Annotated in this window: 33 protein-coding genes, 1 pseudogene, 2 CRISPR repeat arrays and 1 riboswitch; of the genes and pseudogenes, 14 read left to right on the top strand and 20 right to left on the bottom strand. The window is 37.0% G+C overall.

Features of this window, described 5'->3' with window-relative positions; all coding sequences use genetic code 11:
• Positions 1–128 precede the first annotated feature (128 nt).
• Positions 129–677: pseudogene (locus IQ237_RS20720) on the top strand (ISAs1 family transposase); the annotation flags it as partial.
• Positions 678–969: 292 nt separating this feature from the next.
• On the top strand, positions 970–2,349 hold the full coding sequence (locus IQ237_RS20715) for a 1-acyl-sn-glycerol-3-phosphate acyltransferase (RefSeq protein WP_194058611.1): 1,380 nt from the start codon (positions 970–972) through the stop codon (positions 2,347–2,349).
• A gap of 338 nt (positions 2,350–2,687) precedes the next feature.
• On the opposite strand, the gene IQ237_RS20710 is transcribed toward IQ237_RS20715, so the two are convergent.
• The gene (locus IQ237_RS20710; RefSeq protein ID WP_309225795.1) at positions 2,688–4,265 is read right to left on the bottom strand and encodes a gamma-glutamyltransferase; all 1,578 of its coding nucleotides are present in this window, start codon (positions 4,263–4,265) and stop codon (positions 2,688–2,690) included.
• Positions 4,266–4,553: 288 nt separating this feature from the next.
• On the opposite strand from IQ237_RS20710, the gene IQ237_RS20705 reads away from it, so the two are divergent.
• Complete coding sequence (locus IQ237_RS20705; RefSeq protein ID WP_194058609.1) at positions 4,554–5,351, top strand: Uma2 family endonuclease; 798 nt, start codon at positions 4,554–4,556, stop codon at positions 5,349–5,351.
• Between the two features lie 328 nt (positions 5,352–5,679).
• Here IQ237_RS20705 and IQ237_RS20700 read toward each other — a convergent pair whose 3' ends face one another.
• The gene (locus IQ237_RS20700; RefSeq protein ID WP_194058608.1) at positions 5,680–6,624 is read right to left on the bottom strand and encodes an RsmB/NOP family class I SAM-dependent RNA methyltransferase; all 945 of its coding nucleotides are present in this window, start codon (positions 6,622–6,624) and stop codon (positions 5,680–5,682) included.
• 213 nt (positions 6,625–6,837) lie between these two features.
• On the opposite strand from IQ237_RS20700, the gene IQ237_RS20695 reads away from it, so the two are divergent.
• The 3 genes from IQ237_RS20695 to IQ237_RS20685 all read left to right on the top strand — a co-directional run bounded on the left by IQ237_RS20695 (position 6,838) and on the right by IQ237_RS20685 (position 9,421).
• Complete coding sequence (locus IQ237_RS20695) at positions 6,838–8,265, top strand: DUF2157 domain-containing protein (protein WP_194058606.1); 1,428 nt, start codon at positions 6,838–6,840, stop codon at positions 8,263–8,265.
• Between the two features lie 204 nt (positions 8,266–8,469).
• Positions 8,470–8,667 (top strand): hypothetical protein, encoded by a 198-nt coding sequence (locus IQ237_RS20690; RefSeq protein WP_194058619.1) that lies wholly within the window; start codon positions 8,470–8,472, stop codon positions 8,665–8,667.
• Complete coding sequence (locus IQ237_RS20685; protein WP_194058604.1) at positions 8,639–9,421, top strand: GDYXXLXY domain-containing protein; 783 nt, start codon at positions 8,639–8,641, stop codon at positions 9,419–9,421. Before IQ237_RS20690 ends, IQ237_RS20685 begins: the two co-directional genes overlap by 29 nt.
• Positions 9,422–9,511: 90 nt before the next feature.
• On the opposite strand, the gene IQ237_RS20680 is transcribed toward IQ237_RS20685, so the two are convergent.
• From IQ237_RS20680 to fni, 3 genes are all read right to left on the bottom strand, one after another.
• Positions 9,512–9,751, bottom strand: a complete 240-nt coding sequence (locus tag IQ237_RS20680) for a hypothetical protein (RefSeq protein ID WP_194058602.1) — start codon at positions 9,749–9,751, stop codon at positions 9,512–9,514.
• Between the two features lie 172 nt (positions 9,752–9,923).
• Positions 9,924–11,756 (bottom strand): signal peptide peptidase SppA, encoded by a 1,833-nt coding sequence (gene sppA / locus IQ237_RS20675; protein ID WP_194058600.1) that lies wholly within the window; start codon positions 11,754–11,756, stop codon positions 9,924–9,926.
• A gap of 84 nt (positions 11,757–11,840) precedes the next feature.
• The gene (gene fni, locus IQ237_RS20670) at positions 11,841–12,890 is read right to left on the bottom strand and encodes a type 2 isopentenyl-diphosphate Delta-isomerase (protein ID WP_194058598.1); all 1,050 of its coding nucleotides are present in this window, start codon (positions 12,888–12,890) and stop codon (positions 11,841–11,843) included.
• A gap of 441 nt (positions 12,891–13,331) precedes the next feature.
• On the opposite strand from fni, the gene IQ237_RS20665 reads away from it, so the two are divergent.
• The 4 genes from IQ237_RS20665 (at position 13,332) to IQ237_RS20650 (ending at position 18,275) form a co-directional block, all read left to right on the top strand.
• Positions 13,332–13,598 (top strand): hypothetical protein, encoded by a 267-nt coding sequence (locus IQ237_RS20665; protein ID WP_199291226.1) that lies wholly within the window; start codon positions 13,332–13,334, stop codon positions 13,596–13,598.
• Positions 13,591–14,016, top strand: a complete 426-nt coding sequence (locus IQ237_RS20660) for a type II toxin-antitoxin system VapC family toxin (protein ID WP_096568684.1) — start codon at positions 13,591–13,593, stop codon at positions 14,014–14,016. Before IQ237_RS20665 ends, IQ237_RS20660 begins: the two co-directional genes overlap by 8 nt.
• Positions 14,017–14,350: 334 nt before the next feature.
• Positions 14,351–15,871, top strand: coding sequence for a YcjF family protein (locus tag IQ237_RS20655; RefSeq protein ID WP_194058596.1), 1,521 nt, complete (start codon positions 14,351–14,353; stop codon positions 15,869–15,871).
• Positions 15,872–16,496: 625 nt separating this feature from the next.
• Positions 16,497–18,275 (top strand): serine/threonine-protein kinase, encoded by a 1,779-nt coding sequence (locus tag IQ237_RS20650; protein ID WP_194058594.1) that lies wholly within the window; start codon positions 16,497–16,499, stop codon positions 18,273–18,275.
• 177 nt (positions 18,276–18,452) lie between these two features.
• On the opposite strand, the gene IQ237_RS20645 is transcribed toward IQ237_RS20650, so the two are convergent.
• Positions 18,453–20,555 carry a serine/threonine-protein kinase gene (locus IQ237_RS20645; RefSeq protein ID WP_194058591.1) on the bottom strand — a complete coding sequence of 701 codons (2,103 nt, stop codon included), beginning with the start codon at positions 20,553–20,555 and terminating at the stop codon, positions 18,453–18,455.
• A gap of 299 nt (positions 20,556–20,854) precedes the next feature.
• Here IQ237_RS20645 and IQ237_RS20640 point away from each other — a divergent pair, with 299 nt between their 5' ends.
• Complete coding sequence (locus tag IQ237_RS20640) at positions 20,855–21,547, top strand: rhomboid family intramembrane serine protease (protein WP_194058589.1); 693 nt, start codon at positions 20,855–20,857, stop codon at positions 21,545–21,547.
• A gap of 247 nt (positions 21,548–21,794) precedes the next feature.
• On the opposite strand, the gene IQ237_RS20635 is transcribed toward IQ237_RS20640, so the two are convergent.
• From IQ237_RS20635 to IQ237_RS20590, 10 genes are all read right to left on the bottom strand, one after another.
• Complete coding sequence (locus IQ237_RS20635; protein ID WP_194058588.1) at positions 21,795–22,661, bottom strand: alpha/beta fold hydrolase; 867 nt, start codon at positions 22,659–22,661, stop codon at positions 21,795–21,797.
• A gap of 62 nt (positions 22,662–22,723) precedes the next feature.
• A CRISPR array of direct repeats spans positions 22,724–23,436; the repeat unit is 37 nt; unit sequence GTTTCAGTCCCCTTGCGGGGATTAGGTAATTGGAAAC.
• Between the two features lie 211 nt (positions 23,437–23,647).
• Positions 23,648–23,941: a CRISPR-associated endonuclease Cas2 gene (gene cas2, locus IQ237_RS20630; protein WP_096568703.1), complete on the bottom strand. Its 294-nt coding sequence runs from the start codon at positions 23,939–23,941 to the stop codon at positions 23,648–23,650.
• Positions 23,938–24,915 carry a type I-D CRISPR-associated endonuclease Cas1d gene (gene cas1d, locus IQ237_RS20625; RefSeq protein ID WP_194058586.1) on the bottom strand — a complete coding sequence of 326 codons (978 nt, stop codon included), beginning with the start codon at positions 24,913–24,915 and terminating at the stop codon, positions 23,938–23,940. The genes cas2 and cas1d overlap by 4 nt, the downstream gene beginning before the upstream one ends.
• Positions 24,916–24,919: 4 nt before the next feature.
• Positions 24,920–25,504, bottom strand: a complete 585-nt coding sequence (gene cas4 / locus IQ237_RS20620; protein WP_194058584.1) for a CRISPR-associated protein Cas4 — start codon at positions 25,502–25,504, stop codon at positions 24,920–24,922.
• Positions 25,505–25,508: 4 nt separating this feature from the next.
• Positions 25,509–26,306, bottom strand: a complete 798-nt coding sequence (cas6, locus tag IQ237_RS20615; RefSeq protein WP_194058582.1) for a CRISPR-associated endoribonuclease Cas6 — start codon at positions 26,304–26,306, stop codon at positions 25,509–25,511.
• Entirely contained in the window at positions 26,303–27,016 is a 714-nt protein-coding gene (gene cas5d / locus IQ237_RS20610) for a type I-D CRISPR-associated protein Cas5/Csc1 (RefSeq protein WP_194058580.1), read from the bottom strand. Before cas5d ends, cas6 begins: the two co-directional genes overlap by 4 nt.
• Before the next feature lie 174 nt (positions 27,017–27,190).
• Positions 27,191–28,174: a type I-D CRISPR-associated protein Cas7/Csc2 gene (gene cas7d, locus IQ237_RS20605; RefSeq protein ID WP_194058578.1), complete on the bottom strand. Its 984-nt coding sequence runs from the start codon at positions 28,172–28,174 to the stop codon at positions 27,191–27,193.
• A 12-nt stretch (positions 28,175–28,186) separates the two neighbouring features.
• Positions 28,187–31,150 (bottom strand): type I-D CRISPR-associated protein Cas10d/Csc3, encoded by a 2,964-nt coding sequence (gene cas10d / locus IQ237_RS20600; protein WP_194058576.1) that lies wholly within the window; start codon positions 31,148–31,150, stop codon positions 28,187–28,189.
• Between the two features lie 28 nt (positions 31,151–31,178).
• Positions 31,179–33,299, bottom strand: coding sequence for a type I-D CRISPR-associated helicase Cas3' (gene cas3 / locus IQ237_RS20595; protein WP_194058574.1), 2,121 nt, complete (start codon positions 33,297–33,299; stop codon positions 31,179–31,181).
• 337 nt (positions 33,300–33,636) lie between these two features.
• Positions 33,637–34,251 carry a Uma2 family endonuclease gene (locus tag IQ237_RS20590; protein ID WP_194058572.1) on the bottom strand — a complete coding sequence of 205 codons (615 nt, stop codon included), beginning with the start codon at positions 34,249–34,251 and terminating at the stop codon, positions 33,637–33,639.
• A 393-nt stretch (positions 34,252–34,644) separates the two neighbouring features.
• On the opposite strand from IQ237_RS20590, the gene IQ237_RS20585 reads away from it, so the two are divergent.
• Positions 34,645–35,589, top strand: coding sequence for a YafY family protein (locus IQ237_RS20585; protein WP_194058570.1), 945 nt, complete (start codon positions 34,645–34,647; stop codon positions 35,587–35,589).
• A gap of 401 nt (positions 35,590–35,990) precedes the next feature.
• A CRISPR array of direct repeats spans positions 35,991–37,360; the repeat unit is 37 nt; unit sequence GTTTCCAATTACCTAATCCCCGCAAGGGGACTGAAAC.
• 192 nt (positions 37,361–37,552) lie between these two features.
• Here the strand turns inward: IQ237_RS20585 and IQ237_RS20580 are convergent.
• Positions 37,553–40,612, bottom strand: a complete 3,060-nt coding sequence (locus IQ237_RS20580; protein WP_194058616.1) for an MFS transporter — start codon at positions 40,610–40,612, stop codon at positions 37,553–37,555.
• 535 nt (positions 40,613–41,147) lie between these two features.
• Between IQ237_RS20580 and IQ237_RS20575 the strand changes: the two genes are divergently transcribed.
• Positions 41,148–41,351: a chlorophyll a/b-binding protein gene (locus tag IQ237_RS20575; protein WP_096568732.1), complete on the top strand. Its 204-nt coding sequence runs from the start codon at positions 41,148–41,150 to the stop codon at positions 41,349–41,351.
• A 191-nt stretch (positions 41,352–41,542) separates the two neighbouring features.
• On the opposite strand, the gene IQ237_RS20570 is transcribed toward IQ237_RS20575, so the two are convergent.
• The 3 genes from IQ237_RS20570 to rnc all read right to left on the bottom strand — a co-directional run bounded on the left by IQ237_RS20570 (position 41,543) and on the right by rnc (position 45,245).
• A complete protein-coding gene (locus IQ237_RS20570; RefSeq protein WP_194058568.1) occupies positions 41,543–42,880 on the bottom strand; it encodes an SLC13 family permease in 1,338 nt (445 codons plus the stop codon).
• Positions 42,881–42,989: 109 nt separating this feature from the next.
• Entirely contained in the window at positions 42,990–43,625 is a 636-nt protein-coding gene (locus IQ237_RS20565) for a universal stress protein (protein ID WP_194058614.1), read from the bottom strand.
• Between the two features lie 310 nt (positions 43,626–43,935).
• A riboswitch (cyclic di-AMP (ydaO/yuaA leader) is annotated at positions 43,936–44,071 on the bottom strand.
• Positions 44,072–44,558: 487 nt separating this feature from the next.
• The gene (gene rnc, locus IQ237_RS20555) at positions 44,559–45,245 is read right to left on the bottom strand and encodes a ribonuclease III (RefSeq protein WP_194058566.1); all 687 of its coding nucleotides are present in this window, start codon (positions 45,243–45,245) and stop codon (positions 44,559–44,561) included.
• Positions 45,246–46,032: 787 nt separating this feature from the next.
• Between rnc and IQ237_RS20550 the strand changes: the two genes are divergently transcribed.
• A partial coding sequence (locus tag IQ237_RS20550; RefSeq protein WP_194058564.1) for a LamG-like jellyroll fold domain-containing protein occupies positions 46,033–47,591 on the top strand: 1,559 nt, incomplete at its 3' end.

Genomic DNA, 47,591 nt, shown 5'->3' with positions numbered 1-47,591 from the left:
TGGCTAATTCCCAATAGCAGGCATCTTCAGCACTGATTCTAGCGTATAATCTGAGTATCTTTGCACTTTACCTTCATTTCCTCAAAAGCAGTTGTGGTGAAGGTTAGATAGTTTTCGGAGATGTCTAATGGTTTGAAACAGCATCTTCACTCTCTTTTCAAGGTATTGATGTCAGTTATGACCACCGCATTGAAAAAGGACATCACCGTACGGAAATCCGTCAAGTTTGGTCTGTTCCTATTTCGTCTCTTGGTGAACTTTACCAACCCAAAATCTGGGCTGGACTCCAAAGTGTAGTGATGGTTGTTCGGGAGCGTCGTCTTTGGAATCAAACTACTCGTGAGGTTCAATTTTATCTCTCTTCTTTACCCAGTGATGCTCAACTTTTGGGTCGAGCCATCCGTAAACATTGGGGAATTGAGAACCAAGCTCACTGGATTCTTGATTGTACTTTTGCTGAGGATTCTTGTCGTATTCGCTCTTTCCACAGCCCCCGCAACTTTGCTCTTTTACGGCGCATTGCTCTCAATGCTCTTAATCGTGAACACACTTATAAACGTAGTCTGCGACAAAAAATGAAACGCACTGGTATGGATAACAATTACATGATTCAGGTTCTCAGTTCTTGTTTCATTGACTCTACATTAGATTCCTCACATCCCTTATGTCAAGCCTGATTGAGATGCTCTTACCCTGGATATTATCTTATTCTGGCAAATGATTTACAATATGGTGATACATCAGAATTAAGGTTGCAATTAAAGGAAGTGAGTAGGTTATTAGATAGTTATGCTAAAGCTATTTTAAACAAGTAATCCTTCTGACTCATTCTGACTCCTGACTCCTGACTCCTGACTCCTTGATCTCCTGACTCCTTGTTCGCGAAGCGTGGCGAAGCCATTCTCCTGACTCCTGGATCTCCTGACTCCTTGATCTCCTGACTCCTGACTCCTTGATCTCCTATTTTTTATGTATCAGGCACAACCACCCCTAGAATTTATTCCCCCAAATTTTAACCCGTTGTTATTAAAATTCGTGCATCTGTTTTTACCCAACTGGATACACTGGAAAACTCCCATTAGCCAAATTGAAGCAGAAAATGTAGAAGTTTTAGCCGATCTTTATCATCAATTTCAAGCTGGTAAAATTCGGTTTATGTTGGCGTTCCGTCATCCAAAAACAGACGATCCTTTTTGTTTAACTTATTTATTTTCTCAGCTTTTACCCAAAGTAGCAAAACAGCAAAATATAAATTTACAATATCCCATTCATGCCCATTTTATTTATGATCGGGGTATTCCTTTATGGGCAGGTAAACATATAGGTTGGTTAGCTGCTAATTTAGGTGCTACTCCTATTCAAAGAGGGAAAGCTGACTGGATGGGTTTGCGTTCTGCACGGGATTTATATATTAATGGTAAGTTTCCAATGGCCGCTGCTCCCGAAGGTGCTACTAATGGTTTATCAGAAATTATTAGCCCTTTAGAACCAGGTATTTCTCAAATGGGTTTTTGGTGTGTGGAAGATTTGCAAAAAGCAGGGAGAAATGAAGAAGTTTTAATTGTCCCAATTGGGTTAAAATATAGTTATATTGATGAACCTTGGGGAGCGATCGCTAATTTATTAACTGAGTTAGAAACCGCTAGTGGTTTAAATATCAACTCTGCCAATAATGCCACTTCTTTTGAGGTACTTTATATCCGACTGTTGACTTTAGCAGAACATTTATTATCTATAATGGAGAAATTTTACACCAAATTTTATCATCAAACTTTGCCAGATGAAAAAATTACTAATGGTGAAATTACCGATAGAAATAAAGCTTTAGCTTATCGGTTACAATCTGTGATGAATGTGGCGTTATTCATTGCTGAACAATATTTTGACTTACCATCTAGAGGTAATTGGAATGATAGATGTAGAAGAGTAGAACAGGCAGGATGGAATTATATATTTAGAGAAGATTTTAAAGATGTTAAATCATTATCAACCATTGAGAAAAGTTTAGGGGATAGAATCGCCGAAGAAGCCTATTTTCGGATGTGGCACATGAGATTAGTAGAAAGTTTTGTAGCAGTTTCTGGTACTTATATTCGGGAAAAACCCACAGTAGAAAGATTCGCCGAAACGACTTTACTATTATGGGATATGGTGAATAAAATTAAAGGTAATAATCCTTTAAATCGTCCAGAATTAGGTAAACAAAAAGCCGAAATTATTGTAGGTAAACCGATATCTGTTTCTGAACGTTATCCCACTTATAAAGCTAGTCGAGTGGATGCTAGACAAGCGGTGTCTGAGTTAACAAGTGATTTACAGCAGAGTTTGGAAGAGTTGGTTATCAATTGATAATTGATAATTGATAATTGATAATTGATAATTGAGGGAGCATCCCAATTTTGAAAAAATAAATGCAGCAACACCAAAAACTCTCTCCAACTCTCTTACCTTTGTGTACTTTGCGTCCTTTGCGGTTCAATCAAATAAAGCCTGGGATAATTTGCTGTTGTTAGATAAAAATAAACTTACACATTTGGGATGCTCCCATAATTGACAATTAAAAATTGACAATTACCTCTCCCGGAAATTCAGAGGATTTCAAAAGCAGAATTTTTGGCTTTTTTCCCCTTTCAAGGGTAGGTTTGAAATCTTTAATGAAACAATTGTCAATTGTCAATTGTCAATTGTCAATTACCACCCCTAGCAACCCCACCAGTACGACGGGGATCAGCCGCAGCAGATAAACCATGTTGGGGATGCCATAAAGTGGCCTGCACTCCCCCAAAATACATAGAGCGTTTAGGGAAATGATGGGTAATAAAACCTGCTATTTCTTCCGTGGGAATACCTGCTTCCATGACTATGGTAGGTTTACCATCCCTGGTTTCGACGTGCAGACGAGGATAGGCGATCGCCTCTTCTAAAGACATTCCCAAATGGACAAAATTCAGCAATACTTGAGCTATGGCTGTGGTAATACGAGAAGCACCAGGAGAACCAATAGCTAAAACGCTGCCATCAGCACATCTAGCAATAGTTGGAGACATATTAGAAGTTAAACGCACTCCTGGGGTTAAATGGTGACATCCTTGGGGATGCAGTTCTATTTCTCCCAAAGAATTATTCAACCAAAACCCAGTACCACCAACCATCACTCCCGAACCATAACCAGCGGAAGCGGTTATAGAACAAGCTAAACCGTTACTATCAACAGCGGAAATGTGAATAGTTGAAGGTGAAGATAACAGAGTTTGCGGTTTTCCCACACGGGCTAATTCTAAAAGTTTTGTAGTTTCCGCAATGCGATCGCTGCTAAAATCAAGATGATGGTTGCGGTAGTTTAAAACTGCGTTTTGCACCTCTACCATTTGTTTAACTGTGGCTAAATTCCATCCTTGCACAGAACTATCATCTAAAAGTAACAACATCGCCGCCAAACAAGCACCACCCACAGCGGGAGGAGGGTTAGTTGCAATTTGCCAGTTATCAAAATTAATGCAAATAGGCGATCGCTCTACCGCTTCATAAGCAGCAAGATCCGCCGCAGTTAACAAACCTTGATTTTCCTGAATTTCCTCAACAATACGCCTCCCTAACTCCCCAGTATAAAACGCCTGTACCCCCTCATCAGCAATCAATTTCAGGCTCTCAGCTAGTCCAGGAACATGAACAATTTCCCCTGCCTGTAGGGGAGTACCATCCTCATGATGTAGCGTCTTATAGCTGTCAGGATGCCACCCAAAAATAGCTGCATGGGTGTGAAGTAAATATTCTGCCGCACCCCCAGAAAGAGGAAAACCTTGTTGCGCCCAATTTTGTGCAGGTGCTACCACATCAGCCCAAGGTATATTTCCGTACTCTTCCCAAGCCTTGCCCAAAGCCGCAAACATTCCCGGAGTGGCAATAGTACCATAACCAAGCACCGTACTGAGTTCACCACCATAATCAAAGAAAACTTCCCGGATACCCTGGCCAAAACGCTCATTTTCCAAACCTCGTCCTGGCATCTCTGCATAACCATCAATCACCATAGGATCGGCATTTGCTGACCAGATAGTGATAAAACCACTACCACCAGCAGCCATCACCCCCAAATCAGTACACATAGAAACAACAGTAGCAGCGATCGCCGCATCAACCGCATTACCTCCTTGGTTAGCAACAGCAGCACCAGCATCCGCAGATATTTGAGAACCAGAGGCAATAATTACTTGTGACATAGTGGAAAAATCATCAACATTTACAAGGGTTTGTTGGGTTTCCACACGGTAAACCCAACCTACAAAAATCCTTAACCGAACTGATAGCTGACGGCTGAATGCTTACCTTTGTATTTTAGCCTTGAAAGTTGACGGCTAACGGCTGAATACTTACCAATTGACAGCTAAGATCATAGATAAGTAGGTGAACAGAAAAAACCGAAATATGTAACAAAAAGTAAAATATCCAAAAACCTCTTCTCTGTTTCCTGTTCCCTGTTCCCTGTTCCCTTGTCATAACGACAATTTTTAACGCCCACTTACTTAAATATCTCAATAGTCTCAGGTGATGTCATGTTAACGAATATTACAGAAAATCAGACTCCACCAGTTGAGGTTATCCCAGACTACGAACCCCCCCTACCACCAACCGATTTAATATTTGATGATGGAGTTCCCTTGGAAAGTAACCGCCACCGCATCGCCATGAATGTTTTAATTTATTCTTTACAACAAGCATGGTCAGACCGTCAAGATTATTTTGTTGGCGGGAATATGTTTATATACTACAGTAGTGAACAACTGCGAAATAAAGATTTTCGTGGTCCAGATTTTTTTGTTGTTTTGAATGTCCCCAATAAAGAAACCCGTCAAGGTTGGGTAGTTTGGGAAGAACAAGGACGCTACCCAGATGTAATTATTGAATTAATGTCTCCTTCAACTAAGAATGTAGATTTGGTTCTCAAAAAAGAACTTTATCAAAACATCTTTAGAACTAGAGATTATTTTGTTTATGATCCTTTTGATTCTAACTCCTTAAAAGGTTGGCATTTAGATAATCATTTTATTTATCAACCTTTAACAGTTAATGAAAAAGGCTGGTTATGGTGTGAAACATTAGGATTTTGGTTAGGAAATTGGCAAGGAATACTAACAAGAGAAACCGCCACTTGGTTAAGATTTTATGATCAACAAGGAAACTTAGTTCTGTTACCAGAAGAAGCTGAACGTCAACGGGCAGAACAAGCAGAACAAGCGAGAAAAGAAGCTATACCCAAATTATTGCAAATGGGTTTAACTGTTGAACAAATTGCCCAAGCTTTAGCATTATCAATTGAGGAAGTACAAAAAGTGACTAAAAAATTAACATAAACAACCAATCAAAAATCAATTACTGCTCGTTCCCAGTCTCTGACTGGGGGAGCATACCCATTTTGAAAAAAATAAAAACAGCCAGACAAAAAACTCTCTAAAACTCTCTTACCTTTGTGTCCTTTGCGTCCTTTGCGGTTCAATCATATCAAGACTTTGATGTAATTATTTCCATAGATTCTCGTTACCAGTCTCTGACTGGGAATGCTTTCAACAATTGACAATAAACAATTGAAAATTGAAAATTAATGAAACAATTATCACTTATCAATTATCAATTATCAATTATCAATTGATAGAGTATGGGAACGAGAATTATTTTGATTATTCACATTTGATGTATGATTGCTAGATTATTTAAATTGATTTGTTTAGCGTCTCCTTCATTCATATTTTTAAACAACACCGTAAACGCACCCGCACCCAAACCATCCTGCGGAAACATCCGATAACAAGGAATACTTGTTAAATGTGATTGATATTTTGATAAATGACTAACTTCCACAGCTTGAAATTGGGGAAATCTTGCTAAAAACCATTCACAAACCTGCTCATTTTCTTCTGGTGAATAAGTACAAGTCATATAAACTAAATACCCTTGAGGTGCAACAACTTGGGCTGAGTTAGCAATAATCCGTTTTTGGCGATTGGCACTTTTATTAATTGCAGTATGATGAAAACATCCCGGTGCTTTTTCACATTTAGCCAGTAAAGATTGCCCCGTACAAGGTGCATCAACTAAGACTAAATTACTAGATTCTGCAAACATTTCTGCAAAAATTCTAGAATCTCGATTTACCACACAACTAGGTTGAATTTGGCAACGTTTCAAGTTAGAAATTAACATACCTAACCGTTTACCAATGACTTCATTACTAATTAGTAAATCAGGTTGTAATGCTTTCCAAGCAAAGACACTTTTACCCCCTGGTGCAGCGCACATATCAAATACTAAAGGTACTGGTTGATTAATTGTTAACAACACAGAAGCCGCAAATACAGAAGAAAAATCTAAACAATAAAAATATCCTTGTTGATGTAAAGGATGTTGACCAGGCTTTTCACCAATTTGTAAACGGTCTACAAATTCTGGTTGCCAAGGTGTTGGTGTTTCTACTGCAAAAGGTGAAATCTCCGGCTTATCTTGACACCAAAGAATACAAGGTGCAAAAGGTTTAGGATTAACTAAAGCTTCAATAAACTTTGCTTGTTCATCTGCATCATCAAATAAACGACGGGCAACTTTAAGTAATAAATTTGAAGGTTTTTCCATATTCAAGAATTGGGTAATTTTAGCTATTTAGCACAATATTGAAACTGTTACATCAGAACAATGTAATTAAGGCATTTAGCTGCATACTGAAAACATAATGACCAACATTGAGATTGCGTTTTTAAAGCGCGTCCGGCGCTGCTTTTGGCCTTTGGCTAGAAGCTAACCGTTTTTTGACAGTTGTTAAACTAACCCATTTGCACCGGAGAGGTCATGATCTTAGATAATTTTCCGCAAAAACTGCGCCAAGAAGCACAACGTTGGCGAGATGAAGGACTTATCAGTTCTTCCCAATACCAGCAAATTGCCGACCGTTATCAATTTAATAAAATAGAAGCGGCTGCAAAAGAAAGTTCTGGTTTAATAGCCATTGCTATCGGTGGTTTACTTTTAATTTTAGGTATCATTATCTTTGTAGCAGCAAATTGGCAAACATGGTCAAGAGAAGTTAAATTTATTTTGTTGATGAGTTTGTTTTTGTCTACTGCTATCACGGGTTTTTTGACTTGGAGAGAACCAACTCTTGCTAAGGGGGAAAGTAAAAAACCACAACGCAACAAACGTCTTTTAGGAGAAGCTTTACTCATTCTCAGCGCCTTAATTTTGGGTGCAACTTTAATGCTGATGGCGCAAATATTCAATATTAGCGGTTCAGCTACCCAATTATTTTTAGCTTGGGGGTTTGGTGTTTTAGTCATGGCTTATAGTCTATCACTCAATTCTTTGGGTGTTTTGGCTATTATCCTGTTACAAATTGGTTATTGGTTGGGACTGAGAGAATTTTGGTCTGCTGGTAGTGATTTTAATTGGGCGCGTTTAGCTGTGCGACATACGCCGTTAATTTCTTGGTTGTTGTTTGTACCTTTGGCGTATATTTGTCGTTCACGGGTGATTTTTATCTTAGCAGCGATCGCTTTTACTCTTTCTCTGCAATATAATCTCAATCCTTTACCATTATTAACTTTTTCTGATGTCATTCCTTGGGTGGCTTCTTTTGCTTTAGCATTACCACCTGCTTTATTTTGGAGTTATGATGATTTGTTGTTCCCAACTGTTAATTATCGGTTATTTCAAAATATAGCCCGTAATTTGGCTTTGGGATGTTTTGCTGTGGTGTTTTATTTATTGTCTTTCCGTTGGCAATGGCAATCTTTCAGTTTTGGTAATTCACCAACTAATTTCTCTAATGTTTTTCAATCTTTGCCTATCATTGATTTAGGAATCCTTAGCGGTTTAGCCGTCTTGCAATGGTTATTTCTGTTTCGTCATCGGAATAACCCAAACCGCAGAGAAGCATTTTTTACTGTCACTGTCATTAGCATTTTTCTGGGTTTTATTGTCATTGTACCTTTTTGGCATCAAGCTATAGGTCGCATTACAGAACTAGGCATTTTTGTTTTCAATGTTCTGTTGATCACTTTAGCTTGGGGACTAATGCAAGCAGGAATTAAGTTAAGTAATAGAACTTCTTTTTGGTGTGGTATGCTATTATTTATCCTGCAAATTATTAGCCGGGTGCTAGAGTACGACACTGATTTATTATTTAGATCATTGGTGTTTGTATTGTGCGGTTCTGGTTTGATTTCTGCCGGTCTTTGGTTTGAACGTCGTTTACAGGAACGTGCTACTGTTAAGAAATAATAGCAGGTGACAGGTGACAGTGCTAAACGCCTTTGAGTGTCAAGGTTTTAGTTTTGGTTAATGTCCTAACACCCTTGTCTACGGCTATATTTGCTAAAATTAGAATTAACAAATATATTAAATCTCTGCGTTATAAATCCTATTAGTCATTGGCAACAGGGAATAGGGAATAGGGAATAGGAATATACAGCAGTTTCCGAAGATATGAGGTACACATTTCGCGGGCAAGATGCCCGCACCACAAGAGTTTTATCATTAATATCTGTACCTCATAATAACGAAAACTGCTGTAACTTACCAATTACCAATTACCAATCACCAATCAGCAATTACCAATTACCAATCAGCAATTACCAATCACCAATTACCAATTATGACAAACAATTCACCAGAACAAAATAAAACTCTAACTCCAGAAAAGGAGTTTTCTGAAAAATTAACTTTTCGTGATTACTTAATTGCTACTGAACAAAAAGCCAATCAACCGTTACCAATTTGGCGATTAGTAGCACCTTTAATGCTGCAAGTAGGGTTAATTTTAGCAGTTCCCACCCAAGCAATGTATACAGAAATGACAGGTAAAAGTGTGATTTTACAAACTTTACCTGCATATTCTAATAATGTTCTACAGGGTTCTGCTTTGTCCTTTGATTATAATATCTCCCGGACTGAAAATTTGCGAAGATTACCGGGTTGGAGAGATTGGGTAAGAGAAAATTCTCTGAGAAATGGCAGAATAAATCAAGGAAGTACATTGTATTTGATTTTGCAGGAACAACAGTCTTTTAATCGTGATTTTAACCGTGGTTTGAATCGTGATTTTAACCGTGATTTTAACCGTGATTTTAATCGTGATTTTAATCGTAATGTTCCCGCTGCTTGGCGGCCTGTGCGTGTGAGTAGTAATCTACCTATGTACTTACCTAATAACCAAGTAGCTTTAAAGGGTAATTATCAAGATGGGTTGATTAACTATGGGTTGGAAAATTATTTTGTTTCCGAAGAACAAAGACAGCAAATTAATGATGATCTCTCGCAGGTGCAACAAAACCAAGATAGACGTAGAACTCCAATAGTTGTCAGGGTAAAAGTAGATCCTCAAGGTAATGCTGTACCTACGAGTATGTGGATAGGCGATCGCAATTATCGGTTTTGACAGGTGACAGGTGACAGGTGACAGTTAATTATTTATTCTCCCCACCTCCCCATCACCCCAATCCTTAGTCCCCAGTCCCTAGTCACTGTTTTAGTCTTGATGACGTAAATTCCAAGCTGCACCAAAAGCAGCACCCGCACCAGCTAATAATCCTGTACTCATACCTTGAATTGTTTTTTCTACTGGGTTTTGGGTAGCACATTCACTGGTAATTGTATCAGCACCTAGACACATTTTACTTTCTGCCCAACTAGCAGTTCCGCCTAAAATGACACCAGATAAACTACAGGAAACAACAAGAAGTAACAAGCGTTTCGTTTTTCTATCCATAGATGGATGTGTAAAGTAGAAGAGTGAGTTAGGGTTCCCACTACTTTACACTATATTTTAGTGATTGATGATTCAATTTTGGATTTTGGATTTTGGATTTTGGATTTTGTTGACTCCAATCTAAAATCTAAAATCTAAAATCTAAAATTTTCTTCCCCAGTCCCCAGGGTTATTAATCTATCTTCAAATTAAAAGGTAAACGGGCATAAATGCCTTGGGGATCGTTCATTTTCTGTAAAATGGCAATTTCTTGTTTAAATTTCTCAAATTCAGCTAAAAGTGGGTTATTGGGCTGAATCAGATTTTTTTCAATTCCTAATTTTGCTTGTGCTGTTTGTAATTGTCTGCCAAAGAAACGTTCTTCTAAACTTCTCACTCTAGGATATTCTTGTACTTCCCAATCATTTCCTAATTTTGCGGCTTTGGCTGCATATTCAATAGCAACATTTAAACCGCCAATTTCATCAACTAAACCGATTTGTTTTGCTGTTACACCTGACCAAACTCGACCTTGGGCGATTTCTGCTACCTTTTGTTGGGGTAACTTTCGACCTTCGGCAACTTTATTAATAAACATATTATAAATACGGTTAACACTGCGTTGATAAATTGCTAATTCTTGGGGTGATTTGGGACGAGCAACTGTTTGAGTATCTGCAAATTGAGATGTTTTCACAGTATCCCAGGTGATGCCATTATTATTGGCTAATTTTTCACCGTTTAACAATATTCCAAAGACACCAATAGAACCTGTAATAGTATTCTTTTCAGCAAAAATGCGATTAGAATCAGTAGCTATCCAATAACCACCGGAAGCAGCTACATCACCCATTGAAATAATTACTGGTTTAACTTGTCGAGTTAATTTAATTTCTCGCTGTATGATTTCTGAAGCTGTGGCGCTACCACCAGGGCTGTTAATTCTTAAAACCACAGATTTCACATCTTCATCTTGACGGATTTTTCTGAAGATTTGGGCAAAGCGATCGCCTCCTATTTGTCCATCTTCTCCTTTACCATCGACTATTTCCCCTTCTGCATAAACAACTGCAATTTTATTTTCTGAGTTGCGTTCTACTCCCATTGATTTACCCGGAACTTCGGCATAATCAGTAATGTTAATTTGTCGGAAATTTTTATCATCTTCATCACTAGCAGTTAAGTTTTTCAAATCAGTAAATACTTCATCTTGGTAAGCTATTTGATCGACTAAACCGTTAGCTTTTGCGGCGGTAGATTCTAAAATAGCTTGGTTATTGGCGATCGCCTGTAATTTTTCTGGTTGAATTTTCCGACTTTTACCTACAGAATTTCGCCACTCTCCCCACACATCATCTAATAATTTCTGGGTTTGTTGTCTATTTTCTGGACTGAGTTTATCCAGGAGAAAAGGTTCTACTGCTCCTTTAAATTTCCCTACCCGTACTACTTGAACACCAATCCCGTATTTCTGCAATGCTCCTGTTAAAAACATCGGTTGTGAACTCAAACCGTTGATTTCCATCATGCCTACAGGATTGAGTACAATCTTATCAGCTACTGAACTCAGATAATATTCCCGTTCATTCCAATCTGTACTATATGCGATAATCTTTTTCCCAGATGCACGGAATTTATCTAACGCTTGACGAATTTCTTTGAGGGAAGCATAACCCAAACTACTAGCTGTACCTGACTTGGTAGCATCTATATAAATACCCACAATACGCGGATCACGTTGTGCTTTTTCCACAGTTTCGATCACTTCGCGGAGTGTTATTTGCTCCTGATCTACTCCTCTCAAGGTTCTTTGCAGTAAGTCACTGGAACTAGGTTGACTGTCAGTGATTTTCATTGACAAGTCAAACACCAACATAGATTTATCTTTAACTTGTGGACCTGTATCTTGAGAAGTAGCAGCGATAATGAGAAATAATAAGCCTAAAGTACCGACACCAGCAAAAATAGTCAGTCCTAGTAAGCTACCAATTAAACTAGCACAAGTTTGTTTAAAAAAGTTAGTCATTAGTCATTAGTTATTAGTCATTGGTTATTAGTCATTAGTCATTAGTGAAAAAACCAATGACTAAGGAAGTACAACCTGTTTACTTTATTGTATGCTGTGCAAACTGTCAGATTGCTTTAACTGATACAAAGTTCTGTTACCAGTACAGAATAACACGGTGGTGATTTCGGCAATTAATACTTCTGTCAACTCTTGCAGTGCAGTTGATGATACATCTGCTGCTTGCAGGAAAGGCATTGCTAAACCAGCGATATCTGCACCAAGAGCGATCGCTTTGGCTACATCTAACCCATGACGTAACCCCCCAGAAGCTATCAAAGGTATTTCCGGGAACTGAGCGCGAATACTGGTAATACATTCTGCTGTCGGTATCCCCCAATCTGCAAAAGTCTTTCCTAAACGTCGCTGCAATGATGTTTCGGCTCTTTCGCTTTCTACCAATGCCCAAGATGTACCACCCGCTCCTGCGACATCAATAGCCTGTATTCCTACGGATATCAGTTTTTCAGCCATCTTCCCAGAAATGCCATTACCGACTTCTTTGGCAATTACAGGAACTGGTAATTTATTGCATAAATCGGCAATTTTGTCAAACAATCCCCGAAAATTAGTATCACCTCTGGGTTGAATAAATTCTTGCAGCGGGTTAATGTGTAAAATTAAAGCATCAGCTTCTAAAATATCAATAATTCGCAAACATTCATCTAAACCACATTGATAATTAAGTTGTACAGCACCTAAATTAGCAAATAACAGCACATCTGGGGCATATTTACGAATAGCGAAAGTATCAGCAACTTGGGGTTTTTCCAAAGCTACACGCTGAGAACCTACACCCATCGCTAGTTTATATTGCTGGGCGACTTCTGCCAAACGACGGTTAATAATTCCTGCGCGTTCTGTTCCTCCAGTCATGGAAGATATTAAGATTGGTGCGTTAAGTTGTTTTCCCAAAAAAGTCGTGCTGATATCAATGTCGGTGCGATCGCATTCCGGTAAACAACAATGAATAAAACGATATTTTTCTAGTCCGGTAGTAACTTGCTGACCTTGGACATCTTCCTCAAGACAGATGCGGATATGATCCGCTTTGCGATTTTGGGTTTGTGTTGGGGTGGTGGTAGGAGGGTTCACGGGTAATGACTCCAAGCTGTTATCTTCATTATTGTTGCAAATATTAAGAATCTTCTTGAATTTTTGGGAAGCATTTTATAATTGTGTATAGGCGTTAAGATTTAAGAATTGTTGAGTTTAGACTTATTTATTTGTGTTAATACTTAGAGGGGGTTTATCCGTTGAATTTGTACGGGTTTAGCAATAGCTTGGGTTGAGATAACAAAATATGGATATATGACTATACTTTTGTTATTCAAACCCAATACCTAAAACTGCTATTCTGCTACAGTGAGAATGAGAGATTGATCGCTTTTTGGGGATGTGGGGAGTGCGTTAGCGTTCGCGTAGCGTCTCGTAGAGATAGCTTACCGAAGGTATCGCTATTTGAAAAATGTGAAAAGATGCGATCGCTTTTCTTATTTGCTAAACTGTAAATTATCACAACAGTAATAAATTTCTATGTACTCCACCAGTCCACACCAAAAACTATTAGAAGCGATTGCCAACCTTGATGATCAACAAATTTCACTTGTTTTAAAATTTATCTCATCTTTAGAAACATCTGTTAACAACTATCAAGCTCCACCTAAAACAGTATTAGAAAGAATGGGCGGTTATCCCAAATTTTTACTAGAAGGATCAGGAGATTTGTCAGATAGAGATGTACGCAAAAAAGCAATTTCTGACATAATTCAAGCAAGACATCAAACAAGAACTCATGAATAATAATTATCCCCTAATATTAATTGATACTGGGATTCTTGTTGCCTTCTATGACCGTAAAGACAAGTATCACCAAAAAGTTATTAATTTTTTTAGTACCTGTACCAGTCAACTCATCACAACAATTGCCTGTGTTACAGAAGTGATGTGGTTACTTGCCCCAAATACAAAAGTGCAGAACGAATTTTTATCTGCTTTATCACTGGAAGTATTTTTATGTGAACATTTACTGCCATCGGACTATGAAAGAATCCAGGAACTTAACACAAGTTATCAGGATCTACCAGGAGATTTTACCGATTTATCGCTGATTGCTATTTCGGAAAGATTAAATATCTCTGCTATTGCAACTCTAGACAAAGACTTTAATATTTATCGGCGTTATCGCAAGCAACCATTTGATCGTATATTTTTACCTTAATCATAACTATTCTTCTTCAGCTAAAATCTGTGAAATATCCCGTGCAGCATGAATTAATCGAACAATTTAAATATACTCATCCCTTTCTAAATAAAAAATTAGATGCTTTTCAAATCCTCTAACTCCCCACTTCCGCGAACCAACTAAACGCGGATTCTTAACATTATATTACCAATCTTCTGCACTATTCGCTGTTGACTGAATTTAAGGGAACATTGGATATGCACTGCATCTGAGTTTAGCAAAATTTGTCTTTTTGTACTGTACGTAGTTGATGACGACGATTAAGATCAGAAGCATCTGCCTACTTAATATCCTCTCATTTTTGTGATTCATGCATCTGTCTCGCCTAGTCACGCTCATTGTTGGTTTGATTATCATTTTGGGGTTAGCCCTGTGGCTGATTGATTCCCTGACTCGGCTTTATTGGCAACTATCCTATTCTCCCCTATTAGGTAATCTGCTGCTGTTGCTGCTGATTGTTCTTTTGGCAGGGTTGGTTGCAGCCTTTATATATTATGTTTTGGTTTTGCGGTCTGGTGAGGAAAAATCACGACGTAATCGCAGACGCGTTACCCCTAGCCAAATTCCTGCGGCTAAGTCTGATGCGGCTTCTAGCACTCTGCAAGCTGTACGTCAACAGGTGGCACAAATTCAAGATGAAGTTACTCGTCAAGCTTTACTGAGTCGCACCAAGGAAATAGAAGCGAATTTAGCACGGGGGGAAATTCAAGTAGTGGTGTTTGGAACAGGGAGTGCTGGCAAAACTTCCTTAGTAAATGCGATTATGGGGCGGATAGTCGGGCAGGTAAATGCGCCAATGGGTACAACCCAGGTGGGTGAAACCTATTGTTTACGCTTAAAGGGATTAGAGCGAAAAATTTTAATTACGGATACGCCAGGAATTTTAGAAGCGGGAGTTGCCGGAACAGAACGAGAACAACTGGCCAGGGCTTTGGCGACGGAAGCAGATTTATTATTATTTGTGGTAGATAATGATTTACGGCGTTCGGAATATGAGCCGTTGAAGGGTTTAGCAGAAATTGGTAAGCGATCGCTCTTGGTTCTCAATAAAACTGATTTATATACAGATGAAGATCAAGAAGCCATTTTAACTAAGTTGCGTCAACGGGTAAAAGATTATATTGCTAGTAATGATGTGGTGGCGATCGCTGCTAACCCCCAACCCGCACAATTAGCAACCGGGGAAATTTTCCAACCAGAACCAGATATAGTCTGCTTATTGCGACGCATGGCTTCTGTACTACGGGCTGAAGGTGAAGATTTAGTTGCAGATAATATTCTCTTACAATCTCTCCGCTTAGGAGAAGAAGCGCGAAAATTAATTGATTCTCAGCGTCGCCGTCAAGCTGATAAAATTGTAGATCGCTATCAATGGATTGGCGCTGGTGTGGTTTCTGTAACTCCTTTACCAGTGGTAGACTTACTAGCTACCGCCGCAGTTAACGCCCAAATGGTGGTAGAAATTGGCAGGGTTTACGGTTGTGATTTGAATATGGAACGGGGGCGAGAATTAGCTCTATCTTTAGGAAAAACCATTGCTGGTTTAGGCATTGTTAAAGGAGCTATTGAATTACTATCAACGGCTTTACAACTTCATGTTGCTACTTTTATCATTGGTCGCGCTATTCAAGGAGTAACAGCCGCTTATTTAACACGCATTGCCGGCAAAAGCTTTATTGAGTATTTTCGCCATGATCAAGATTGGGGTGATGGGGGAATGACAGAAGTAGTACAGCAGCAATTTCAGATGAATCGCCGAGACGAGTTTATAAAAGTATTTATCCAAGAGGCGATCGCTAAAGTCGTAAAACCTTTGACAGACGGTGAATAAAAGCTAGAACCTGGGGCAGATGGCAAGATGGAGAGGTAGGGGAGAAAATAGCCGGCAACTAATAGCTAAGAAATCAAGACTCATAAATCAGGACTCATAAATCAAGACTCATGACTCAATTCCAAAATTGATGGAAATGGTGATGTATCTAATTAGGGGTTGCTGAAAAAGTCCTGCGTCCACATATCACGTCCACATATCAATAGCGATCGCTCAAGTAAATTACCAGTTTTTGATTTCTGCACCAAACTGATTTCAATTCCTCCCGTCTTTACTCTAAGACCTAAAACCCATCAGACCGCTGAAAAATGTCAAAAAAGTAAATAAATAGACATATATGCAAGTAATATGACTTATTCCAGGTGTTAATAAAACATCTGGATTTGTATGTATTTTATTTGACCGATATTTTGATTAATTGTGAGATAGAAAAACCCAGTAAAAAGTTGATATTGGGTTATTTTTGGCTATATACCGACATTTATAGAGATTCAAGAGCAGTCTTGATTTAAAGTCCCCTTTATTTAAAGCTACAAAAAATCATTTCTCCCTATTCCGGAGAGAGGAAGAAATTTCAGAAAAGGTGAGTAACAACTGATCTAATAGATTTCTCAGTAAGGAACTTATGACTGAACAAATCACCAGAAAATTATTGCAAGGTCGCTACCAAATTATTCAAAGCCTTAGTGCAGGTGTATTTGGGCAAACTTATATTGCCGAAGATACCAGAGATGTTGATTACCCAGAAAAACCCAGATACGTTGTTAAACAGCTAAAAGTCAACCACTATCAATCTAATTCTTACTTTGACTACCTCAGACTAAGTTTTCTGACCGAAACCGAAACCCTGAAGCATTTAGGAGAACATGACCAAATTCCTAAACTGATCACCTGCTTTGAAGAAAATGAACAGTTTTATTTAGTACAGGAATATATTTACGGACAACCCTTATCCGTAGAATTAAAGATAAATAAAAACAAGGGAAAAAAGTGGAGTACCACTCAAGCGATGACATTTCTCGAAGATGCATTAAATATCCTCGAATTTGTCCATTCTCAAGGTTTTATTCACTGTGATATCAAACCAGAAAATTTAATCAGACGTTCTAGTGATGATAAATTAGTGCTAATAGATTTTGGTTCAATTCAACCCATTGATTTTAGCACTGATGCCGAATTACCTATTTCCCAGATTCCCGTGACTTCATTGGGTTACATCCCACCAGAACAATTTTTAGGACAAACACAACCCAATAGTGACATTTATGCTTTGGGAATGATTGTACTCCAAGGTTTAACAGGATTAACACCTTTGCAATTAAAAATTGATCCTGCTAATAATGAAATTCCTTGGACTTGTGAAGATACGATCATTGACGAATATCTGGCTGTTTTTATCAGCCAAATGATTCGCTATAATTATCAGGAAAGATTTCAATCTGCCAGCGAAGCACTATGGGTATTTAAACACATAACATGGAAGCATCGAGCATCTGCAATTGCGACTTCAAAGTTTCCCATTACTACCAAAAAAGCTGTTGCAGATAAAAATAAAAAATTAGATCCATTATTAGCAGGAATGAAATGGGGAATCACCATTAATTCTTTGGTAGTTGGTTTGGGAGTTTATGCTTTAGCTACTAGTTCTCAAGCTAATTCAGAAACAGCAATTTTATCTGAAGCAATCACAGAATATCAAACTGGTAATTTAGAAAAAGCAATTAGTTTAGCCAAAACAATTCCCTCCTATAGCAACGTCTATCCAGAAGCTCAAGAGACAATTGCAGAATGGCAACAGCAATGGCACAATGATACTAAAAATTATTTAGTAGCTGAACAAGCATTAGAGGAAGGTAATTTGTTAGATGCCATGCACGCTGTTACGCAAATTCCCTACACTTCTCATTGGCGTTCTAAACGAGAACAACTAATTGAAAAAACAGAAACTAACCTAGAAGCAAAAACACAAACTTTATTAAATAAAGCTTACGCCAGCGCAGAAAAGAAAGATTTTTCGGATGCTTTAGAATATCTGCGCCAAATTCCTCCAGAAAGTTCTGCGGGTGCTATAGTGCAACAAAAATTAGCTGAATACAATCAGAAAAGGCAAATGAGAGCCGAATATTTTTTACATTCAGCTTATAGTAAAGCTTTAAGGAAAGACTTTGCCGGTGCAATCAAATTCCTGGAAAAAATTCCTGAAGATACTGATGCTTATGCTCAAGCTCAAATCAAAATCCAGGAGTATAAGGAAAAGCAACAGATTAAAGAGAAATTGCAAGAAGTAGTCAGTAGTAAAAAAGTTTCTTTTGTTAATCAAATCTCTAGATGGAATCAGATTGAATCAGATATTAAAACCACATCTTTCTCTTCACCAGATTACCCGCAGGAAGTCAATATCTGACATGAATTATAGTGATCCGATTTGATTCATGAATTGTTCGTGGAGGCAGGGAACAGGGAACAGGAAATAAGGCTTTCAGTATGTACTGAGTTCTGTTCAAAAATCAAATAGGAGTCCTATAGTTTAGTATTTTAATCAATTTACACTATTTAATTTTCAGGTGTTGAGGGGTTTTCATCAATTAGACATTGGCAAAGTTGGTACAACAATTGGGAGAGATTTGTCGGGTTGGATTTGATTTTCCGCCTGTTTGCGGGCTTCTATTGCTTGTTGGTAATCTGGCTTATATTTAATAGCTTGATCATAAGATTCTATGGCTTCTTGATATCTTTGTAAATTTAATAAAGCATTTCCCATACTATACCAACTTTGATAGTGGTTTTTTTTGTAACTAACTGCTTTATTATAGGATGCAAAAGCATCTTCATATCTCTGTAAATTAAATTGTGAATTACCTAAGTTATACCATGCTTGATAGTCATTTCCTTTTAAAGAAATGGCTTTTTTATAAGCATCTATCGCTTCTGCATAACGTTGACTTTGATGTAGTGACCATCCCAAAGTATACCAAGCTTGATAGTTACTAGAATTATATTTAATGACTTCCTTAAATGAGTCAATTGCTTCAGCATATCTTCTTAATGTCACTAAAATATTACCTCTTGAAAACCAAGATTGATAATGACTGGGTTGATATTGCACCACTTGACTATAGGCTTTTAAAGCATCTTCATGGCGGTTTAAATTTATTAGGGAATTACCCAAATTATATAAAGCTGCTGTATAGTCTGGTTTTAGTTCTACTGCTTGTGTATAAGCTGTAATTGCATCATCATATTGTTTGGTATTTTGTAAAGACAAACCTTTTTTATACCAAGATTCATAATTATCTGGTTGTAATTCAATTGCTTGATCATAAGACTTAATAGCATTATCATATTGTTTTAAATTTCTGAAAGCATCACCTTTAGCATTCCACACTGCTGGATAATCATCTTTTTGATTTAAAGCTTTATCAAAAGCAGAAATTGCTTCTGTATATCGCTGTAAACTTGATAAGGCAAAACCTCTACCAATCCAAGCTTCTAAATAATCAGGTTGAATTTGAATTGCTTTGTCATAAGCTGTGATTGCTTCTTGATATTTTTTCAATTCAAATAATGCTTTACCTTGACCATACCATCCTGGAAAATAATCAGGTTTGATATTCACTGCTTTTTCATAATTTGCCAGTGCATCTTCATATCTTTGGAGTTGTAAAAGTGTGTTTCCTTGGTTATATAAATCAACTGCGTTATGAGTATTGATTTTATTAAAGATATATATTGAGGCAATTCCTCCTAAACTTAATAAAAATATGCCTGATACTAATTTGAACAATAGAGATTTTTTAGATGGTTGAGGTTTGATATGATTAACTGGCGCTGGAGGACTAAAAACTATTGTTCCAGAGGGAGGTTTAACTAATTCTTGCAGTGCTTGTAATGCTACAGTGGCTGAAGCATAACGTTGACGAAAATCATAACAAATCATTTTATCTATAAATTCTGCAAATTCTGGGGTGACTGTGGTATGATTACGCCAAAGAATTTCATTAGTATCCCCATCTTTTTCTAATTGCTGAGGTAATAAACCAGTAATTGCTTGAATGGCAATAATTCCCAAAGCATATATATCACTGCTGAATTTTGGTGTTCCTTGGGCTTGTTCTCCAGGCATATAACCAGGTGTGCCAATAGCAATAGTAGCTGGAGTTTGACCAGCAGGTGTAATGACTTGGGTGGTAATTTCTTTAACTGCCCCAAAATCAATTAAAATTAGTTTGCCATCTTGATCACGTCTGAGGATATTGCGGGGGTTAACATCACGGTGAATTACTTTTTGTTGATGTACAAAGTCTAAAATTTCTAAAATTTCTTGTAATAGAGAAATTACCTGATCTTGCGTGAGGGTTTTTCCTGGTAATAACTCTTGGGAGAGATCATGACTGGGAATAAATTCTTGAACAAGGTAAAATTCGGCATTTTCTTCAAAGTATGCTAAAAGTTGGGGAATACGATCATGAGTACCTAATTTGTACAAAACCTGTGCTTCGGTATCAAATAACCGTCTAGCTATTTCTAAAGTTGCGGCGTTACTAGACTGAGGCTTGAGTTTTTTGACAACACACTGGGGTGAACCAGGTAAGTGAGTATCAGAAGCAACATAAGTTTCTCCAAATCCCCCTCCTCCCAAGTGGCGGATAATCTGGTATCTTCCTACAAGTGTGTTTCCTATCATCTCGGTTGCTAAGTTGAGTGTAATATTACTTCATTACAATCTTGCCACAGGTAACTGGTGATTGGTGACAGGTGATGGGTGATTGGTGATTGGTGATGGGTGATTGGTGATGGGTGACTGGTGACTGGTGACTGGGTAAGCTGATGTGCAGCTAAACTATATAATTAAAAAACCTGAAGTTACAGTAGCACAAGCATCTTGCTTGTATTAATTATTCAAGTTAAAGGCATAACAGCTTAATCAATTTTATTTTTACCAATTACCAATTACCAATTACCAATTACCCATTACCATTGATCATGATTCCTATTAGTGATAACTTTTATAGTTGGAAGAAACCAATTATTACTTATTGGTTGATTGGCATTAATTTGGTTATCTTCTGTTGGGAATTACAACTAGATATAAGTGGGAAATTAGGTAACTTTGTCAGCAATTGGGGGATTATTCCTGAACAAACTAACACGGCTTTAACTAATGCTATTTTTTATAATTCGGCGGCTTGGATAGTTGTAATTTGGCGGTTATTCACTTTACCACTTTCGTTGTTTGTGCATGGTAGTTTTAGTCAAATTTTGGGTAATATTTTATTTCTGTGGGTTTTTGGAAAGACGATAGAAAGAAATTTAGGACAACAAAGATATTTATTGCTGTATTTAGCTGCTGGTGTGTTTGCGGGAATGATGCAGATTTTTATGAATCCTAAGTTAAGTGTACCTGTGATTGGGGCAAATGGGGCGATCGCTGCTATTTTAGGTGCTTATATTATGAAGTTTCCGAAAGTGAAAATAGATTCGGTTTTACCTTTAATTATTATTTTTATTCCTGTGGAAATTCCTGCTTTTTGGTATTTATTTTGGTGGTTTATTCAACAGTCATTTTATGGAATTGGTAGTTTAAATATTTCCGATGGTTTTACTAATCCTGGTTATTGGGGACAGTTTGCCGGATTGGTTACAGGTGCGGCTTTTATCAAAATGATAAAAAGGTAATTGGTGATTGGTGATTGGTGATTGGTAATTGGTGATTGGTAATTGGTGATTGGTAATTGGTGATTGGTGATTGGGGGTTGCTGAATAAATACGAAAACCTTACAGGTAAAGGATTTCAGGGAATTTGAAATTGAAAAAGTGCAAGCCTTTAGGCTGTGAGAACTTAAAAACCTTGCATTTAATTTGTATAAGTGGAACAGGCATCTTGCCTGTTCTACAAGAGTTCAGAATATTAGGATTATACAATTTAGCTGTGTAACAGCTTAGTGAGAAAATTAATAATTTCATCTAAGAGTAATTGCGGTTCATCAACACGAATTAAATGACCGCTATTTTCAAATATTTTCAAATGAGCGTTAGGAATAGCTTGGGCAATTTCTTCCGAAAATTCTGGGGGACAGATCCAGTCATGTCGTCCGGCAATTACAAGTGTTGGTGAGGTAATTTTATGTAATTCGTTGAGGATATTATAGTTTCTTAAAAAGCCACTAAAAGCAATGTTAATGGCATCAACTGAGAGGATAGTTTGCTCGGAGTCTGGGGAATTTGTTTTGCGGTTATTGCTTTGGCAATACATTGGACTCATGATTTGAAAAAATTGCCGTAGCTGTTCTTCATTTTCAAAATTACCTGCCCAAAGTTTAGAGGCGATCGCTTTTTGTTCTGGGTTTCCTCTTTGTGCTAAAATTTCTTGAGCGCGTTGTAAAAAACGGGAACTGGCGGTTGTGGCAATTACTATTAAATGAGAAATATTTTGCGGATATTTGATAGCATAGGAAAGGGCAACCATACCTCCATAGGAAGAACCGATTAAAATGATTTTTTCTAACCCTAAATATTGGCGTAATGCTTCCATGTCCTCAACGTTATTTTCTAGGGTATAGGTTTCTTTTGATCCACGTGCTGACCTTCCCTGACCCCGATGATCAAAATAGACCATTTGTAGGTGATGACTCAGGGGAGAAAAACAAGGTTTATAACTTGTGTGGTCTACTCCCGGTCCACCATGAATGATGAAAGCAACTGGTTTTTCACGTAGTCCCTGTTCTTCAACTGCTAAACTACAACCGTCTATATCAAAATAGATTTCTGTATCTCTGATTTTTGCTTTCATTGTTAATTTACTCCTCAAAATAAACTTTTAGTTGGCAATTTTGCTAACGCTGGTGGTGGTAAGTTTCAGTCCCCTTGCGGGGATTAGGTAATTGGAAACTCCCTGTAAAGCAGCAACCGCGAAAAATTCGCGTTTAGTTGTTTCAGTCCCCTTGCGGGGATTAGGTAATTGGAAACAAGGCAGTGCAATGAATAGCACGTACACCGCAGCCGTGAAGTTTCAGTCCCCTTGCGGGGATTAGGTAATTGGAAACTTTTACCATTAGTCACTTGTTCCCTATGACTTTTCCTTGTTTCAGTCCCCTTGCGGGGATTAGGTAATTGGAAACCGGGTGTACCGTCATCTTTCCAAACATCTACCAATAAGTTTCAGTCCCCTTGCGGGGATTAGGTAATTGGAAACGAAATTAGGGGTAGATATCCTACCTTTACTGTTTTTCAAGTTTCAGTCCCCTTGCGGGGATTAGGTAATTGGAAACTTTATTAAAATAGCTGTTAGATAACATCCTATTAATAGGAGTTTCAGTCCCCTTGCGGGGATTAGGTAATTGGAAACTCACTTCCCTGCCCCCACTCGAAGAAAATGGAATTTAGTGTTTCAGTCCCCTTGCGGGGATTAGGTAATTGGAAACGACAGGATATTGAGTTTACTGATTTTCCATTATCTGGTTTCAGTCCCCTTGCGGGGATTAGGTAATTGGAAACAGAACTAAAAAAATATAGCGATCGCTGTTATACAGTTTCAGTCCCCTTGCGGGGATTAGGTAATTGGAAACCCCGCCCTCTGAAACATAGTCTGGGAGCAGACTGTGGGGGGGAATTTGGCGGACCTCTAAAAAAACCTCATTTCAGGCTTCGGGTTAACCGCCAACTGAAACTGATGAAACGCTAGAACTATTCAATTATCAAGGTTCTGGCGATTTGGCGGACCCCCCAGGGTTTTTGACCCCGCTCTAGGTCTGCCAAAAATTCAAGTTGATATATCAATTATATGATTATAGCTTGCTCTTGTCTAGGGGTTTCCGAACCATAAGTGATAGTTTTTTTCACACTCCCAGCATCTAGTACATAAATTCTAATCGAATCCTCTTCAGATTTAATCAATCGTTCTATCTTGGTTTGCAGTGTCGCAAACTGTACCGCAGTCAAAAAACATTCAAACACACTGTATTGAGTCCATTTTCCGTAACCACCTAACATTTTATGTAAACGAGTCCGGCGTTTGTTAGCAGCTTTGCTATCTGGTAAGTCGTAAATTATGAGATAAAAATGTGTTGTCATCTTAATGATAATGGTTTGTAGGGTACACCTTCTTGTAAATGACGACTCAATAACCGTGCTTGTAATTCTATTCCTCGTCTGTAGGTACAGCGATAATCAAACACCGGATGTTTAAATTCATCATTCATCTTTTTATTAAATGCTTCGAGAAATGTTTTCCTAGCATTATCTTTCAACCGATAAGCACCCAAACTTTCATTAAAATCCTGGGGTTGAATTTCTTTTTTGTGCAGCAATGACAACACCAAATTATCAGCTATCAATGCTCTAAATTCTTCCATTAAATCCAACACCATCGCCGGTTGTCCATGATGGACTTCATGTAAATAACCGATATAAGGATCTAAACCTGCCACGTTTACTGCTGCCATTACTTGACCTTGTAATAAAGCATAAGCAAAACTCAACAATGAATTTACCGGGTCAGTTGGTGGACGACGATTTCTACCATTAAATGTCCATTGTTTACCCACCATATTTTGCCAACAAGCGAAATATTCCCTAGCTGCTAAACCTTCAACACCCCTTACTTGGTCTAAAGTTTGTTGACTTTTAACTAAACCTTTACGTTCTTTGAGGGGATTATCTTTTTCATTATGTCGGTACAATACATGATATTGATTATGGATTTTTGCAGTGACAATGGTTTTCACTAATTCTAATCTTTTCACGGGATCAGAATAAACTTGATATTGTGCTAACCGCAGTTGACCATTACGAGAAGATTTAGGTAAAGCCGAACCCAAGTATTTACCAAAACTAGAAAGATAATGTATGGGCATTTTCAATTCTAAAGCATAGGCAAAAGCATCACCCGTCACTTGGGGATTACCCATCAACATGATTTCATTCACAGTTTGAGCAGCAACTTTATGTTTTTTCCAAGTACCATCTTCTTGTTTTAAAGTTACGACAAAAGCCTCATAATCTTTGCTAAGAATAGCATCAGGTTGAATTACATACAGAGTAGTCATAATTTTAGAACTCCTGAGATTTTAATTGCTTGACTTCAAAGGGTAAACATATCCGTTGTAAACTACAGGATTGGCATTTTTTAGTATGCTCAATAGGTGCGGGCATTTGGTTTTGACTAGCAACTTGAGCTAATGCGATCGCTTGTTCAGTCATTTGTCGTAATTGGGGAGTAAAAGCTACAGTTTGTCTACGACGATTGGCATGATAAAATATTTCACCATAGGTAATATTTCTACCTGTGCGTTCTTCCAAACATAAAGCCGCAGCACATAATTGAAAATGGTCATTTAAATGTTGTGCCATCTTACCTTTTTTGTATTCCACCGGCACAAGTTGACCATCACATTCTTCCACAGCATCAATAACACCGGAAACTTTTAAACGTTCAGACCATACCCATTGCTGTTGATGAATTAAAGTTTCACCATCTTGAAAAGTCCCATCTTCATTAATATTACGGTGGATATGACGACCTAAAATAATGTGTTCATTGTCTTCCATTTCACCTAACACATATTCCAGGTAAAAACGCCGGGGGCAATATTCCCAAGCATTGAGATAAGCTAGGGGTAAATAATCTTCATTCATTTGATTAATAATTGATAATGGAAAATTGATAATTGTCAATTGTTACCACCTGTCCCATTCCCATAGTTGTTTTTCTCCCCACGCCGGAAAAGACAGCAAAGTGAGATAAAATAGTAGCAATTCTCGCTTGTTCGGGGTCTGTAAACCGATATTTCACCCAACCTACAGAACCAATTTCCGCACCAGCTTCCATTTTTAAAGCATGGGTTTTGAGGTCAAAAGCAGAAACCAAACCTTGCCATTGAAGTTCAGGAAAGTGTAAATCTGAAGGTGCAAAATGATTCCAACGACGTAACAAACTATTAAATACTAATTCCGGCAAAGGGAAAGGTTGAATATTTTGATATTGTTTGAAACTGGTGGGTGATACAAAATTTAGCAGAATTTCAGAATTGAAATCATTAGTATTTGCTAAAATACAATAATCAGAAACATTCACTAAAGAATGAGAACCAGGAAAAGTAGAAATACCACGAATTACAAAAGGAAAATTACCAAGATAAAGAGACTGATTTTGAGAGAGTTCTATACCCTGTAGAAGTGGATAAATTAAATTATCATCTAACAGAGAAATACGAATGATAAAATTATCACCTAATCTTGTACCATGTGGACGACGATAACCAATTAATCCTGATAAACTAAAAGCAGATTCCTGACTATCATGAACTAATTTAGCTATGTGTGGATTTCCTAAACTTAACCATGCCATAAATTGAGAATGAATAGCCCTATTTAATGTAGCTGGAATAGGCTTTTCACTAGCAGCACCTAATTCAATGACTAAACTGTGTAAATTCATTTGATATTAGCCCCATAAGCAACTCCTAAAGGCAAACAAGTTTGATCAGGTAATTCATAATATTTTCCTGATAATTGAGCCTGACTAACTAAACTTGAAGGAGGCATAACAATACGATTGTAAAGTAATAGTCTAGTTGTTGTAGATAGGTCTAGGGGATTTAAAGGATGTCTGGTGATATATTCTCCAGATTTTTGTTTAACATCTGTTATTATTGTGGTATCAACCTTAATTTTTGCTGACCATTTACCTAATCGAATCCAATGGGGAATTATAATGGATTTAGCAGCCAAGATATAGGTTTTGAAATGACTACCTATAGCTAATTCTTTAGCACGACCATAATTAACAGGGTAATTTTTTCTTGCACCTTCACCACCGAATTGTGCTGATTTTCCATAATAAGTAACTTGGGCAGCTTTAAAAGTATTGACTTGATAAGACCAAGTAATAGGTAAAGCTGGAAAAACATAAATTCCTGCTTCATTTAGATGTAAAAGACTTTGTTCTTGATTAACTTCTAAATAAGTAGGTTTTTGGGCTGCTTCACCTTGAAGTCTATAAGGTTTAGGGATATAAGCAGTTTCAAAAAACGCAAAACTCAAAGCCCAATTATGTAGATATTTTTCAGTTTCATAGAGAATACCCATTTCACGACTGGCAAAGAATACATTATCATGTAGGGTTAAATCACATTGGTAAATAATCATATTTTTGATGTTGGTAATTGGAAATATCCTGATCTCTCCCTAACCCTCTCCTAAAAAGAAAGGGAACAGGAATAAAATCTACATTTGTAGGTTGGTTTGAACGATAGTGAAACCCAACAAATGTTAATAAGTAGAAAATATTAATAAATGTTGGGTTTCGTTTCTCAACCCAATCTACTTTTTAGCTTTTTTAGCTACTGCACCATAGGTTTCAGCGTAGGTTTTGGTCTGTTGATATAAGCTGGAAATTGTCTGTTGTAACAAAGTTTCATCTTGATAAATAGCGGAAACTTCAGTTAATAAATTCGTTAATTGTGAACCTGTAATTACCTGTTTTTTACGCACTGGTTCTTGATTCAATAAACTATTAGTTACTTCTGTTGCTTTGGTAATAATGTCTGCAATTGGGGCATTAATATCTGGTTTGAGAGCATCATATAATGCTTGGGTGAGGTGAAGATTACTAAAAATTTCCCCATCACAAAGGACAATACCAATAATATGATTAGTCATTGTGCCTGTACGTGATTCCTGTGCGCCATAACGCCGGGTTCTGAGGAGATTTCCTAATACATATAAAAAGCCTTCAAATGTTGGATCTCTCAGAGTTTCTACTGTGGGAAATGTAACTTCTGGGAGAACATGATCTAATTCATTAATTGCACTTCTCATCACTCCTTTTTCGCTCATTGTTCCACCTTCAAATGGTGCATTAAAGGTAAAACTCCGGTGAGATTGTTCATAAGAACTAAGTGAAAATGCAGAATCAGAATAAACTTTAGAACGCTCTGAACCACTATCACCAATTGCAAAACCATAAATAATACAATCAGGACATTTTTTACAAGAACCCTCACCATTATATTCACAGAATTTTTCTTTATCTGTGGAGTCAGCACTGGTTAAATTTAAAGAACGTAATAACTCCCTTCCTGCTAATCTTTCTGGGGTGATTTGTTTACGTTTAAACATTACTAACCGACTAATAGAATCGGGGGTTTTTAAACCTGCTTGAGTGCGTGCAGTATTGAGAACACCATCAGTTTGAAATACGGGAAAAGATTGACTGTGACGTAACATTAAAAAGTGGACATATTTACCAGATGCTAACCGGGGGAAAGCATTATGAAATTCAGGTTTCAGGGTTTCTAAGTTCATGTTTTTAATTCCTTATGATTCAGATTTTTCAGTATTTTTTGATTGCAAAGCTAACCAACGGTAGGCAAATTCAGCACCGGATTTGATGCGATTGCGGTTTTCTTGGAGTAGTGCGCGATCGCCTTTATAAAGTTCCAGAAATAAATCATTAACACAGGTGGTCATAAACTGACGAATTGCCATTAATTCTTGGTTTTTTCTCTCAGAATATTCCACATTTTTATTCATCAATAATGGACGTTTAAATGCTTCTTGTCTTTCCAAAGCATCGTATAATTGACCAGCACCTTGTAGGATGATATCATCAGTTTCCAGGTGATTAGGAACAGTCAAAATTACCTCTAGAGCTTTAGAAATAGGTAACAGAATTGAGTGACTAGATTCACCAACATTCACTTGATAAAATTGACGATATTCTTGAACAATGCGCTCAATTAATTTCAGTTTTTCTTGCATATCGTTGTCTCCTTTTACCCAGGTTTGGGCATAATTCCAAATTCTTTTAACATCTTCTTTTCCTGGTTCTTTTTTACTATTACGAAATCCTTGATCAGAAATGGCAAAGATATTTAAAACATCTGTGACTAAATCTCTCACAGTTCCGGTTAATGCTTGCCATCTGGCATCGGGTTTTTTACTCCTATTATCTAAATGCAAACTGTAGGTAATTAATAACCTATTTAAAGCAGGTGATAACTCCTGTATTCTGACATTTGATGATGTATTTAGTAACTGCCAAAAACCTGCCGCACCATCTACAACTGCTGATTCTAAAAACTCTTGATCACTTGCATAAAGCGGATCTGGACTGCTAGTAGCAACAACTTTTACACCTAATAAAAGCGGTAAAGATAATGCTAAAAAAATCGGTTCTACCCACGCATCTGTGACTGTTTTACCTCTAGTTGTGGTATAAGTCATCGCCATAAAAGGTAAGTCTGTAACTGAATAATTTTTAGATTTGGCAAATCTTCCCTCTTCTACATCATCATTTTCTCTCCAAGGTAAATTTTGTAATCCTTGATATTGCATTTCTGCATCTAACCAATGTTTACGCACCTCCCACAAATTAACTCTTTTAAATTCCTTCACTAATAACCTCACAGCTTTAGCTACTTGAGGAGAATAAACATAAGCTGGAAAAATGTAAAGAAATACTGGTTGTTGTTCCTCTAACTTTCCTGCTGGTGCGCCTAAAAATGCTTGACGCAATAACATTTCTAAAGACCAAATTTTTGATATTCCTCGTTTAATTCTCCCTCCTCCCAAGGCGTTTTTATTACTATATTGTTGAGGTTTAAACAAAACTACAGTATCTAATTGTTCCTCAGCTAATGCTTCTCCACTACTGAAAGAACACAGAGGTTTATTAGTGATTTTAGCTTGGGTATAAGCTGTTAATTCTTGAGTAAAATCAATATTTTGATCTCCAGCGGTGAATATTTCCAAATATTCAGACAAATAATCAATAAATGCTTGATAGGTAGGACTGCTATTTTCTGTCAACAATTTATTTTCTTCAGCCCAATTTGCTAATTTATTCGCTAAGTCTTGCAAATATTCCCTAACTTGATTTTCGTCTAAAGTAGGATTTTTAGCAATATAATGAGCCGCCACTTGATACCAACCATAATTAACTCCTCCTGACTGTTTTTGTGTAGCTTCTGGGGATATTTCCGCAGCTAATTCTAAAGTATTAAGTATCCAATTGATATAATCTGAAGAATTAGCAAAAAATTCTTTTTGAGCTAATATGATAAACTCTGCTAATCTATCAGCGCGAATATCAGCACCAGTATTTAAAAACTGTATTTCTGTGGGGTTTAAATCTAACTTTTCTAACCTTTTTGGTGTTGCAGGTGATTTAATGTTAGCAACTTTCACCTGTACAACTTCAGGAAGTTGGCAAATTAAATCTTTTGGTGTGAATAATTCTGAGGTTTGGGGAGCGATTTTTAAACCTTTACCATCACGAACATAACCCACATCACCACTTTGAAAATACTCTGCTAGTCCTTTTTGATTTCTTTCTTCATTACCATTAATTAAATTATCCCAAACAGCAGTTTGTACATCTGTAAATTGTGGTTTTGTGACATCATTAGGAGCTAAATAAACCACACCTTGAGCAAAACAGAGCATTTCTTCCCATCCTAATTTATGGGCAAAATTAACTACTGCATTATGAATTTGATTGGTAATTAATCCCCGACAATCTCGTAAACGATGGTAAACTAATTTCTGGGAAATGTTTAACCAATATAAGTGATCTCGTAATCTATCACCTTTTGTAGTTGTGATAATTTCCGCAGGATCAGATATATGTACTGCAATATCTCCAAAGGCTAATAAATGCCGTAAAATATCAGTTAATCGTTTATCCTTAATAGTGAATTGTCGCTGCTCATTTTCCCACAGAGAAATAATAGAACTACTATCTACATTAAACTGGGTATTTTGTGCTAAAAATGCTATTTCTAACAGATAATCTGGCCATTCTTGCCAAAATTCTGTAAAGTTTAATTTTGTCCCCAATTCCCTACATAAATTAATAATTTCCTCAATTTCATGGGCTTTTGGTGGTGCTTGTTCTTCCCCTTGTGCTTTCACATATTTATTATAGTCATGTAAGGCAATTCCTAAACATAATAATCTCTTTTCCTCATCTTTTAATTGCTGACGTGGTGATAAATGTAGACTCAAATTCCAAGCAATTAATAATCCATTTAAAACATGAACTAATAAACTTTGATCAGGTTTATTTGCCCAACGTTGAGCGTTTTCCTGGGCGTGTTGATCACTTATACCCAATTTCACCAAATTATGATAATGTACTATTTCTGAACCTCCCATAGCAGGAATAAGGGCAAATTCCCTTTCCATAGCTGGTAAAATAGTGTTAATAAATGAGGTTAAAATCGGATCTGTGTCTGCTGGTAAAGTTTCAATCAGTAAGGCTTGTAATAATGTAGGCATAGTTGTAAAATCACTTTATTTGTGGTTTTTAAAAAATGTACGGTTTACTTCTTTCACATCGTCTAATTTTCCATTTTACGGCTTCTAATAACAAAGCATCTTGATTAAAAGCACAACTATAAAATTGTCCATCACTATCTTTAAGTCTATAAAGTCCAAAGGTAGGACTTAAATACAAAGTCTGGCTAATTTGCCAATGACTATTATTAGGAGTACGGTTAACCGGAACTAAAAAACCTAATAATTTCTGTCTTTTTAAACAACGATTAACTTCTGTTTGTGGATGTCCAATAATACTTAATTTATCCACAAAAGTAAGAATACATTGTTTAATTTCATCACTAGAGCGATCGCTTTCTAATTCAATATTATATCTTTGATCTGACCACTTTTGAACTTTCAGATAAACTTGAATATATTTCTCTGGAAATTCTGTATGGGGATGATCAGCATTTATCGCAGCTTTTAAAAACTCCTCTCTATCAATTATTTCTACTTCTGCATAAGCTAATAACCTCAATAAATCATAAGTGTAAAAACGTCCTTCATCCCACACCGCAGCTTGTAAATCAGAACTACCTCTAAACCTTAATAACTCCTGTTGTACTGCTTTTCCTACTCCTTTTTCATCCTTACCTAAAGCAAACCAATGTCCACGTTTTTTATCTAGTTGTTCACCGTAAACTAAGCGTAAATCTTCAGAAATTTTATCTTTTAATTGTTCAATAACTCCTACTTTTTTACTACCCATACTAAATAACATCCCTTGTGCTTGTAAAGCACCCCAATATTTAGGATATTCTGTAAAAACTGTAGGTGCATTAAACACTTCTGTAATAATTTCTTGAAACTGATCACGATCATATTCTGCGTTAGTTAATTTCTCTTCTAATCTTGATTTTATCCAAGGAGTACGACTAGATAAAAGTACAAAAGCCTGATATTTATTAAATCCAGAATGACGACCTAAACGCCCCAAACGCTGAATAAATGTAGCAGAATCACTGGCTTCAAAAATTAATAAATGTATTCTAAAATCTACACCCACATCTACCGCAGAAGTTCCCACAATTAACACAGGTTGCTGAGAATTTTCTAACTCATGATGTATTTTTTCTCTCTCTTGTTTATCAATTCTCCCACTAATTTCTCTAACTTTAATATCAGGTATTAATTTCTGTAATTCTCTCACTGTTCTACTCACCAAAGCCACAGAATTAAGAATAATTCCGCCTCTACCTTTACCTTCTTGGTGGAGAATATTTCTAATTTGTTCATGTTCTTGAATTAACCAGTTAAAAGCGTCGCTTTCTCTGTCTAATTGTACAAAATCTAAATCAATAGTTTGACAAATTTGCCGATATCCAGCAGTAGGTTTACTTTCATATTCTCCCTTAATTGATGTTACCTTAAAACCAGCATTTTTAAGGAGTTTAACAAAATTGTCCTTCGGAGTTGCGGAAGTAAATAAAACTCGCATCGGTCGTTTTTTAGGACGATTATGGCGAATTAGTAATAAACTATTGAGAATTGCCGCTTCTTGATGTGAACCAAAAATATGAAATTCATCAGCTATATATAAATCTGGATTTCTACCTAAAGTAATCGCTAATTCTGCGCGACTATAAGCAGGATTTATATAACGAGAATGGGTAGCTAAATGAAAAATATCAGGGTTAGTCAAAATCACATATTTATGTTTAAGAATTTTCAATAATTCCTTAAACTTGTTAGTTTTTTCTCCCTGTTCTACTAATTCTGCTAACTTTGCACCATAAAGACTTTCTATCTCATCAATTTCTGCAAGATTGAATTTTTCATAATAATTGATAATCTGTCTTTTTTGATCTGCAACTAATTCAATGGTGGGATAAAGTGATATTACTTGAAAATCACTATTTAATAAACTTGCTAAATAAGCAGCTAAGGATTTACCATCACCTGTAGCAGAGGTATTAAATATAATTTCTGCATCGCTGTTAATAATGGCGTGATAAGTTTCCGCTTGATGAGAAGATAAAGGACAATTGTTACCTTCTCCAAAGTTGGGTGCTTGTTGTTTGACTTTGCAAGTTTGCAGACATCCTAAAGCACAAGCCCCCACACCCCCATTCAATTTGGAGTATAATGGCAGTAAAGAAATTTTCACTGTAGTTCAGTATTTGTTGGATGTGATTAATGTAATACTTCTGCAAAAAGAGTTGTTATCAAAAAATGACTACATCTCAAAAATTTTGGGTAAATTTTAGCAATATTATTGACGTACAACTGATAACCCAACTGGGAATGAATTCCCAGTCTAATAGCAAAAGTCATCTAAAGATGACTGAATACAATTAAAATTCAGCAGATATGGTAATTGCTGTGTTTTATATTTAGTGTACTTTAGTACACTTTAGCTATTAGCCTGGAAATTCATTTCTGGGCGGGTATGGTGGCTAAGAGTGGGTGAAAAATGCTACATCGACTCAGTGCTTAACTTTTAGTCATTTCCAAACCTCAGTTAAATCCAAAACAAACCCAGGTAAAACATCTTCCCCAGATAAACTGGTAGGATGTTCTAAAATTTCCACATCTTTACTTGGATGATAAATTTCTACTCGTTGATTTTTTTGATCAATTAACCAACCTAAACTAGCACCATTTTCTATATATTCCTTCATTTTAGATTGTAATTTTTCTAAAGAATCAGTTTTAGAACGTAGTTCTAGAACAAAATCAGGACAAATAGGTGCAAAACTTTCCTTTTGTTCTAAACTGAGAGTATCCCATTTTTCTTGTTTTACCCAAGCTGCATCAGGAGAGCGATCGCTACCATTAGGAAGATGAAAACCAGTAGAAGAATCAAACGCTTCTCCTAATTTAGTTTGACGATTCCAAAACCATAATTGTCCAGCAATATCAAAATTTCTTTTTCCAGTATAACTTCCAGTAGGAGGCATAATAATTAACTCTCCCGTAGCATTTCTTTCTAATTGTAAATCTCTGTTAGCAAGCGCCAAATCTAAAAACTGCTCATGGGAAATTTTCAATGTTATTGTAGTAGGAATATTGACCATAACTGCTGGATAAATATTATTTTTTACATTAGTTTGTGCCATCATTCCCTCCTAATTATTCTAATTACAGGAGATTGCAGATCCATTAGGTACAGAATCTAAATTGAAACCTATACACTAAGCTAGTTTTACTCCTGACTCCTGACTCCTGCTGTATTTTTGTATTAGTTCTAAGTAGGTGAACAGAAAAAAACCAAAATATGTAACAAAAAGTAAAATATTCAAAAACCTCTTCCCTGTTCCCTGTTCCCTGTTCCCTTGTCATAACGACAATTTTTAACGCCCACTTACTTAGATTAACATTGAAGCTACTAGCAGAAGAAACCTTGAAAACACAGAATTAATGCTAATTCATCCTAATTCATTCTACAGTTAGGCGATCGCTTGCAGATTCCCAAACATAGATATATTACACCAGTTATTATACCAGTTAAAATGTCATCTATACATGATAAATCTAATCAATTAATATTCGCATTAGAAATATTAAAACTGCTGGCAGAAAAACCCTTAAAAAAAGCCGAGTTAGAAATTTTGTTGAGCGATCGCGGTTTTGAAGCTGGTGATTTATCACAGAAAATTACTCGTACCATTGGTAAACTCCGAGATTGTGGTTTTGAAATTAAAGCTGCACCCAACCGCCCCTATGAGTTAGTGACATCAGCGTTTCCGGTGATTTTATCTGAAGAACAAAGACAAGCACTATCAATGGCCTCTGAGTTACTGACGAGCTTAGGGTTTTCCGCAGAAGCAGGATATATTTACCAGATTGGTAAGTTTAATGAAAAACTCAAGTCCCCTAATCTGATAACAGACTTTCATCCACCTACAGACTACAGTGAAGATAAAATCAATGAAATTGTACGTCATTTACGGCAACGGTTTCAGCAAAAACGCCGCTTTGTAGTTTGGTATCGCAGCAGACAAGGTAAAGAAACATTCTGGGATTTAGATAAGTCAGAACTGAGATTACATAACGGTGTTCTCTATTTGTTTGCTTTAGTTCCAGACTTTCGGAGTTATCACTTAGAACCCCGACCCAATGCTGAACAAAACATTACTTTGAGAGTAGACCGCATCACCAGAGTTGGTGGAGTTTCCCAGACTCCCTGGACTTATAGTAAGTTTCCTACTTTAGATATTGTATACCGTCTGACAGGAGATTTAGCGAGTTATAGACCCCGTAGACCCCATGAAACAGTTATTTCTTCACTGGAAACTACAGAATATGTTGATATTTTAACTCAGGAAGACTGTATATTTTGGTTTCGTCAAAGAATACTACAGTACGGTGCTAGTGCTAGGGTTTTAAGTCCTGATTGGGTGGCAAAACAAGTCCAGGATGCTTTGAAAAAAGCTTATGATAATTACATTGATTAAACAGAAAAGGTTTTTCCTGAACCAGTAAGAATGTTTTGATGGTGGAGGTTAGTAGCAGGAATTGGGTAATAGTTTCTTGTTGGAAGTTGCGTGGGGTTAATTAACAGTTAAATATAATTGACTAAATTGGTCAACCTGATACTTAAATATTTGTAATACAATAAATCTTGACAAGTAACTTGTTAAAGTTTACCCTTAAATAAGGATAAATTTGGCAGACCTAGAGCGGGGTCAAAAACCCTGGGGGGTCCGCCAAATCGCCAGAACCTTGATAATTGAATAGTTCTAGCGTTTCATCAGTTTCAGTTGGCGGTTAACCCGAAGCCTGAAATGAGGTTTTTTTAGAGGTCCGCCAAATTCCCCCCTACAGTCTGCTCCCAGACTATGTTTCAGAGGGCGGGGTTTCCAATTACCTAATCCCCGCAAGGGGACTGAAACAATGCTATAACAAACCGATGGATGTGGTGACAGAGTTTCCAATTACCTAATCCCCGCAAGGGGACTGAAACAAAATGGCTTTTTTCTCCCTGTAATCATATTGGGAGTTTCCAATTACCTAATCCCCGCAAGGGGACTGAAACAATTAAGATAAGGAAATCTAAAACTATGACAAGCGCAAGTTTCCAATTACCTAATCCCCGCAAGGGGACTGAAACAAGTTTTTAATTCCTCATAGTATTTGTGTCCAGATGCAGTTTCCAATTACCTAATCCCCGCAAGGGGACTGAAACTTAAATTGTGGCGAAAAGAAGTAAGAGAATTTTTAAATGTTTCCAATTACCTAATCCCCGCAAGGGGACTGAAACGTCGGAAAACAGTTGGCGGATCTGGATGGAATACAGTTTCCAATTACCTAATCCCCGCAAGGGGACTGAAACTTTAGCAATAGAAGCTGTACACCAAGTCCAATCTTCTATAGTTTCCAATTACCTAATCCCCGCAAGGGGACTGAAACCAAAGGATACCAGGATGAGAATTTTTCAACCAAAATGAGTTTCCAATTACCTAATCCCCGCAAGGGGACTGAAACTTATCAGGTTTACTACCCATAGGTTATATACCAACTCAGGTTAGTTTCCAATTACCTAATCCCCGCAAGGGGACTGAAACGAACAAATACCATCATCATGTTTAATTAATGCAAAACAAGTTTCCAATTACCTAATCCCCGCAAGGGGACTGAAACAAACCAGTTTGCACTAAAAAAATGCAGAAATTCGAGGTTTCCAATTACCTAATCCCCGCAAGGGGACTGAAACGAATATATGGCTAAAACATTCCAAAATGTAACTTTTAAGTTTCCAATTACCTAATCCCCGCAAGGGGACTGAAACTTGTAATTCTGGTTTTATGATTGGATGAAAACGCGGCAAAGTTTCCAATTACCTAATCCCCGCAAGGGGACTGAAACTATCAATTTTCCATTAGAGTCGGAATGTAAGTAATGTTTCCAATTACCTAATCCCCGCAAGGGGACTGAAACCTCAATTCAATTTTTCTCTTGACTTAGATGGGCGTTTCCAATTACCTAATCCCCGCAAGGGGACTGAAACTTTATCTTGATGCCCAAAAATGGGCATCAAGAACGTTTCCAATTACCTAATCCCCGCAAGGGGACTGAAACTTTGATTCACCTGCTTAACTAAAGGATAACAAATTTGTTTCCAATTACCTAATCCCCGCAAGGGGACTGAAACCTGCTTTCCAGTCAGAAACCTGTTTAACTTCAATAATGTTTCCAATTACCTAATCCCCGCAAGGGGACTGAAACTCATTGTTACCATTCAAAAAGTGCAAGCTTTTCTGAGGTGGTAACTGAAAAACCTTGCACTTAATTCCTAGTTAAAGAAAAAATCGTTCCTATCCAACTCTTGAAACTGTTCCCTGTTCCCTGTTAAGAGTTCCCTGTCTTCACAGATAACTTTTTCAGCAACCCTTAGGTAATTGTCCATTATTGAAAAACCTAAATCAGCACAACAGCAACTGCTCCGCCTAACGCCGCAGAAATACCAGAAACAACCGCCGTCGCAAACAACCACCAAGCAGCATTAGCAGCAGCTTTGCGGGTTTCTTCTGCTTGACGTTGTGCTTGATGTTTTACCTGTTCTAGCCGATGTTGTGCTTCATTTTGTAGTTGTTCTGCTCGTTGTAAAACCATATTTCGGGCGTGTTCAATTCTGTCAATAATGCGGTTAACATCTGCCTCAGAAATATCTTCACGGGAACTGAAAATAGCTACTAAAGTTTCACGATTGAAATGAGACAAGCGATCGCGCAATGCTTCAAACCCAGCTTGAGGATCTTCCAATAATTGACGGATATCATGCTGTATTCCTTCGTAATTCAATTCTGGACGTTCTAGAGAATTAAGATAATTACGAATCCTGGCAAAAATGCCTTCAATTGCATCTTGAATCCTTCTTTGAATACCCCGCACCTGTTCTACAAATTGATCACGCACTGAGATCATATTATCAGCAATTCTCGCTGCTTCTTCATCTGTAATATCTTCCCGAATTTTCAACAAAGCAATAATTGTTTCTCGATCAAAATGGGAAAGGCGATCGCTCAAACTTTCCATCCCTACTCTGGGATCATGCAACAACAAATGCAAATCTCTTTTAATTCCTTCCGGGTGCAATTCCTCTTTACCCGTAAGTCGTAAATACTCCTGCAAATAAGTTTGAAAATTTTGCATTCTTTGTTGTGTTCTTGTTGCTAACCGACGGGGCGCACGGACAATATTTCTAATGGATATCTGTACATTATCAATGATTTGATTAACTTGTTCCTCACTCAAATCTTGACGTTGACTTAACAACTTCACCAAAGTATCTCTATCAATACGCGATAACCGGCGACGCAGTACCACAACACCCTCTCTAGGGTTTTCAAATAATCTTATGAAATCTCTCTGAATACCTTCAGGATTCAATTCTTCCTTACCAGTATTTCGCAGATAATCTGCAATAGTCGCAGTCACAGAATCATATTGTCCCCGTGCTTTTTCCCCCACAAATTGCGGTATGTGGCGGATATTATGCCATGATTCTTCAACTACATCAATAATTTGATGAACTTGTGTTTCTGTTAAATCTTGACGTTGACTTAATAATTGCACCAAAGTATCTCGATCAAAACGAGATAACCGCGCCCGAATAGCTAAAATTCCCGCTTGGGGATCTTCTAAAAGTCGTTTTAAATCAGCGCGAATAGCATCAGGATTTAATTGTTCTTTGCCTGTATTTCGCAGATATGATTCCACATTTAACCAGAGAGTTTCCGCTTGATGTTGTGCCTGTTGTGCTATTCCTAAAGATTCTACCAACACGCGATCGCGCTGCATTTCCAATTCATCTAAAATCGGATCTAAATCTCGTTCTTGAATATCATTGCGTGCTAACAGAATCTCAGCCATTTCTTCCCGTTCAACTTGTGCCAGTCGTCGGGATAAAATTTGATAATCTGCTTCTGAATCTGCCAACAGCGGTTTAAAATTATCCTCAATTCCTTCTGGTGTTAAATCTTCTCTGGGAGTTACCAGTAAATAACTTTCAACTCGTCTTTGCAAATCTTGGACAATTTCTCTTTCTTCTTGGGCTGCTACTATTACCAAAACCTCATCCCGTACCATTACCAATTGATCAGAAATTTGATAAATTTGTGCTTGAGTTAATAATCCCTTAGTTTGCAAAATATTGATAAAATCTTGACGGGTAATTTGCTCTAATTCCCTATGTATTACCCCAGGATCAGCAGCAGGATCATAAATCACATCTCGAAATTCTTGGGCAATTTTTTCTTGACTGAGTTGCCAAGGATAAGAGTTAAGCAGGTAGTTGTGAATATCCCCACGAATAGGATTATAAGGTTGTTCTGTAACTTGTTCTGTAACTTGTTCTATGACTTTTTCTCTAGCAGTATTTAAGGAACGCCAAATTTTTTCTACATCCAAATCAGACAAATCTGCTCTACCTAACACTACCCCAGTCAATGCTGATATTGCTTGTTGCATCATCCCTGGTTTTTGTTCTGTTTCTTTGGTAGAGTGAATTTCAGTAATTAATTGATCAAGTTTGGCGTTGAGTTCATCGGTTTTGGTTTGTCCAGGGGGAAGGGATTTGAGATAGTTTACCAACTCACCTAAACTTTCTTTTGTAGGTTTTTTCTGACTCACCACTTGTTCCCAAACATTGTATAAAGCGTCAGCAATGCGGTTAACTTCTCGTTTGGATAAATCGGTGCGACTGCTAACTAAATCAACAAACTGTTGACGGTCGATATTTCCCAAGTCTGCACTGCTGGCGATCGCTTTAAATTGAGGTTCATTAAGTAAGCTTTTAAACTCATCCCGAATCTGCGATATATCAAGTTCTGGGGGACGTAGTTTTTCTATGTAATGTTCTACATTTTGGCGAATACTTGCCGGGGCGATCGCATTTCCCAGTTCCCGACGCACCGCCGAGGCAGCCGCTTCCGCAGTTGCTACCACTTGCTGATTTACAGCCCTAGTACCTAATGCAGCTGTAGCTGTTCCCATAATCGCCTGAAAACTGGCAGTAGCCGTATTCACAACTGAACCAATTAAAGAACCGACTGTAGTTGAACTTACCCACATTAGTAATAGAAAATACGCTCCCCAAATGACTAAACCTAAAATCGCTCCTAATCCGGGATCTAAAATTAATAAACTCAATTTTACAGCTAAGAAACAAGCGATGAATAAAGCAATTGTGACTGTAACTAATGTCCAAATTCCCAACCTCGTGCCAATTTTGCGAACTGTGCCACCAAAACTTTCAATTTCCTGAGATTCTGAAGGATGTCCTAAATAAGAAATACCCGCAGCAATTGAGAGATTTGTTAACACTAATTGAAAGGCAAAAGCGAGAATTACCCCAGAAATTAAAGCCACAAAAAAGCGCGGACCCGATGTGAGAATCGAAGCCTGTGCTGGTGTGACGTTGGGAGTAGTTACAGGTACTTGTGCTATCCACAATAAATGTTTGTATAGTTCCTGCATCATTTCTATTTCCTACCTCTAAGCCAGATATTTGTGCAAAATTGGGATGATCCCTGCGTTATAAGGATTTTACTGCTTCACTAATGACCTCTGCTGGATGTGAATATTCAACTTGTCCAACCTTCAGAATCCAAAAAAATAGGCGATCTTAGCATCCATCGCAAGTGAGAAAGCCTTATATAACGTTAGATAGAAGTTGAGGATTTTATGATTGTAAATTTATATAAATTCTAGCTTATTGATTAATATCAATACTGTTATTCTTTAGGTGAAAATTTTTGTTTTTTGGATTGTAGTCAGTCAATTTTTGATAGCTGGTTTCCATTTATTTACCATGAAAAATTTTTTCACCATCTCAGGGTAGATTTGTCTGGGTAAATAGCTTTATAATTATCGTCCCTAAGAAGTGCCTCTAGTTTGTACTATAGGCATAAAACAACTGTGTGTGTAAAAGCTACATTAAAGTTAAGCATTAAAAAAGTGAACAAAAGATTAGATTCAGAACCTCAAACTTATTGAAATTTGGAGGTAAAAAATGGAAACTCGCTCATCTACTGATATACCACCCGTTGCTAAAGCTTATAATGGTGTAGATCGTAATGCCTTTATTTTTGGTTGGAATCCTCAAGCAGAATTGTGGAATGGACGCTTGGCAATGATTGGATTTTTAGCTTATCTACTTTGGGATTTAGCTGGTTATAGCGTTCTTCGTGACATTTTACACATCTTGAGATATTAACGTCAGAAAGGAGATCCAGGAGTCAGGAGTTCTTGATTTTGGATTTTGGATTGTTTTTGTGATCTCCAATCTAAAATCTAAAAAATCTAAAATCTCAAATTTTTCTCCCCATCTCCCCTATCTTGTAACACCTAAATCCCTGACTTCTCAAAGAAGTTAGGGATCTATTTTTTGAGCATTTTGTTTTATGTTTAAAGTAAAAAACGCACCAAAACATACAAAGCTGAAGTCACAAGTTGCAATAAGGTAATAGGAATACCATAATGTAAAAAAGTCTTAAAAGAAATTCTTCTACCATGCTGTTCAGCAATACCAGCAGCAACAATATTAGAAGATGCTCCCACTAAAGTACCATTTCCTCCCAAAGTTGCACCAAACATCATGGCATAAAACAGTGGTAAAACTTCTGGTGGAAACTGTCCTTGAAAATCTGGTGATAAAACTTCTGCTGGTGCTAATCCCACATTTACAAGATATTGTTTCAACAAAGGGACCATGGCCACCACTAAAGGAATATTAGGTACAACACTCGATAAGATTCCTACTACAAATAACAAAAGCACAGAACCTAGCAAAATATTTTTACCTAATATCAGCCCTAAAACACCTGACAAACCTTTAATTACTCCTGTTTTATCTAATCCTCCAATCAGCACAAAAATACTCATGAAAAAAATTAAGGTACTCCAATCTACATCTCGCAAAATATTATGAACTGAATCAATTCTGCTTTTGTGTGCCAGTAATAAAGCTAAAGCAGCACCTAACAAAGCAACTGCCGCAGGGGAAATTGGTATTGGTAAAGATTCGCCAATTACAAAAAATATCAACACAAAAACTACTATCACTCCGCCGACAATTAAAACTCGTGGATGATTAATTTGCGGATGGGGTAATTCTGCCAAATTTTCTAGGTTTTTATGCCAAATTTTTCTAAATAAAATTGGTAGTGTTACTACAACAGTGACAACAGAAATGACTCCTCCTAAACTTAATTTTCCTAAATAATCTATAAAGCTAATATTGACAGCATCACCTACAATAAATGTGGCTGGATCTCCTACTAATGTTAATAATCCGGCACTATTAGCAACAAACACCATCAAAATTAATAAAGGTACAAAATTAACTCCTATTTCTTCTGCCATTGGCGGAATTAATGGAGCTAATAACATAACTGTAGTGGCATTGGGTAAAACAGCACAAATTGGCGTAACTAATGCCACTATTCCTAATAGTAATTTTTTGCCACTACCTTGAGCAAGAATGACTATTTGTGTGGCTATATAACTAAAGATATTCGTCGGTTCAAATGCTCTCACTAATACCATCACACCGAAAAACAAACCCAAAGTTCCATGACTTTTACCAATATAACCAACTGCTTCCGGTAAAGTCATGATATTAGTAAAAACTAATATTAATGCACCCAATAAAGCAGCTACCATTAAATCAATCCATTCCGTCATGATTACCACAATGACGGTGATAAATGTGATAATGCTGAAAACAGCTTGCCAGTTTTCCATACCATCTTCCCTGATAATGTGATTGTTTTTTATTGTGTGAAAAAGAGCTAAAAAAGCCACCTATATGTAAATATAGGCGACTCAATAGTTGATTCTTGGTTTATGGGTATTAATCAAGACAACGAGGAATACCCAAAACAGCACAGGGAAAATGAGGATCTAAACGTTCAATCACAGGATGATTGATAGATTGACAACCTAAAACCAAAGCATCAGCATTTTCTAATTCCACGACTTTTTTCAGTTCAGTAGATAAGTTACCAAATCGTAGATGAGATTTAAAATCACTCTGCCATTCTTGAGCTAAATTTTTAGCTTGCCAAAGAATTTTATCTGCTTTTTCCGGTGCTGAAGTGGTAAGTAACTGAGGTTTTGATGGCGTTAACACCATTGTTGTTGATTGGCTTACTTCCAAATATTGATGTGTTAATTTAGCCCGATTTTGTGGGTAATTGAATTGATGATGATCAGAAATACTTGCCTGTTCTTCTAATACATAAACAGCCTGAACATCGACTTCAATGTTGCTTGCTAAATGGGTTTGATGTGCAATACAAAAAGCAATATCTAAGGCTGTATGACTATTAGGAGAACCATCATAACCAACAATTAATTTGATGGATTTTACCAATGAATTTTTCTCACTCAGGCATTTTTTTGGAGCAGGTAGTAATACCATTTGCTCAATCAGGTCATAGCGACCAATAGCACTTTGTAAACGTGCTAACAATGGCTTGATTTTCACAGCTTTAACTTCTCTCCCTTGAAACGAATGATGAATGAGAAGCAGGGATGCCAATTTTAGATTTTAGATTTTAGATTTTGGATTTTAGATTTACAGGTAAGCATTCAGCTATCAGTAATCAGCTTTTTTAAACGTACTTTTTGAAACGTACCATCAAAAATAACCATTTGATCACCAAATGACTAAGCAAGCATTCTGATTTCTGAATCCTGAATTTTGACATTCATAGTTCATCCAAAATCATTAACTAAAATCGCAAATTGATTAAGGAAAACCCAATAACAACTGGTATTACAGCCAAGGTTTTGGGAGTTCCTTCCATTGCCGACGGAGTTAGCTGACGGGCTAAGACTGGAAGGTGTCTTTCAATTAAGATTCGCCCCAATTATTTGGTTCCTCCGCTTCAAATCCAGCTTTCATGAATTTGAATTAGGCTACCCACTCGATAGTAATACTATTCCATTAAGTTAAGATAAAGTCAAGTTGAAGAATTGTGAGCTTTTGTTTGTAGAGTGCAACTTAATTGTTAATTCTTCCAGTTTTTGCTAGAAAATAAATCATTGAAAATTATCAGTTAGCAACCAACAGGATGATACATCACTAAATCCTGTGTGTACTTAAAGTTTGTAGATCCTGACTTTGGATAGCTTATCATTAACTATGATTTGTTCACAATGATAATGTTAACAGCTTAAAAAGCCTTTTTTGATACATTATCTAATTGCCCAATAGGACATAGGCAAGACTAGACTAAAAACCTGATTCTTGTGTAGGGGTAATTCATGAATTACCCCTACTTTTGTTTTTTGTAAATCCTAGACTAAGTTGTTATTTATTAACAAGAGGTAACAAAATAACAACATCAAATTTATGATCACCAAGAATAGGAGAAGATTCCTATTCTGATTAATATCCAATTTATTTAATTGAAAATTATTTAAAACTAACCTTTTTTTTAAGTTTGGCGATCGCATCTTCAGCAGCAGCTTTTTCAGCTTCTTTTTTACTCTTTCCTTTTCCTTCTCCCAATTCTTTACCATCTACAAATACTTGAGAAAGAAATTCCGGTGCATGATCTGGACCACCTGCTTTTTCTGTGACATATTTAGGAGGTTCTTGGATACCTTGAGCTTGGGTTAACTCTTGTAATCTGTTTTTTGAATCTACATTTGATCTCGGTTCTACCACATCTTCCGATACAGAATCAAATAATGGTTCAAGAATGACTTTAAGTGGTTCAACATTACAATCATTATCTAAATAATAAGCACCAATTACAGCTTCAAAGGTGCTACTCAAAAGGTTAGGATTTTGATAACCACCATCTCTAATTGTGCCTTTTCCTAATCGCATTCTCAAGTCTAAACCAACTTCTAAAGCAAATTTTGCCAATTGTTTTTCTTCAACTAATGCAGAACGACGACGGGTTAATTCATCTTCTCCTTTTTCGGGATGACGACGGTACAAATATTGTCCACTGAGGAAGTTTAAAATTGCATCTCCGAGAAATTCTAAACGCTCGTTGTGTTCTCCTTCTCCTGGGTTTTCGTTGACATAAGAACGATGGGTTAATGCTTGACGTAGGAGTTTTTCGTTATTGAATAAGAGTAATTCTTGCATTTTATTTTTTCTTTTTCCTGTTGTAGCAAATGTGAAATATGGAAAATTTCTATAAACTGATATTTTATAGCGAGTACATAAATTAGGGTGTACCTCATAAGACTGGGAAACGCTATATAGGAATCATATTTGATTCTTGAAAAACACTCCGTACACTTCCCCTGTTCCCTGTTCCCTGTTCCCTCTCTACACAGATAATTTCAAAAATCAAATACCAGTCCTATATAAAATTAACACATTAGACCAAGTGTTGAAAGGAAGGAACAAAGCAAGACTTGTCACAAAGGAATCCTGCTGTTGATACAACTACTGAAACCTGTGGTGTATAGTTCTGCTTGAGATGGGATTTCTGACATTTCTCACATAGCATTTATATTTGCCTGTTAGATTTGTATAATTACGTAGTGAAAATGGAATGTCAATACTGTATTTAACGTATTTTTTAATACAGATTTTCATACAATATAATTCGTTTAATGAATAAAAATTTAATCTTTTTTTAATCAAAAACGCCATTATGTGAGGTTAGATATTATTGCTAATAATACGTAAACTTATATTAATTAAATATCAAAAATTTGACATGATGTATTTTTTTTGATATCGTGTTTCACGAAGGCTAAAAGCCAGAAATGAGCTTGAAAATTCAGCCACAATTATCCCAAAACCAGACAAATTGCCAAAAGGTATAGTGTTAAATCATTATACTTCCAACAGGCTGAAAATTTTGCATTAATCATCATTAAAAACCAAAAAACTTTGGATCAAAATTATAAGGATCATCAACATGAGCAACGCACCGAAACTCTCTGTAATTTCATTTGATGGGATAGACGATTACCTAGTCATTGCCAACCACAATTCTATTAACTTTGATAAAAATCAAAATTTCTGTATTGAACTCTGGTTAAAAATTGGCAAAATTTCACCTGGTTCTCATACGCCTTTTGATGTGAATATTTTTGAAAAATGGCAAGGAAGTGTTTTTCCCTATGCTATTCGTTATAGTTCCACCGCTGGGACAGTCTATGGTTCTCGCTATGATGGTAGAAATCCTTCAATTTCATCGAAAAAAGTAATTAATGACCAAAAATTCCATCATGTAGCTTTTGTGAAACAAGACTCCCAATTGTTCCTGTATGTTGATGGTGTTAAAGAAAGCGAAACCCAGGATACAGTAATTCAATCCACCAAAAATGATTCTCCTTTATATATAGCAGCGGGTACTTCTATTAGTAAAGGAGGGGGAACTAGACGTTTTTTCGCAGGTCAAATTGCTGATATTCGTCTGTGGAATATCGCCCGCACTCCAGAAGAAATTAAGCAAAATATGAACTCTCGGTTGAGGGGAAATGAACCAGGATTAGTAGGTTATTATCCTTTGAATGGGGATGCTAACGACAAAACCGGCAACGCTAATCATGGCACAATAAATGGTGCTATTTGGCAACAAGAAGAAATTCCTATCGCTGATTTAACTGGTGGAAATGAGCTGAAAAGCCGTGGAGTTTGTGATACAAGAACGAACTTTTATTTAGTAGATACTAACAATCCCATTAATATTAATGGCAATATTAATGGCTGGGAAGTTTGGGCAGATACAATAGCTCCTCTACAACTGATTATTTACCGAAAAGACGGTAGTTCTTGGTCAGTAGTAGATAAGAGTGACACGAAAACTCCTGTGGTAGGACTTAACCAGTTTTCCCTATCTACACCCATGACAGTTAAACAAGGTGACTTTGTTGGCATTTATTATCCTGGAGGAGGTTCAGTAAGTTTCAACCGCACAACAGATAAAGAAGCTTGGGACTTGGGAAATTTAACTGGTAAAGTTCTTTTCACTACCACTGGTGCTGGTGCTACAGCCTTTTCTGGCTCAAGTAATCGCGTTTATTCCATCAGGGTCAAAGGTGTTGCACAAGTAATACAACCTACAAGTGAGAAAACCATACCTGGTGTGATAGGTATAGGCATGAACAATCAACTATATACCAGAAAGACCTTAACCAGTAATTGGGAACATATTGCTAACAGTGGTTCTGTCTTAGGTATTACCGTCATGCCAGACGGTACAATAGTTGGTATAGGCATGAACAATCAACTATATACCAGAAAGACCTTAACCAGTAATTGGGAACATATTGCTAACAGTGGTTCTGTCTTAGGTATTACCGTAATGCCAAACGGTACAATAGTTGGTATAGGCATGAACAATCAACTATATACCAGAAAGACCTTAACCAGTAATTGGGAACATATTGCTAACAGTGGTTCTGTCTTAGGTATTACCGTCATGCCAGACGGTACAATAGTTGGTATAGGCATGAACAATCAACTATATAC

Source organism: Sphaerospermopsis sp. LEGE 08334, assembly GCF_015207205.1.
Taxonomy (GTDB): domain Bacteria; phylum Cyanobacteriota; class Cyanobacteriia; order Cyanobacteriales; family Nostocaceae; genus Sphaerospermopsis.
This window is presented reverse-complemented; position numbering and strand designations above follow the sequence as displayed.

Coding starts and splice junctions, on each gene's coding strand:
- cas5d (WP_194058580.1), bottom strand. CDS start 27,016: ATGATTATTTACCAATGTGATTTAACCCTACATGATAATGTATTCTTT.
- IQ237_RS20585 (WP_194058570.1), top strand. CDS start 34,645: ATGTCATCTATACATGATAAATCTAATCAATTAATATTCGCATTAGAA.
- IQ237_RS20705 (WP_194058609.1), top strand. CDS start 4,554: ATGTTAACGAATATTACAGAAAATCAGACTCCACCAGTTGAGGTTATC.
- cas7d (WP_194058578.1), bottom strand. CDS start 28,174: ATGAACTTAGAAACCCTGAAACCTGAATTTCATAATGCTTTCCCCCGG.
- IQ237_RS20640 (WP_194058589.1), top strand. CDS start 20,855: ATGATTCCTATTAGTGATAACTTTTATAGTTGGAAGAAACCAATTATT.
- rnc (WP_194058566.1), bottom strand. CDS start 45,245: ATGCAAGAATTACTCTTATTCAATAACGAAAAACTCCTACGTCAAGCA.
- IQ237_RS20650 (WP_194058594.1), top strand. CDS start 16,497: ATGACTGAACAAATCACCAGAAAATTATTGCAAGGTCGCTACCAAATT.
- cas6 (WP_194058582.1), bottom strand. CDS start 26,306: ATGAATTTACACAGTTTAGTCATTGAATTAGGTGCTGCTAGTGAAAAG.
- IQ237_RS20655 (WP_194058596.1), top strand. CDS start 14,351: ATGCATCTGTCTCGCCTAGTCACGCTCATTGTTGGTTTGATTATCATT.
- IQ237_RS20700 (WP_194058608.1), bottom strand. CDS start 6,624: ATGGAAAAACCTTCAAATTTATTACTTAAAGTTGCCCGTCGTTTATTT.
- sppA (WP_194058600.1), bottom strand. CDS start 11,756: ATGACTAACTTTTTTAAACAAACTTGTGCTAGTTTAATTGGTAGCTTA.
- IQ237_RS20575 (WP_096568732.1), top strand. CDS start 41,148: ATGGAAACTCGCTCATCTACTGATATACCACCCGTTGCTAAAGCTTAT.
- IQ237_RS20660 (WP_096568684.1), top strand. CDS start 13,591: ATGAATAATAATTATCCCCTAATATTAATTGATACTGGGATTCTTGTT.
- IQ237_RS20580 (WP_194058616.1), bottom strand. CDS start 40,612: ATGCAGGAACTATACAAACATTTATTGTGGATAGCACAAGTACCTGTA.
- IQ237_RS20690 (WP_194058619.1), top strand. CDS start 8,470: ATGAGGTACACATTTCGCGGGCAAGATGCCCGCACCACAAGAGTTTTA.
- IQ237_RS20570 (WP_194058568.1), bottom strand. CDS start 42,880: ATGGAAAACTGGCAAGCTGTTTTCAGCATTATCACATTTATCACCGTC.
- cas1d (WP_194058586.1), bottom strand. CDS start 24,915: ATGACTACTCTGTATGTAATTCAACCTGATGCTATTCTTAGCAAAGAT.
- cas10d (WP_194058576.1), bottom strand. CDS start 31,150: ATGCCTACATTATTACAAGCCTTACTGATTGAAACTTTACCAGCAGAC.
- IQ237_RS20665 (WP_199291226.1), top strand. CDS start 13,332: ATGTACTCCACCAGTCCACACCAAAAACTATTAGAAGCGATTGCCAAC.
- IQ237_RS20635 (WP_194058588.1), bottom strand. CDS start 22,661: ATGAAAGCAAAAATCAGAGATACAGAAATCTATTTTGATATAGACGGT.
- cas2 (WP_096568703.1), bottom strand. CDS start 23,941: ATGACAACACATTTTTATCTCATAATTTACGACTTACCAGATAGCAAA.
- IQ237_RS20680 (WP_194058602.1), bottom strand. CDS start 9,751: ATGGATAGAAAAACGAAACGCTTGTTACTTCTTGTTGTTTCCTGTAGT.
- IQ237_RS20695 (WP_194058606.1), top strand. CDS start 6,838: ATGATCTTAGATAATTTTCCGCAAAAACTGCGCCAAGAAGCACAACGT.
- cas4 (WP_194058584.1), bottom strand. CDS start 25,504: ATGAATGAAGATTATTTACCCCTAGCTTATCTCAATGCTTGGGAATAT.
- IQ237_RS20715 (WP_194058611.1), top strand. CDS start 970: ATGTATCAGGCACAACCACCCCTAGAATTTATTCCCCCAAATTTTAAC.
- IQ237_RS20645 (WP_194058591.1), bottom strand. CDS start 20,555: ATGATAGGAAACACACTTGTAGGAAGATACCAGATTATCCGCCACTTG.
- IQ237_RS20685 (WP_194058604.1), top strand. CDS start 8,639: ATGACAAACAATTCACCAGAACAAAATAAAACTCTAACTCCAGAAAAG.
- IQ237_RS20590 (WP_194058572.1), bottom strand. CDS start 34,251: ATGGCACAAACTAATGTAAAAAATAATATTTATCCAGCAGTTATGGTC.